The sequence below is a fragment of the Neobacillus sp. DZ-9 genome (genome assembly GCF_059587065.1).
This window is the reverse complement of sequence record NZ_JCAIOL010000007.1, coordinates 172082-229481: the sequence shown is the minus strand read 5'-3', so window position 1 is coordinate 229481 and position 57400 is coordinate 172082. Positions and strand designations below refer to the sequence as shown.

Below are 57400 nucleotides of genomic sequence, written 5' to 3'. Positions count from 1 at the left end.
CGTTTAAGGAAGCATTGGATATCCATGATGATTGGGAAAAAATTTATATTAACAGCATGGATTTCAAAAAAGCTGATCAATTAACAAACAAATTAATTGATACATTCTTTGGAAAAATGAAGCTCAGTAAGCAATCTGATATCCGTCATCGCTTTTTAGGGGCAGCAACGCCAAAAGGTGCAGTGGATTTCGTTCCAAATCTAACAGATGAGATCCCGAAGCGTTATTTTATCAAGGGCCGTCCGGGTTCTGGAAAATCCACGATGCTGAAAAAGCTGGCAGCGGTCGCTGAAGCGAGAGGTGTGGACACTGAAATTTATCATTGTGGCTTTGATCCACATAGTTTAGATATGGTTATTTTTAGAGAATTAGGAATTGCCATTTTTGACAGCACTGCACCGCATGAGTATTTCCCGAGCCGCGACGGCGATGAAATCATTGATATGTATGAATTATTAATTGCTCACGGTACAGATGAAATTTTTGAAGATATCCTAAGTAAAATTGCGGCTAACTATAAAAGCAAAATGCAGGAGGCAACCTCTTATTTGGCAAAGGCAAAAGAGCTGCATGATGAATTAGAGGAAATTTATATTGCAGCCATGGACTTTTCCGTCGTGGAAGGAATCCAAAATAAAATTGCTGGGGAAATAAGAGACTTAGCAGCCACAAAGGTAGAATAGGACTGAGATTTCACCAAATTAGGCCGATTGCATACATTAGAGGGAAAACAAATAAAGGGGGTTTTGTGCCTTGGATTATTTGAATTACCCTTATGGCCACGGCCTAATACATGGCAATTCTCATGAAGATTTTTTGCGTCAAACACAGTTTCCAGGAGGAGGCCAGCAGCCGCCGCCAGGACAGCCGCCGCAGAGCGGGGTTCAACACATGCCGCCGCACGGGGGATTCCCACCACCGCCGCCGCAGCATGGTGGCGGACAGCAACCGCCGTTTGGAGGAGGGCAGCATGGAGGACCTCCGACTGCACCTCCGCCGGCCTTTATACCACATGAACAAGTGGGATTATATGCGGTCGACCCAGGCGGCATCAGACCGTGCCTCTACCGTTACACCTATATTTGGTTAAGAAGTGGAAAAAACTTCTGGTACTACCCAACCTATGTAGGCAGAACTTCCATCGCCGGTTATCGCTGGCGCGGCAACCACTGGCAATATTATGGAATGGATTTAGACCGAATCCGATCCTTTACCTGCCGCTAATTTCAAAAAAAATCGGCTTTCAATGGAGAAAGCCGATTTTTTACTAGATTTAAGCATGTGGATTGGTCTTGCTTTGCTGGCCTTTATTGCGCTTGTTCCCTTTACTGTTATCGCCGCTTACAAATTCATTGGCAAATTCTGCTTCTGCGTGTCCTGCTTGCGGCGAATTTTGGTTCCCGCTGCCTTTATTAAATTTCTTTGTCAATGCTTTGACCTCCTTCCTTATCCACTTATAGTTTGGCATTGGTAAATTCGATTATGCGGAAGGTATCGAAATAAATAGAAAGGGAAAAAAAGTTAAAAAGAGAATAATTCATAATGGAGAGGAGTGATTTTTTGCAACTAGATTTGTTAACCAATCTTTTCGAGAAAAATCGCAATGAAACAAATGCCGGGCCGATGGAAAGCTATATGAAGGGTCATTTCCCCTACTTAGGCATTAAGTCTCCTTTGCGCAAAGAGCTTGAAAAGCAATTTTTCAAGGAGACTGGGATTCTTAAAGAACCATTTAATAGAGATTTTGTCAGTGTGTTATGGGACAAGCCTGAAAGGGAATATCAATATTCAGCCCTTACTTATATAGAAAAATCACTTAATAAGCTGGAAAAAAATGATTTGGAATTTATGAAGCGGCTGATTACGACGAAATCATGGTGGGATACCGTCGATGCAATCGCCCCAAAAGCGGTCGGGAAAATCGCTCAAAAATATCCTGAAGTCGTGGAGGAAACTTTAAATGGCTGGGCAGAACACGATTATATGTGGCTTCGCCGGGCGGCAATCCTTTTTCAATTAAAATATAAAGATAAAACGTATGAAGAACTGCTTTATCATTATATTGAGCTAAATGCCGACAGCAAGGAGTTTTTTATCCAAAAGGCGATCGGCTGGGCGCTGCGGGAATACTCCAAGACGAATCCCGCGTCGGTAAAGGAGTTTATCGAGGGTCACCGGTTAGCACCTCTAAGTGTCCGCGAAGGCAGCAAGTATGTAGGCTAAACCTACTGGAGGAAAATTGCCAGCCAATCATGTTAGAATGGCAATATCAAATAATAGGAGCTGGACAACATGATTAAGTGTATTGCATCAGACATGGATGGGACCTTATTAAACAGTATTCAACAAATCACACCGGAAAATAAAGAGGCCATTTTAAAAGCGCAGGCGAAGGGTATCGAGTTTGTCGTCGCTACAGGAAGGTCGTATCAGGAGGCAACCTTCGTGTTGGCTGAGACGGGCCTGGAATGCCCGATTATTTGCGTGAACGGGGCAGAGGTCCGCTCGAAAGATGGCAAGATTATTTCGGCAAACCCAATTAGCAAGGAATTGGCAAGGGAAGCAGCAAACACGCTAACGGAGCATGATATTTATTTCGAAGTCTACACAAACCAAGGTACGTTCTCGCTTGATTCGAAAAAAGCGGTTTCGATTCTTGTTGACATTGTGATGAGCGCAAATCCTGAATTGAATCGCGAGGAGATTGTTTATAAGGCAGGAGCAAGGGTACGGAGTGGCTTAGTTCATGAAGTTGAGGATTACGAGATGATTTTTGCAGATGAAAATCACCAGATTTATAAATTATTGGCGTTCTCCTTTGAAGCAGACAGACTTGAAGCGGCTAACAAAGCACTTGCTGCAATTGAAGAGTTGGAGATTTCCTCATCAGGTCATGAAAACATTGAAATCACTCATAAAAATGCCCAAAAAGGTATAGCGCTGGAGTCCTTTGTGAAAACAAACGGGATTGAATTATCTGAGACAATGGCGATGGGAGATAATTTGAATGATGTTTCCATGTTCGAACGGGTAGGAAGAGCGGTCGCAATGGGCAATGCCAGCTATTACATAAAGTCACTTTGTGACCATGTGACAGACACAAATGAAGAAAGCGGAGTGGCAAAGGCAATAGTAGAAGTTTTATAGAGGAAAAGCGGAAGGAAGGGGTTTATGTACAAAGTTGGTTCCGGATTACTAATGATGTTGCTGCTGTTATCAGGCTGTTCATTTTTTGAAAAAAATGAAGCGAAACCTGAAGACAAAGAAGTTATTGTCGGGCAGTCTGAGGTGGAAGTGGTGGCGGAGAATTTGTTTGTCCCATGGTCGATTGATAAGCTGAATCAAGCTTTCTACATCAGTGAACGAACCGGAAGTATCGTAAAAGTTGAAAATGGTAAAACGGAACGGCAGCCAGTGCGGCTGGCACATCCGCTTGCGAAGGCAGCGGAAGCAGGGCTGCTTGGCTTTGTACTAGATCCTCACTTTTCTGCCAACCATCAGGCCTTTGCCTATTATACCTATGAGGATGGTAATGGGCAGTTTAACCGCGTCATTGTGTTAAAACAATATGGTCATGAGTGGGCAGAGGAAAAAATTCTTTTGGACCGGATTCCGAGCGCGGCTTTCCATCATGGCGGCAGGCTGAAAATCGGTCCTGACGGAAAGCTATATATTACCACTGGTGACGCAACCGTACCGTCAACAGCTCAAAAGCTGAATTCGTTTAACGGGAAAATTTTACGAATGAATTTAGATGGAACGGTTCCTGGGGATAATCCTTTTCCGAATTCCCTCGTTTACAGCTACGGCCACCGCAATCCACAGGGGTTGGTGTGGATTCAAGGAACGCTTTATGCAAGCGAGCATGGCCAATCAGCTCATGATGAAATCAATGTGATTAAACCGGGGGCTAATTATGGCTGGCCCTTGATACAAGGAACGGAGCAGAAAGCAGGGATGGAAGCCCCTCTTTATCAATCCGGCGATGAAACATGGGCCCCATCGGGAATGGCTGCAGCAAATGGCAAACTATATGCGGCCACATTAAGGGGCAATGCTCTCCGTGAATTTGATCTGTCCGTAAAAAAGACGAGGCCTGTCATTACAGGATTAGGCCGGATTCGCGACCTCTATGTCGACGGCGGCTATTTATATTTTGTCAGTAACAATACTGATGGCAGAGGCAACCCGGATCAAAAGGATGATAAATTATACCGAGTTCGGTTAAATGATTTAAAATAGTTTTGGTAATTGGCCTTTTGCTGATTGAGTAGCATTATCCGCCAATTAAAGTAGCATATCCGCCAATTGGGTGGCGCTATCCGTTAATTAAAATTGCTGTTTGTTGTTGAGGGTCTCCAATATAGACAAAGAAGGTCACTTTTGGTTGTAGAAGTGACCTGAGATTCGTGCCATTTTAGAGAATTTCAATTTTTAGCGAATTTACCTGCGACACTAGCAGGTCCTCGTATTCTTTTTGAGCTAAATAGTAGACTTCTTGTTCGCCAACTTTCGGGTTTTCCTTTTTGACCTTTTCAATGACGTCCTTTTGCACCTTTTGAGAAAGAACGATTAATTGATACTGCTGCTTTTCGGTTGCCCAAAACTTATCTTCGCCGTACTCCTTAATCAAGCTTTTGGCAGATTCGAAGGCGTTATACTGATCTCGAGCTTTGCCTATGGCCTGTTCGACTTCGGCATCTGTAGCCTTATGGCCCTTTTCATTGGCCAGCATCGCCATCGCACGCAGACGGATAATCTGCGTTAATAATTGGTTTTTATCATCGTTGATTTTTTCCTGTGAATCAAGATAGGCTAGTTCTTCCTCTAACTGCTTGCCGGTATATTTTTTCTTGGCCGCTTCGCGGTTGATTTCCAGCTGAAGCTGATTGATAAACTGATAAAAAGCAATGTCGTCATTCGTTATCCATTCACCATTAATTTTGGCAACACCTTTAGGCTTTGTGACGTCAAGGTTGATGACATCCTCCGTTTTTTTCCTATCTTTTTTGAGCGTAATCGCTGCTTCATATTTGCCGCCCATTGGCAGCTTTACACTACCTGAGTAAGTACCATTTTTCCCTTCCTCTAACTTCACATCATAAGTGCCGTGGTCCATATTTGTCATTGATAGCTGAGCTGAAACATCCAGCCCTTTCACCGCTTTTTTATGGTCGGTTACTTTAATCTCAAACGGCAGCGCCGTGTCCTTTTGGAAATAAAGATCTTTTGTAACTTCGACTTTATATTCAGGCCCCGTGCTGCAGCCGGCCAAGAGGGCAATCAGCAGTAGCAAGGGGAATATTAGGCGTTTCATCATGACTCATTCCCTCCTAATTGGTGAGTTTGTAAAAATTCCTCAACTGTATATTTTTCCATTTTTCCATTATCTAAATAAGCAACGTGTGTGCAGACCTGTTTGATTTCATCGAGATGGTGCGAGGAAAGCAGGATGGTTTTATCATGAAGATTTCGAAGGACCTCCAAAATTTCCTTTCTCCCCATCGGGTCGATGCCGCTTGTCGGTTCATCAAGAATCAGAATGCTCGCATCCTGATAGAGTGTGATGGCTAAGCCAAGGCGCTGCAGCATTCCTTTTGAGTAGGACTTAACTTGGACATCCCGGTCGTCCCAAAGACTTACCGATTTCAAGACCTGTTCCATCCGGCCAAGGTCGGCCTTTTTAAAAACCGCTTCCGCAAAAAACGTCATGTTTTCAAGCCCGGTCAGCATCGGATACAGCATAAATTTTTCAGGAAGGTAAGCAATGGTCTTTTTCCATACCTGACTTTTTTTCGTGACTTCGATTCCGTTTATCGAGATCGTCCCCTGCTTAACCGGGAGCAGTCCGAGCAGGCTGTTAATAAATGTTGATTTACCGGCGCCGTTTCGGCCGACTAGGGCACAGATTTCATTTTTTGCAATCTCGATTGAAATCGAATCCAATACCGTCTTTTTCCCGAAGGATTGGTTTAAATTTGTCACTTTAATCATTCATAGCCCTCCTTGCGGTTAAAAACAATCGCTGTACTAAAAGAAACTGCAAGCCAGAAAATCAAATTTCCGAGTAAAAAGAACACCGGCTTCGTCCACATAAATGCTTGAAGAAGTCTCGACATATGGCCGAAGGAATAGACGCCCATGCCGGTTTCTAAAAACATCCTGACCGACTGCAGCGGATTTAAGAAATAAACCGCAGAGAAGAATTTGACATTTTCATACTGAACATCCGGCAAAAAGGATAGCAGAATAAAATCATGCAAGAAGAAAAAGTAAAACCAGACAAAAATCGTAATCCCTAAAATTTGCATCCGAGAGCGGCTAAAGCTGCCAATCGCTGTTCCCATTTGCAAAAACACTAGCGCCATGCAAATAACAGCAGTCATAAAAATCAAATAGCTTTTGATATCAAGTTGAAAGTTAAATTTTAATAATAATAGATAGATAAAAAAACAAGTAAGGATCGGAACAAGAACAACGGTATAAAGCCCAAGGCTTTTTCGAACCAAAAAGCTGGTGTAATCGTCCTTCTTCGTCAGCAGCATAATTAGCGTTTTCTGTTCCTTTTCCTGGAAAATCGAAAAGGCGCCGATAAACAAACACAGGATTGGGATAAAGTAGATCAGCGTATCGAACAAATTGATTAATAGAATATAAAAGCCTTTATCAAATGAAAGGTTGGTCGAGCGGAACAAAATACTAACGCTTAAGAGCACGATGATGCTTAAACTGAGCCACAGGCCTTTACCCCTTAAATTTTCCTTCCATTCCTTCCAAATGTAATGCATAGCCTTTGTCTCCCCTTTAGTAAAATCAATACCGCCAGCACTCCTAGAGCGAAAAATAGAATCGTATGCGGCTTGCCTTTTTCGGCAGCTAACGGATACGGATCTTTAAACATCGTATCCTCTTCCTTCAGCGTGGCATTGATTTTTTCATAGATCGATATTGCTGGACTTTTTAAAAATAAATACGTTAGTTCTTGATCCTCGATTAATTGATATAACGAGGAACGATAGGTGACCGGAAAATCCCCGATACCGTCCTGGTTTAAATCGGTGAGCGGAAACGCGCGTCCCCAATCATTGCCCATTCCGCGCTTGCTCCAGGAATTATGCTCGCCTGTTCCTCCAAGGGTTACAGCAGGAATCGTATTTTCAGAGATGTGATTTAACGTGAACGTCTGGTCATTGGAGCTCGCCCACAGTTCAATGCCGATTTGGTTCTGGACGATATGGTTGTCCTTAATGGTGTTTCGCGTTGACTGATCAATGTACAGGCCCCGCTGGTTCATGTAAAACGTGTTTCCCGCTATATAATTATCGTTGGCTTGAAGAAGCATTAAGCCAAACGATTGATTTCCATAGTTAACAATAAATTGATTATCTTCTAATTTAAGATGGTTCGAGTTCATGATGGCTGCGCCGCCGGTGTTCATGGTAAAGGTATTTTTCTTAAAAATATTTTCATCGGAATACATGTAATGCAGACCGTAACGTGTGTTTGTAATGTTGTTTTCATAGCTTTTATTGTTATTGGCATAATCGAAAAACATCCCGTCGCGGGTGCCGTCGATCGTATTGTTCTCGAGCAGATTATCATTGGCATAATAAATGTGAAGTCCGTTACCCTGGGCGGCAATTTCTCCTTTGCCCAAGCCTTTGATGTTATTATTACGGATGATATTATCGTGAGCCTGACTTAAATAAATGCCGTGAAAGGAATGGCGGATCTTGACATCTTCCACCACATTCTTGTTTGTATAGATCTTGATGCCTGCATATTCTTCAGCCGAATTGCGATCCATACTGCTGTGGCTCACGGTAAGGTGGCTAAGCTTTACGTTCGGAGCTTTAATGGAAATGACATTTCCTGTTCCGTCTCCCTTGATCACGGTATTACTTGAGCCAATAATCGTCATACTTTTGTTAATGACGATATTGCCCTGATAGGTTTTATTTTCAAGTCTCAATACCGCCCCCTCTTTCATGGAGTCGATTATCGCTTGTAAGTTTTCGGCTGCCATATTTTTCTCAGGTTTGATGAAAAAAAGAAGAGAAAAAACTAAAGAGATGAGCGTGAGTTTTTTCATTTTATTTTCGATCCTTCCATAACGGAATTAGTAATAATAGAAACGCAGCAATCACGAGATACATCCCAGTCCCAAACAGGCTGGTTGTATGAAAGTTGGCAATCGTATTGTGACCCAAAATCGGAGGGATAAAGGGATCGATTTTAATCGGTGCTTCTGGGCTTAAATTCGTTCCAAATTTTTTCAAGGCGGAATGGAGGTCAAGGACTCCGAGCAGGCCGCCAATGGCAAAAATGCTAATCAATCCATAAAGAACCTGTTTTTTTCGAAGCAGCGCTGTTAATAGAGTGATAGCTGCTAAGCCGCCAATTAAATAAGGCAGATATTGAAGCTCAGGGAAGTTTGCTTCACTAAAGTTGGCCATTCCGATATAGTGATTCAGTCCGTTAACGATATCAATTTGCCCCTCAAGCTTATTCGGAAAAACAATGATATTAAGCCCTTCTGGATATTGCGGGGCAATGAACACCATTTTCCACCACGGGAAAAAGAGAGAGCCTGCAATCAAAATGGCTGATACCGTTAAAATTAAGGAAGAAACCACTGATAACTTTTTACTAGTGCCAATCAAGTTAACCACTCCTAATATAGTGTTAATTAAGGAAAAGGCGAGGGTATCAATTGACCTAATTGATACCCGCCACCAATGTTTAATTCTTTGGTTTTACTAGGAAGTAACCTGTCATTTCCTGGTGTAGGGCGGAACAGAAGTTTGAACAGTAAAGCGGGAAGGTACCGGCTTTTTTGGCGGTAAATTTCATTGTGTTTGTCTGGCCAGGCTGTACTTCCATGTTTAAGTTATAGCTGTTGATCGCAAAGCCGTGTGTGATGTCTTCATCGAAATCAATATTCGTCAAATGGATGGTGACTTGATCGCCCTCATTGACTTCAATTACATCAGGGCGTTTTGCTTTTGCATCAAAGATAAACTTCGAGCGCATCGCGATTCCATATACATCGACTTTGTTTCCATTGCGGACAATTCGTGCATCAGACTTTTTATAAACAGCGTCTTTGTTCTTTTCATCCTTAGGGTAAACGTTAATCGTCTTGATCTTATCGGCTTTAATCATTTGTGCGTAGTGCGGCTCTGGGTTAACTGGAGCAGATTGGATGACCTTCATTTTGCCGCTGATGTCAATTAACTGCATGGACTCAGGGTGTGAAGGACCAACAGACAAGTAGCTGTCTTTCGCAATCTTGTTAAGGGCAACTAGGTATTTACCATCCGGTGAAACGGTGTCGCCTTCAGCAGCTACAGAGTGACCTGGAGAGTATTGTACAGGTACACGGTCTAAAGTTTTACCAGTGTTTGGATCCCATTTTACAACCTCAGAAGAGATGAACATCGTTGTATACGCCATGCCTTTGTCATCAAATTGAGTATGAAGCGGTCCAAGCGCGTTTTCTGGGTTAACTTCTCTTTCCATAACAGATTTGTAGTTAAGAATCGGAATACCGTTGCGATCGCCGGCAAAGTCTTTGTTTTCAATTGCTTTAAATGCTTTTTTAAATGAGAATACAGTCATCGTAGGCGCTAGTTTACCGGAAGCAATGAAGCGTGTGCCGTCTGGCGTTACATCAACGCCGTGCGGTGACTTCGCAACCGGAATTAAATAGATGCCGCCTTTTTGTTTTTCAGGGAATATCATTTTTTGGCCGTTTACATCCTCATACTTGCCGTCCTTGACCATTTTCTCAAGCTCTTTCCAGTTAAAAAGAACAATATAGTCACGGTCCGCCTGTGACGCGTTAATTTCAAGGTTTGTCGTTGCTTCCTCTGTATTATAAGTCGTTAGTACAGCCCAATCCTTGGAGATTTTTTTACCAGCATCAGAAAGGTCGTAGGACCATGGCGGAAGCGCCACTTGATAAGCAATATTGAGCTTTTCTTTGTTTTGGTCGAACGTTACGGCAGACATTACACCGCGGTATTTCGTGCTGTAGTCATCTAGTGATTCGTACTTTTGACCAAGCGGTACAGCGAAACGAGTTGGCAGGAACATGTACTCGGTATTTTCGGTAACGAAGGCCGCACAGTGCGGACCGCTTGTGTTCGGAACTTGAATAATGTCTTTTACAGTGAAGGTTTTTAAATCCATGGCAGCGGCACGGCTGTTACCAACGTCCGTTGCAAACATAAATTTACCGTCATAGTCCCCGTTTGTTTCCGAGAAGGCTGGGTGGTGAAGGTCTCCCCATGTATAATCACCCATTAATTTTTTGGAGTGCTCATCAAAGCCATATCCTGTTGCCGAATCTGGTGAGAATACTGGAACGGTACGAATATGACGCATCGATGGAACACCGTAAATAAACATTTGTCCAGAGTGTCCGCCTGATGCGAACAGATAGTAATCATCTTTTTTACCATATGGAACATATACCTTTTCTGCATCGCTTTTATTGCCTGCAAATGCAGCATCCGTATTGGTCTTTGCGGAAAAATCAGCAAAGGAGATTGTCGCAGCTACAAAGCCGGCAAGTAATCCCGATGCGATTGGAATCCATTTTTTCATTTTCTTACACCACCTTTTGATTATTTTGCTTCAGATGCTTGCTTAAGAAGATCAAGGACCTGCTTGCGCTCGTCATCTGTTAATGGATTTTTACCGATGACGCCAGACATAACTGCTGAAGTAGGCGCCTTTAAGAATTCTTCGATCGGCTTGCCGTGCTTGCCTTCCACATTAACAAAGGCTTGGGAAAGATCCGGTCCGACGGCGCCGCCTTTTAGATTAAGAGCCTCCACGCTGTGACAGCCAAGGCATCCTTTTTTATTAAGGATGTTATCCTCGTTTGCTGATGAAGTTTTTGCTGGTTCCTCTTTAACTTCTGTGGTTGTAGTCGTTGTTTGCTTAGTATCAGCTTGAGCGGTTTGCGGCTGTTTTTCGGAGTCTCCCATGATGACACCAAAAACAAGGTAGCCTAAACCAAAGCCAAGCAACGCGCAAATGACAAAACTTATAATGGCTTTATTCATTTTGTTTTGACCCTCCTTTTTGTCTAATGAACAATTTTATCCTACCCGCGGAGGGTCGATTAAATTGTGATGTACCTCACACCGTTTCGGTTGTTTTTGAACGTTCTGTGAAAGGGCTCGCAAACCCTAGAAATAGCGCGATTTTAAAAAAATGAACGTTTTGTGAATCTCGTCACAACATCATTTAGATAAGAGGTTTACAATAGTTGTAAATACAGTTTGAATGTTGCCCCATGTTGATTGGAGCGGAAATCAACATGCAAATTTAACATCAAAAAAGGTGGTGGGATATATGCAGCGAATTGATTGCTTAAACGATCCGCATTTTGCAATCTATCAAGAGGTAAAACAGGCGGATTTACTTCGGAAAATTGTCATCTTTAAGGATCTATCGGAAAAATCACTAACAGTAATCGAAAAACGAATCCAAACGCTCGAGCTAAAAAAAGGGGATCAGGTAATTACAGAGGAACAAATCGCCAAAGGAGTATATTTTGTTCACTCCGGCGCGGTTAAGCTGACGAAACAGGATGAAAACGGAAATGAAATCATTGTTTGTGTGAAACAAAAAGGGGATGTCTTCGCAGAGGCATGCTTGTTCACGCAAAGGACAGAATGCTACCCGGCCACGGCGACGATGCTTCAGGACGGGAAGCTGCTCTTTTTGGATAAGCAGGAATTGGAGCAGGAGCTATTCCAGCACCCTGAGCTTGCGATGCAAATGATTCGTTATATGAGCGATACGCTTAGGGAAATGACCTCGCAATTACGGGACGTTGCCCTGCTCGATGTTTATGCAAAAACTGTGAAGATGCTGGAGAGGCTTGGGAAGAAGTTTAATACAGGGGTTAACAGATGGAATATTGAAATTCCGCTAACCGTTCAGGAATTTGCCACTGTGGTCGGAACTTCTCGAGAAAGCGTGAGCCGGGTATTTTCACGGCTGAAAAAAGAGGAAATGATTGATTTGAAATCACGGAAAATCATTATTCTAGATTGGTGCCGGTTTTGCACATTGCTGCACAGAGATTATTAATAGATTCGCCATTCTCTTGAGAGATTTGGACAAATAGACCTCTTTTTTTGGAAATAACGTCTAAAAAGCCCTTCGCCGTACGAAGGGCTTTCCTATTTATACGCCACACAGGCATCACTGGAAATGAAGATTCTTTATTCATCTAGGTCTTTCGAACGACAAATGAGTATTCAGAATAGTTAGACTTTTCCGAGGAGTATTGACAGTATTTAAATAGGATAATAGAATGGCACTGACTATATGAAACATAATATTTTTTTTACGGTTTTAATTGAAATCGCTTCCAATACCTATGCTTGATTGTAAAAGACACCTTAGGAGGTCCCTTCAAATGAAAAAAATTCTTATTACTGGAAGTCTCGGTCAAATCGGTTCCGAATTGACGCACCGTCTCCGAGAAGTGTACGGAACAGAAAACGTAATTGCAACAGATATTCGCCATATTGAAGGCAATCCCGTCATTGAAGGCGGTACATTTGAAATCCTTGATGTTATGGATTACGAAGCAATGCGGAGCCTTTGCAACAAATATGAAGTGGATACCCTTATGCATCTTGCCGCTTTATTGTCAGCAGTAGGTGAAGCAAAACCAAAATTCGCATGGGATTTGAATATGGGAGGTCTTATGAACGCCCTTGAAGTTTCCCGTGAGTTAAATCTAAAACTCTTTACACCCAGCTCCATCGCTGCTTTCGGACCTGGAACGCCGGCCGATATGACACCGCAGGATACGGTTCAAAGACCGGCCACTATGTATGGAGTCACAAAGGTAGCCGGAGAATTGCTTTGTGACTACTATTTCACTAAATACGGTGTAGATGTACGCGGAGTAAGGTTCCCTGGATTAATCTCATACAAGACTCTTCCTGGTGGAGGAACAACCGACTACGCCGTAGATATATACTATGAAGCACTTAAAAACAAAAAATATACATCCTTCATTAGCAAAGGAACTTTTATGGACATGATGTATATGCCTGATGCAATCGATGCAATCATTCATTTGATGGAGGCAGACCCGTCTAGATTGAAGCACCGCAACGCATTTAACATAACTGCTATGAGCTTTGAGCCGGAGCAAATTGCTGCATCAATTAAGAAATTCATTCCTGAATTCGAAATGTCATACAATGTTGATCCTGTGCGCCAAGGCATTGCAGACACATGGCCAAATAGCATTGATGCATCTGCTGCACGTGAAGAATGGAATTTCAATCCACAATATGACTTGGATCGAATGACGAAAGATATGCTAGAAAACTTATCTGAGAAACTAGGCATTCCTTTTAGGGAGCTTGCATTGGCCTATTAATTTTTTCAAAATTCACGGCTTTAAAAAAACGGGGTAAGAAGTTGTCGCCTTCAAACAAAACTATTATAATCTATCCATATAAAAAAGACAATTGTATTTTCTAAGAGGACAATCATTTGGGATCTACAATTCTTTTAAGATTTTGGTGGACAGGGCAAAGGAGGAAAAGGAATGGCAAACAAGGAATTGAGCAGGGGTTTAAGTTCTCGCCATATTCAAATGATTGCTTTAGGCGGAACGATTGGTGTAGGTCTATTTATGGGATCTTCAAGCACAATAGGCTGGACGGGTCCATCTGTCATGCTTGCTTATGGAATTACAGGAATTTTTCTATATTTGATTATGCGCGCCATGGGCGAAATGCTCTATTTGGAACCTAGTACAGGTTCATTTGCAACATTTGGATATAAGTATATCCATCCAATCGCGGGGTATATGACTGCTTGGAGCAATTGGTTCCAGTGGGTAGTGGTGGGAATGGCGGAGGTCATCGCAATCGGCACCTATATGCAGTATTGGTATCCAGATCTTCCTGCATGGATTCCAGGTCTTATCGCAATGGTTATTCTTGGGACTGCAAACTTTATTTCTGTTAAATCATTTGGTGAATTCGAATTTTGGTTTGCTTTGATTAAAGTAGTTACGATTGTATTGATGATTATTGCAGGTTTCGGCTTGATTTTCTTCGGCTTTGGCAATGGGGGAGAGGCAATCGGTCTTTCGAATCTCTGGAAAAACGGCGGCTTCTTTACTGGCGGTTTAAAAGGTTTCCTTTTTGCACTATCACTTGTTGTCGGTGCTTATCAAGGTGTAGAGCTTATCGGTATTACAGCTGGTGAAGCAAAAGATCCTCAGAAAACATTAAGAAACGCGATTCAAAGTACAATTTGGCGTATTCTTGTATTCTATATCGGTGCTATTTTTGTTATTGTTACTGTTTATCCTTGGGATAAGTTAACTTCACTTGGAAGCCCTTTTGTAGCAACTTTTGCAAAAATCGGTATTACAGCTGCGGCCGGAATCATTAACTTTGTTGTGATCACTGCTGCGATGTCAGGCTGTAACAGCGGTATCTACAGTGCAGGGCGCATGCTTTATACTCTTGGCGTCAATGGACAAGCTCCAAAATCATTTGCAAAGGTTTCAAACAACGGAGTGCCTTTAGTTGGTACAATTGGCGTACTGATCGGCCTTGGCGTTGGCGTAGTGTTAAGTTATCTGGCACCAGAAAAACTGTTTGTGTACGTCTATGCGGCAAGTGTCCTTCCTGGAATGGTTCCTTGGTTTGTCATCTTGATCAGCCAAATCAAGTTTAGGAAAGTCCATGCTGCAAAAATGGCCACCCATCCATTCAAGATGCCTTTTGCGCCTGTCACGAACTATCTGACCATTGGCTATCTGACAGCAGTGCTAATTGGTATGTGGTTCAACGAAGACACTCGTGTCTCACTGATTGCAGGTATTGTCTTCCTGGCTATTGTGGTAATCAGCTATTATGCTTTCGGAATCAACAAACGTGTACCTGCTGAACTCCAGTCAGAGGATAGGACTGATAGGAAAGCGGTGTAAATATTACGAAAAAATAGGGACATTTTTTATAAAATTGTCCCTATTTTTTTTGAAAGCAGCATGTTAGTTATGATCAAATAATAAAAGCCGCTCTTTTTAACAAGAAGAGCGGCTTTTAATAATCAGAACAGGCTTTTCAATTTAGTTAGCAAATTTATAAGTCCAAAACCGTTCATTGTTAATCCACACCATGATTTGCGGGTCTTGGTTTTTCAACTTCTCCTCCACATCTTTAAACATCTGCTCGGTCTGTGAGCGGTGGGCTTGAATCGCTGCGAGCTTTTTCTCTGCCACAGGGGCGATGTTGTTGATAATGTCTGCCTCGCCAAGATCCTCGACGCAATTATTTGAAAAAGCGACACAGTGTAACGTTGGCCGCGCGGCGGCAGGAAGCTTTTCAACAGCTCTTACGACAGCCGCGCCGGTGGCGTCATGGTCAGGGTGAACAGAATAGCCGGGATAAAAAGTAATGATTAAGGAAGGATTTAATTCTTTAATGAGTTCTGACATGGTGTTTGTCAGCTTATCTTCATCCTCAAATTCAATTGTTTTATCGCGGAAGCCGAGCATCCTGAGATCCTGAATGCCCAGAACCCGGGCAGCCTCCTGCAATTCTTTTTTTCTTATTTTAGGAAGGTTTTCCCGATTAGTAAATGGGGGATTCCCCATGTTTCGTCCCATTTCCCCTAGAGTTAAACAAGCATACGTCACCGGGGTTCCATTTTGCACATGAGTGGCAATCGTTCCGGATACTCCAAATGCCTCATCATCAGGGTGAGGGAAAACGACCAGGACTTGACGTTCTTTTTCCATCTTCATTCTCCTTTCCACATTGCTTAAGCAAATGGTGTAGTACTGATTTCTAGTGCAACGGCGAGCCTTCCTTCATTGTCGTGGCCGGCCATCAAAAGGTGATTTTCTTCATCTATTTCAAAATGTGTGATCCCTTCGGCATAAACCCAGCCGAGGTTAATTTTTAAACCAACCCGGTATGGTCCTTTGCCAGTGATTTTCCCTAATTCATAACGGACAAGGGCATTCCGGATATAGGCTCCCGCATTAAAGAAAGATTGATCTTTATGGGATGCATAGGCTCCGTTCGTTGTTTCAAGGTGAATGTAGACATCTTTATTCGCAAAATGATTAATGGCTTCTTGGACCTTTTTAATATCGATTAACTCCAAAGCTAATGTCTCCTTTCCCTTTTGTACCTAATGAATATTTTTCATTAATAATGTAATCATCATACTAAAATCTGTTAAAAAATGCGAAAAACATGCACAAAAAAGAACCGGACCATAAAGCACCGGTTCTCCTCCACACTATTTACTCTTAACAATCTTCGCAATACTCGGTAACGGCTCCGGCACTGCGGTACGCCCCGTGCCAGGTCGGACCAACGTATTCATTTAAGCGGAAGCCCTGATGGATGCCCGCTGAAACAAATTGCTTCGCCACATCGACTGCTTCATAAACGGACAGACCCTTTGCCAATCCAGCCGTGACAGCAGAAGAATTGGTACAGCCTGCCCCATGAGTGAAGGTGGTCTCAATTTTTGGAGACTCGTAAATGGTGAATTCCTTTCCATCATATAAAAGATCGATGGACTTTTCTTCTGACTGAAGCTTGCTGCCACCTTTAATGAGGACATGCTTCGCGCCTAAATCATGAATTTTCACGGCGGCGTTTTTCATGTCATCCAGCGTACGCGGTGTACCTGTCCGGGCAAGTTGGCCTGCTTCAAACAGATTTGGTGTCACCACAAAGGCTCTTGGCAATAACAGCTCACGCATGGCATCCGCTGTCTCCGGATTTAGCACCTCATCTTCACCTTTACACACCATAACAGGGTCAATCACGACGCGCCCAAGTTTGTGCTCGTCCATTTTTCTTGCCGCTAATTCGATGATTTCAACCGTTCCAAGCATCCCCGTTTTCATGGCGTCAATGCCGACAGAGAGAATCGTTTCCAGTTGCTTTTCGAGGATATTCACATCAATTGGGAAAACCTCATGATGCCAATTGTTTTTCGGGTCCATTGTTACGATGCAGGTAAGGGCTGTCATTCCATATACGCCAAGCTCTTGAAATGTCTTTAGGTCAGCTTGAATCCCTGCTCCACCGCTTGAATCTGAACCGGCAATGGTTAATACCTTATTAATTGTCATTATGTAATCAACCTCCTCATTCTAGAAAACCTCTTCTATATTATAATTCATCTTTTTAAATTTAACAGAAATCCGCAATAGTTGACAGAAAAATGACAAAAGAACCATTTTTACTATTTACAAGTTCTTAGTGTGATAAAAATTACTTTCAAATAATAAATGGAAAAGTACGATTTAAGAAACAAGCGTTTAGCTGGTTTGCTGTGAAAATGTGAAAATCCCTGGAATGCCTCTCATGGTGGCAATAAAGACCATAAAGCGATCCAATTCATACAAATGAAGGGGAGAACGTATCGCAAATCCAAGTTTGCGAACTGTACAACAGCTATATTAAAATGAATGATACAAGACAAAATATCGAATAGCCCTCTGCTGCCTAGGAAAATGGGCATAACGCAGTTGGGGAACTGAAAAAAGAGGGTGCTTCATGAAAGCGGCGGCCATTATTTTATCTGGCGGGAAATCGAGCCGGATGGGCACAAATAAAGCCCTATTAAAAATAAACGAGAAAACCAATATTGAGAGAATCCGTGATACGCTTCATGACTCGTTTGATGATATCATTCTAGTAACGAATGATTCAAAACAATATGAGTTTTTGAATATAAAAATGGCGGCGGATCACTTTCCAGGCAAGGGGCCGCTCGCTGGACTGCATGCAGGTCTAACGGTAAGCGAATATAATGTGAACTTCATTGTCGCTTGTGATATGCCGTTTGTATCCGGCAGGCTTGCAGAGAAACTCGTCAGTCTGTGCGGCGAATTTGATGCAGTTGTTCCTGTCATCAACGGAAAACAGCATCCGTTATTTGCAGCGTTTAAAAAAGGTGCCGCCGAGAAAGCCGCACAATCTATCGAAACAGGAAATCTTCGCATGAAAGACCTGCTAGAGCGATTGCATGTCTTATTTGTAACGGAAAATGAGCTTAAGAACTTTATTAATACCGATATTGAGCGTGTTTTTTTTAATATGAATCATCCTGACGAATACGAAGACGCCAAAAAGTGGGCTAAAGCAGAACATTTTCCTTTGCTGTGACCGGCTCTGCTAAAATATAATGGAGGGTGACAAAATGAAAATGTATGAGATTTCAAAGGAACCGATTAATATACAAGCGGTGATTGATAAAGTGGTGCAGCGCGAAGCAGGCGCGATTACCACTTTCATCGGCACCGTCCGCGAATTAACGCATGGCAAGAAAACCTTATTTTTAATCTATGAAGCATATGAAGCGATGGCGGTTAAGAAGCTCGAGCAGATCGGTTCGGAAATAGAAGAGCGTTGGGAGGGCTCCCGCGTCGCGATTACCCACCGGGTAGGGCGCTTAAATATTACGGATGTTGCGGTCGTGATCGCAGTATCGACGCCGCACCGCGCTGATGCTTATGAAGCGAACCGCTATGCAATTGAGCGCATCAAAGAAATTGTCCCAATTTGGAAAAAAGAGCATTGGGAGGACGGCGAGGCCTGGATGGGTAATCAGCTCGAAACGGTTGCCTACCCGAGCGGCAAGCCTGAGGAGAGTGACTTGAATGAATAAAGTGTTGTTTTTTGCGCATTTACGGGATGTCGTCGGCGATGAGTTTCTGACTGTGGACGCCAGCGGGAAAACGGTCGCTGAATTGAAAGCAGACTTGGCGGCTCGGTACGACCTGCCGCGAATGGAAACCGTCATGACCGCGATTAACGAAGAGTTTGCTTCCAATGACGAGGTCATCCGTGACGGTGATGAAATTGCTTTTATTCCGCCTGTGAGCGGTGGTTGATTTTTAGATTCACAAATAAAGTAGGCAAAAAATAATGAATTAGTGCACTAAGCTCGCCAAACGGCGAGTTTTCTATTAGCGGGGTGGAAAATTTGAACGAACGCTATTCAAGGCAGGTCCACTTTCCAGGCATCGGCAAAGACGGACAAGCGAAAATTAGTGAAAAACATGTTTTAATAATCGGAGCCGGGGCGCTCGGTTCAGGAAATGCTGAAGTTTTGACCCGAGCAGGCGTCGGTCGGATCACCATCATCGATCGAGATTACGTCGAAGCAAGTAACCTGCAGCGGCAGCAACTCTACACGGAAGAAGATGTGGCCGAGAAGCTTCCGAAGGCAGCTGCTGCGGAGAAACGTCTGCGGGCCATTAATTCCGATGTAGAAATCCGGGCGATCATTGGTGATGCTACCCCTGAATTGCTGGAAGAGCTCGTCAGTGGTGTGGATGTAATGATTGATGCGACCGACAATTTTGAAACGCGGATGGCGATGAACGATGTATCGCAAAAATATAACGTTCCGTGGATTTACGGCGCTTGTGTCGGCAGCTTTGGCATGAGTTTTTCGATTATTCCGGGGAAAACACCGTGCTTGAACTGCCTTCTGCGCAGCATACCGCTTCAGGGGATGACCTGTGATACAGGCGGAATTATTTCTCCTGCGGTACAAATGGTCATCGCCCATCAGACGGCTGAAGCATTAAAAATATTGGCTGAGGATTGGGAGGCAGTGCGTACATCGTTTGTCAGCTTTGATTTATGGAGAAATCAATATACGAGTTTGAAAATGTCGAAGGCGAAGTTTGCCGGCTGCTTGTCCTGCGGTGAGGAGCGGACCTACCCGTATCTTGACCAGGAAAATATGATGAAAACGACAGTGCTGTGCGGCCGCGATACGGTGCAAATCCGCCCTTCCTCGGCAGGAGAGATTTCACTTGAACAGCTTGCCGGCCAACTTAGTTCACTTGGATATACTGTTAAAGGGAATCCTTATTTAGTGTCAGTAGGAATGGGTCCGGAGCGGATGGTAATTTTTCAAGACGGCCGCGCCCTCATTCATGGAACAAAGGATTTGACCCATGCGAAGTCTATTTACCAGAGAATCCTAGGATAATCTCAATCCCGTGCCTACATTGGTGCGGGTATTTTATTTGACATAAAATGACATGTTTCACGTGGAACATGAAAATATTGTCACCCCGCACGGTCTAATTTTTCGTAAAAAAGTCAATACTCAGGTAGAATAGAAGCGAGTCTTAATTTTGAGGTGTCAAACGTGAATATATCCATCCAAAAACTATTAGACAAAATGGAAACAGAATTAAAGCAGGCGCAAACAGCTCAGAAGGAAGAAAGCTTGCGGGAAAAGATTTACTCTATTAAAATATTATGCGAATTGATACTGGAAGAAAAGCCTGGTATAAGGGATGCTTCATGGAATCCAGCCACTCAGGTTCAGGTCCAGCCTGTTATTACGCAGCCGGTATTTCAAAATCAGCCAGTATCACTGCAGCAGCCTAAAAAATTAGAATTAGGTAACGAAGCAAACGGCGATTCGTTATTCGATTTTTAGCTGAGGCGCCTTGAACTGGGGTTTATGACCCCGATCCCCTAGGCGCTGAAGCTAGACAAGAAGGGAAGGAAAATAAAAGATGAAAACCTTTATTATAATCGGTGCCATCAATGCCTTTTTGGCCGTTGCACTGGGTGCCTTTGGAGCACATGGATTAAAGGATAGACTGGATGCTCATTATTTAGATATTTGGAAAACGGGTGTAACCTATCAAATGTTCCATGCCACAGGCCTGTTAATCATTGGCCTTCTTCTCGGCAAGGTTCCAGTCAGCTCCTTGTTTAGCTGGTCCGGATGGTTAATGCTTGCGGGCATCATTTTATTTAGCGGCAGCTTGTACTTATTAAGTTTGACGAAGGTAGGCGTCTTAGGAGCGATTACCCCAATTGGCGGCGTTTGTTTTTTAGCAGCTTGGATTTTGATCATCGTTGGGACGGTAAAACATTTATAAACGAAAAAAGGCATTGGACTCAGGGTCCGAATGCCTTTTTTATTTACCTTGGAGGGAACGTACCTAATTGTTGCCCGCCGCCATATGGATATTCGTACTCGATTTCTTCGGAGAAAGTAATATAGTCCACGGCCACCATTGGAATGAGGAAACGTGTACCTTTTTGTGGATCACTTAAAATAACATGGTCTCTTCCAGCAGCTTCAATGATTCCTCTAAATTCCTTGGAATTCCATGACGTGCTGCCTTCAAAGGTGGCAAAAACACTGACAAGTTTGCCTTTGTTCAAACGTAGAATATTTTCGATGTAGGATTGTTCAATTGGCAGCATGCCTGCTTGTAAAGATGCTACAGCTGCTGCTTGTTGCGGCGTTGGCATAACGCCCGCGACGGGCGGCTGAACCCCTTGTTGGGCACCAGGGTAATAAGGCTGCCCCGCTGCTCCTGGCTGCCCTGCTGGATTATAAGGCTGAAATCCTTGTGGATTGTAATATTGACTCATCTTTTTCCCTCCTAAAAATGTGGCTCAACATTCTATTCATACTCCCAAAAGCCCAAATTGGTTCCTGCAGACTTTTATCAAGACTCGCTGTTTTATTAGTATGAGGGAAAGTCCTAAGATATGACTTAAGGTTTAGGCGGAAAAATAAAAAAGCTCCCAGCGAAAGCCGGAGCTTTTATGAATTAAACATGAAGGAATTTTGGTACGCGTTCTTCCTCTAACAGATTGCCGACAAAGAAAGCTCCAAATTCACCGTAGCGCGCACTGACTTCATCAAAACGCATTTCATAGATTAGCTTTTTAAACTGAAGTACATCTTCAGCAAATAGGGTTACGCCCCATTCGTAATCGTCAAAACCAACAGAGCCAGTGATGATTTGCTTCACCTTTCCAGCATATGTACGTCCGATCATGCCATGGCTGCGCATCATATTACGGCGCTCCTCCATCGGCAGCATGTACCAGTTGTCACTGCCCTGGCGGCGCTTATCCATTGGATAGAAGCAAACATGCTTTGTTTTCGGAAGCGTCGGATACAGACGCGCAAGGATTTGCGGATTTTGGTATGGGTCTTCACCGGCCGGCAAATAGTTGCTCAGTTCCACGACTGATACATAGGAATGAGCTGGAATCGTGAATTCCGCTAATTTTGTTTTATTGAATTCGGTTTCAATTTCATTTAATTCTTCCATGGTTGGACGAAGGATCATCATCATAAAATCAGCCTTTTGGCCAACGATTGTATAAAGGGCATGGCTGCCTTCTTTGCGTTCCTGGGTGGTATTCCATTTTTCAACTAGACTTAAAAACTCGTGGATGGCCGATTGGCGCTCATCGCTCGAAAGCATCTTCCAGGTCGTCCAATCTACCGTACGAAAATCATGCAGGCAATACCAGCCATCAAGCGTTTGTGCTGCTTCACTCATTACAATCACTCCTAAATAATCATTCTAAATAACTATAACATAGTTTGACCAACAGACGCTTTAATAAAACCTTAAAGGATATTTTTATAAAAAATAGTAAATAGTAAAGGTGAGAGTGTAATTTTTTGAAAACAAAAACATTTTGAGTGAAAACGTTCTCTGTGAGTAAAATCATTGAAATTTTAGTCAGGTAAAGTATGCTTGGTAGGTAGTTTTTTTAGGGAGGTTTGTTTTGTGAGTGATTTATTTGAAGGCTTGAAGCAAAAGATTTCCGGACGTGATGTAAAAATTGTTTTTCCAGAAGGCTTGGATGAGCGGGTTATTCGTGCGGCCGGCCGTTTGGCAGAGGAAAAGCTGCTGACCCCGATTTTGGTTGGCAACATTGAACAGGTGCAAGCAAAAGCGGATGAGTTCGGTGTTTCCTTGGAAGCGGCGGAAATCTATGACCCTGCGAACTATGCAGGAATGGATGAGCTTGTCGCGGCATTTGTCGACCGCCGCAAGGGTAAAGCGACTGAAGAGGATGCGCGAAAAATCTTGCTTGATGAAAACTATTTCGGCACGATGCTGGTGTATTTAAATAAAGCGCATGGCTTGGTCAGCGGTGCGGCCCACTCCACAGCCGATACGGTCCGCCCAGCGTTGCAAATCATTAAGACTAAGGAAGGCGTGCGGAAAACTTCCGGTGTGTTTATCATGGTCCGCGGCGATGAGAAATATGTGTTTGCCGATTGCGCGATTAACATTGCACCGGACGCCTCAGATTTAGCGGAGATAGCTATCGAAAGTGCGAAGACGGCGGAGATGTTTGATCTTGAGCCGCGGATTGCGATGCTTTCGTTTTCAACGAAGGGTTCGGCGAAGTCCCCTGAAACGGAAAAGGTTGTCGAAGCCGTTGCTGAGGCGAAGCGCCGTGATGCGTCACTTGTGCTAGATGGGGAATTCCAATTCGATGCCGCGTTTGTTCCATCTGTAGCTAAAAGCAAGGCACCTGGTTCTGTGCTGCAGGGTGACGCGAACGTGTTTATCTTCCCAAGCCTTGAAGCTGGAAACATCGGTTACAAAATTGCCCAGCGTTTAGGCGGGTTTGAAGCAGTGGGCCCGATTTTACAAGGCTTGAATAAGCCGGTTAATGACCTGTCCCGCGGCTGTAATGAAGAAGATGTCTATAAGTTGGCGTTAATTACCGCGGCGCAGGGGTTATAAGTGGTTTTTAGGGAGCTGGTCCGGAGGTGGGCTGGCTCTTTTTTGGTGATTGGACATTTTTGGGGCAGTTTTGGACATTTTTTTGGTTAGTTTGGACAAATTTTAGGGGTTTTTGGACATTTTTCAGTCCTGATTGGACATTTTTAAAGGGTTATTGGACAATTTCACAATATGTGGAATGTAACACCTAGTTTAATTTGATACAATTATCCTATCAAACATTCAAGGAGCTACAAAAATGGAAGGTATACTGCGGCAGCCACAGTGGCGGATTATTGACCAGTCTGCTATAGGCAGTCATTTTCACGCGTTACAGTCATTTGGAACTGATGATACGCTCTGTGCTTCGGTCGGAGCCGGAAAAGCGCCGGCTACTGCAAGGACATGGGTGCATCATAATACCATCGTCCTTGGCATTCAAGATACAAAACTGCCATTCTTACAAGAAGGCATTCAATTTCTCCATAACCAGGGCTATCTGTCTATTGTAAGGAATTCCGGCGGTCTTGCCGTCGTTCTTGATGAAGGCGTCCTCAATATCTCGCTGATTTTTCCCGAGGCTGAGAAAGGGATTGATATCAATCGCGGCTATGAGGCGATGTGGCAGTTGATTCAACAAATGTTTGCTGATTTCCCTCAGCAGATTGAGGCAAGGGAAATTGTCGGATCTTATTGCCCGGGAAGTTATGACCTCAGTATCGGCGGGAGAAAGTTCGCAGGTATTTCCCAGCGCCGCCTCAAAAAAGGAGTAGCCGTTCAGATTTACCTTTGTGTCAATGGCAGCGGCAGCAATCGCGCCGAGCTGATCAGGGAGTTTTACGCAATTGCCAAACAAGGGGAACCAACCAAATTCACCTATCCTGAGATTGTCCCTGACGTAATGGCCTCATTATCTGAGCTTTATCAAACTAACTTTTCGATTGCGGATGTCATGCTCCGGCTATTGAGTCAATTAAAGAAAAACAGCGATTTACTCTACGCCGGCCAGCTCAATGAATTCGAACTCGAGCTCTTGCCTGGTTACTATCAAAGAGTCGTAGAGCGAAATGAGCAAGTAAAAAAGCCGTAAACGTTGATTTACGGCTTTTCTAATTGGATGCTGCCATCCAACCTCTTCTCCCTAAGCTAGCTGTCTGCTGCAACGCCTAGGGGCACGGGGTCATAGGCCAATCCGTCAAGAAGGCTAAAAAGGAGCCTTCTCGCCGGCTCGTCTTATGCCTGTCGCCCCTGTTCAAGGCGCTTCCGCTTTTCTAGTTACTCGGCCACTTTTTCTAGGTTGCCATTACGGTCCATCTTGAATTTAGTAGCGGGTCTTTCTTCTTCTTCAAATAAAACAAGCTTTCTGGCGCGGTTCATGATCTTCATTAAGGTCTCGTAATCTTCTTGAATCGTTTCGGTATTTTGCTCGAGATCCCCGATTTTTGCACGCATGTCCTCATTCTGCTTCCGCAGCTCGGCTATTTCACGCTTCAATCTTTCATTCTCACTTTTTAATGCTTCATTTTGCAGATTGGAATGATTGAAGTTTTGCAAGTAATCGATAACAGAATCCAGGTTGAGCCCTGCTGATTGCAGTCTGTAGGTTTGCGCTGTGGCTGGTTTTACATAAGTTTCAGTTGCCAATTCAGCGGTCATATCAGGTAATTCTCTCGAAGTCTCCACTGGTATCTCAACGGACACCGGCATTTCCTCAAACTCTTCAGTCGTAGTAACCGGCGGGCTGTAAAGCAGTTTTTTCTTGCCGCCTTGGTCTTTACCTAAAACTCTTGATCTTTGCTTGCGCTGCTTTTTGGCTAATTGCAAAGCTTTTTCATACGTATGACGTACGACGGCATTCCATCTGAAGCCGCAGGCTGCTGAAGTTCGGTTCAGCTTGTCGCCTACCTCTTCAAAAGCATTCAGCTGGGTACTTCCCTCTCTTACATGCCTGAGGACAGTTTCGGCTAAAAGCAAATCATTCTCATCTGTCCATGCATCTTGACGAACTTTCATATGTTTCAACTCCTTATAAGTTTTCTCGATTTTTAAAAAAGTTCTAGTCTTAGGATGGACAAGTTTTCTAGCCTTTATACCAAAATGGTTAAAAGGATAATAGATTTTTTTAAAAGTTTAATTAATTGATTGCAAAGAATTGTACCTTGCAATGCCTGCCAAGAAAATGTAAAATACCTAAGGAGTTTAATTACGTAACCAATAAGATAAAATAATATATAGCAGTAGATTGACCGAGAAAGGGTTGTAACAAATGTCCAATGAATTTCGTGTTTGCGATGATTGCCAGGCCGTGAATTTAAAGACATTGATCCCTCGTTTGAAAGACATCGATCCGAATGCCGAAATCAAAATCGGCTGCCAGTCCTATTGCGGACCCGGCCGGAAAAAGACCTTTGCCTTCGTTAATAACCGCCCGGTTGCCGCATTAACGGAAGAGGAATTAATGGAGAAAGTAAATAAAAAGATCAAATAATCACCTTTGACCAGTGCGCATAAAGGTGATTTTTCTTTTCGCTTTCTGTCGAAAAATACTGGGGAAAATTGTAGTTTTTTGGGATATAATAGAAAAAAGTGATTTTTCAAAAAGGAAGGGGGAAATCGATGTCATATTCCACTGAAAAACTTACGGAAGAAAAAGTATTTAAGGATCCAGTCCACCGCTATGTTCATGTCCGCGACCGGGCGATTTGGGATCTAATTGGAACAAAGGAATTTCAGCGGCTGCGACGGATTAAACAGCTGGGAACGACTTTTTTAACGTTTCATGGTGCAGAGCACAGCCGTTTCAATCATTCTCTCGGTGTCTATGAAATTGTCCGCCGTATCATCGATGATGTGTTTGCCGGCAGGCCGGAATGGAACGATGACGAACGTCTGCTGACGCTTTGTGCTGCCCTTCTTCATGACCTCGGACATGGCCCGTTCTCCCATTCCTTTGAAAAAGTGTTCGATTTTGACCACGAGGATTTTACCCGCGCGATTATTCTAGGAGATACCGAAGTAAACAAAGTGCTTGTTAGGGTAGGACCGGATTTTCCGGAAAAAGTAGCTGAAGTCATCGCCAAGACTTCCGATAAAAAGCTGGTAGTCAGCCTGATTTCGAGCCAAATTGATGCCGACAGAATGGATTATTTGCAGCGCGATGCTTATTTTACCGGGGTCAGCTATGGCCAATTTGATATGGAGCGGATTTTGCGCGTGATGAGGCCGCGCGAAGATCAAGTCGTCATTAAAAAGAGCGGTATGCATGCTGTTGAGGATTATATTATGAGCCGTTATCAGATGTATTGGCAGGTTTATTTTCATCCGGTGTCTCGCAGCGCCGAGGTACTTTTAACGAAAATTCTTCACCGCGCCAAGCAATTGTTTGAGGAAAACTATTCGTTTAAATATGAGCCGATTCACTTTACCTCCATCTTTCATGAGCAAGTGACATTAGAAGACTATTTAAAATTAGATGAATCTGTTATTTTATATTATTTTCAAATTTGGCAGGAGGAAGCAGATCCGATATTAAGCGATCTTTGCCGCCGGTTTGTCAATCGCAATCTGTTCAAGTATGCGGAATTTGACCCTGCGAAAGAATATAAAAAGCTCGCTGAACTGACGCGCCTTTTTGAAAAAGCAGGGATTGACCCTGATTATTATTTGGTTGTCGATTCGTCTTCGGATTTGCCTTACGACTTTTATCGTCCGGGTGAAGAGGAGGAGCGGCTTCCGATTCATTTGCTGATGCCGAATGGGGAATTAAAGGAGCTATCCAGGGAGTCTGAAATCGTGGATGCGATTTCCGGGAAGAGAAGAACGGACCATAAGCTCTATTACCCGGCTGATTTCCTCAAGGATAACTCTGGTGATGTGAATATCAAAAAGCAAATTCGTGCCCTTTTAGAAATATAAGACTGTTTTGGGTGCCTGACACCCAAATGGAGTAGGAGTTGACGAACGTTGTTAAAAGATCATGCTAAGCTGATGCAGGCGATCCTTGTTTCCGGTGAAATTGTCGGAAGAAAGAAGCTGCAAAAGATGATATATATTGCGAAAAAAGTTGATTTCCCTTTTCAGGAGCGGTTCCAGTTTCATTTTTATGGGCCTTATTCGGAGGAATTGACAACCCGTGTAGAAGAGCTTTGTAATATGGGTTTTCTAAATGAAGTACGGGAGAAAAAGGGCGGCTATTTTCAATATCGCTATACATTGACCGATGCGGGTAAAGAGTTTTTGAGCTTAAATGACGTGGACATGCCATTTTTGCAAGAGTGCCTTGTCGATATGAATGACCAGAATGCTAGATTCCTTGAGCTGGTTTCAACGGTTTTATATTTTGATAATCTTCCAAAAGAAGAAGTCGCAAACAAGGTGTTCACCTTAAAAAGCAGCCAGCGTTACACCGAAGCTGAAATCGATGACGCTTATCAATATATTGGGACGTTAAAGGGAAAAATACAATAAAACAAAACGCTTGGACCAATTCAAAGTCCAAGCGTTTTCTTTTGGGTGTCAGTGTCCGTTTCACGCGGACAAGTGTCTGCGAATGGTGCCTGACACCAAAGATGACACCAACGTTTACACCAACGCCATTTTATTTGTCGCTGAAGCGGACGCCGCCGGTTGCGTAGTGGTTTTTGCTCATTTCTTCGATGAAGATGGTGATGTTTTCTTTTGGTGCGCCGGTGGTTTCGCTGACAGCGGTGGTTACTTTTTCGACAAGCGCCCGCTTTTGGTCTTCCGTGCGGCCTTCTAGCATTTTTACTGTAACGTATGGCATGATATTACCTCCTTTTCATCATAACTTATAGTAGTGTTCCACAAATATTGAAAAAGTGCAATATCAGGGGCCACTTTTGGTTTTCATTTTCCAAGGGGTTTCATGTATACTTAAAGGAAATAGGCAGAGATAACGGGATTCCAAAGGAGGAGAGGCAGGATGGAAGCATTAGAAGGATTTCTTAGATATCCGCTTAGTCTGATTCCCTATGTAGTGATTACTCTGGCGGTGGCCTTCACGGTCCATGAATTTGCTCATGCATTTGTTGCCTATAAATTCGGAGATCAAACAGCGAAAAATCAAGGGCGCCTCACATTGAATCCGCTCAAGCATCTGGATCCAATCGGAACCCTTCTCATTTTTATTGCCGGCTTTGGCTGGGCCCGCCCTGTACCGGTGAACCGCTTTTTCTTTAAAAAACCGCGCCTGGCAAGCATACTGGTTTCAGCTGCCGGTCCGCTAAGCAATTTGATTTTGGCCGTGATTGGCTTTATCGTCGGCTACGGATTAAGCCGGTTTGGCGTCGCGACATCGGAAGTCATTAATAATTTCATCAATATTTTTATCAACCTGAATATTGTTTTGTTTGTTTTTAACCTGCTTCCGTTCCCGCCGCTTGACGGCTACCGAATCATTGAAGACTTGTCACCTAATGATGTCCGGGCTAAAATGACACAATATGAACAGTACGGTGCACTGATTTTTTTAATACTAGTGATTACCCCGCTTGGCCGATATACGATTCAGCCTGTTATGAATAACCTGATCCCTTGGGTAACAGAGGGATTAAGCCATTTCTTTTATACATTGTTTTTTTAGAGGAGGAAATCGCATCAATGGAAGAGAATAAGAAAAAACTTGGCTTTAATATTATAAAAAAAGACCCTTTAGACGGGCATAAAGGCTTTGGGAAGGGCGCGTTAACCCTTGATAATGTTTCACCGGTCATTATTGATGTTGAAGCTGGCGAAGCCGAGATTGATGTTGGTGCCATGCATGCCCGCAGTGCTGTTGAAAAAGGGATTAAATTTTTGCCGAATAAAGAGGAAGTGCCAAACGGCAAGCCGTATTGGCTCATCTGGGTCACAATTGACCGCAATGAAGCAGGGCCTTATTATGCTGGCGTGACCGCCTGTTATATGACAGTAGACCGGGAAATCCGCCGCGGCTACAAGTCTCTTCCAGAGCATGTCAACCGCATGGATAAGTCCTTAAAGCGCTATATCATTGTAGAGGATATGGACCCGAAATCCAAAAAAATATTAGCGGACTTTCTCCTCGCCCACAATGAGGTATTTTGGAATAATTCATCCGAGAATTTGAAAAAAGGTTTATTAGCAGAATAAATATTTTTAACTTGTAGTTTTGCTAAAAAATAGGTAGTATTATAAACAGTGTGTAAGCACTGTAAAACTAGGACAAGAAAAGCTCCGGAGCGATCCGGAGCTTTTCTAATTATCCTAGTAAAATTTAATTACCCCACGGCATAATCTTCTTGTACCAAGGTGTTTTCTTAGTTTTCTTTTTGGCAGCCGGGTTATCATCGGCATGTTTTAAATGCTCGGTGCAATATTCCTTCGGCTCTGTTCCTTCGACAAAGTAGGTGAAGCGGCGGACAGGGCAATCATCCGATGCCAGCTTGCCATTCTCTGGGTCGACGTATACACCGATAACGCCGTCCTTCGGTGGCTTAAAGGCTTTTACGGGCTTGCCTGATAAGGCTTCCTCCATAAAATTTGCCCATATATTTTTAGCGTATGTTTTTTCAGCGGTAAGCTCGAGCGGCTTGCCGACATCATACCCCGCCCAAACTGCCGTGACAAGCTGTGGCGAATACCCAATCATCCAGCTGTCCGTCTCCGTGGAACCTGATTTCCCGGCATATGGCCGAGTAAGGTCTTTAATAACGGTGCTGCCGGTAACCTTGGCATAGCCGTTTAGCTTCGGATCGAAGATACCTGTCAGCATTTGCGTCATCACGAACGCCTTTGCTGGGTCTAGTACTTTTTCGGACTGATTTTCTCTTTCAAAAATCACCTTTCCATTATAATCTTCTACTCTCGTTATTAAGATCGGCTGAACCTTTTTGCCGCCATTTGCAAACATGCTATAGGCATTGGCCATTTCAATTACACGTACACCAGAAGTTCCTAAGGCCAGCGATGGAACCTGATTCATTTTCGTAGAAAGGCCAAATTTTCGGGCCATTTCGATTAATGTACCTTCTCCTAAAAATAAGTGTGTTTTAACGGCAAAAATATTATCGGAAACAGCCAGCGCCTGTGCCAGTGTGATTTCACCATCCGCATACTTGTTGTTAAAATTATGCGGTGTATAATCAGGTGTCCCGTCATCAAAATGGAAAGTGGTAAACTCACTTCTCATCGTTGAGGACGGTGTAAACCCATTTTCAAGGGCAGCGTAATAGAGCAGCGGCTTGATCGTCGAACCAGGCTGTCTGATCGCTTGAACGGCGCGATTAAAGGGACTTTTTTCATAATCCCTGCCACCGACCATCGCTTTGACGTATCCGTTTTTCGGATCCATCGCCACAAGGCCGACCTGAATTTCCGAAGTGTTGGCCACATAGTTATTGACCTGGCTTTCGGCCGCTTTCTGATCCTTTAGATTTAGCGTCGTAAAGACCTTTAAGCCGCCAAGGGCAATCGTACGTTCATTTAAATGAAGCTGGTTCTTTAACGCATTTTTGACAGCATCCTGAAAATAAGGCGCCACCTTCACTTTTTGTGTCTTGTGAACGCCGACTAAAGCGAGCGGCTGCTGGGCGGCAATGTGTGCTTTATTTTTCGAAATGTATCCGTTGTTGACCATGCTTTGCAAGATGATCGCCTGGCGGTTCTTCGCATTTTTCATAGAAGCGAGCGGTGAGTAATAGCCTGGCCCCTTTGGAATTCCAGCGAGCATGCTAGCTTCTGCAAGGGTTAATTCGGATGCTTTTTTGCCAAAATAATATTGGCTGGCCGCTTCGACACCATAAGCCCCGTTGCCATAATAAATCGTATTTAAATAGCCTTCGAGAATATCCTTTTTTGAATAATTCATTTCAAGGCGGATCGTATAGAAGGCCTCAAGCATTTTCCGCTTCCATGTTTTATCGTGCTCAAGAAAAAGGTTGCGGGCATATTGCTGGGTAATGGTGCTTGCACCTTGCACCTTAGCAAATGCCTGAACATCGGCAATCACGGCACCGGCAATCCGTTTAAAATCAAAGCCATGATGCTCGTAAAAATTTTTATCCTCAATCGATACCGTCGCATTCACGAGGTCTGGTGAAATATCCTTCATGCCAACCCAGTAGCGCTTTTGACCACTGTTACTTTCGCCGATTAACGTGCCATCTTCGGCGAAAAATAACGTTGATTGCGGAACAGCCAGCGGCGGCGCTCCCAAAATTTTGGCATAGCCAAGGATGCCGAGGAAGAGAATGAGCATACAAATCATGCCGATCAAACTGATGAAGATGAGAGCACGCAAATATTTAATTGTTTTTCGAAACCCGTGATTAGTCATGATTTCCATTTCGTTCACTCCCTTTCCACTTTTTGAAAAAATTGATAGTAATAGTATTGAAAAAATAGAGTTGTTTTAAACATTTCCCACCGAAAAATGAAATATTTTCTTTAAAATTGCTAGACTTTTTTTTCTGGTTGTATTTCAATAGGTTGGGTAGTATAAAAATTAGAGGCAATTTTATGAAAATGATATGGAAGGAAGATGAACATGGCCATTTGGTTCACGGAGAAGCAAACCGAAAACTTCGGTATCACCATGAAAGTTAATAAAACCTTACATACAGAGCAAACAGAATTCCAAAAGTTAGATATGATTGAAACAGAAGAATGGGGCAACATGCTTTTGCTCGATGACATGGTTATGACGTCTGTGAAGGATGAATTCGTTTACCATGAAATGGTGGCGCATATTCCATTGTTCACTCATCCAAACCCTGAAAACGTTTTGGTTGTCGGCGGAGGCGACGGAGGGGTTATCCGTGAAGTATTGAAGCACCCAAGCGTGAAGAAAGCGACTCTTGTTGATATTGATGGAAAAGTGATTGAGTATTCTAAGAAGTTTCTTCCGGAGATTGCTGGCATGTTAGAGGATCCTCGTGTGGATGTACGTGTAGACGATGGCTTTATGCATATTGCTAAAAGCGAAAATGAGTATGACGTCATTATGGTTGACTCAACAGAGCCGGTAGGGCCAGCGGTTAATCTATTTACAAAAGGATTCTACGCTGGAATTTCTAAAGCATTAAAAGAAGACGGTATTTTTGTGGCGCAGTCGGACAACCCATGGTTCAAGGCAGATTTAATCCGCAACGTGCAGCGCGACGTTCGCGAAATCTTCCCAATCACACGTTTGTATGTTGCGAATATCCCAACGTACCCAAGCGGTTTATGGGCATTTACAATTGGTTCGAAGAAATACGATCCATTAGAAGTCAGCGAAGATCGCTTCCACGAAATCGAAACGAAATACTACACAAAAGAACTTCACAAAGCAGCGTTTGTGCTGCCTAAGTTTGTTGGAGATTTGTTGAAGTAAAAACAGCGGGTAGACTAGACTGTTTTAGGTTCTAAGGGACAAAACAGGTTGAAAAAACGAGTGAAATGTCTCATAGAGGGGTTCTACGGGACAAAACAGGCTGAAAAAACGAGTGAAATGTCTCATAGAGGGGTTCTAAGAGACAAAACAGGCTGAAAAAACGAGTGAAATGTCTCATAGAGGGGTTCTACGGGACAAAACAGGTTGAAAAAGCCAGAGAAATGTCCCATAGAGGGACTAATGTGAAATATATATAAAGTGAGGAATGCTTAGATGCGTTTTGATGAGGCTTATTCGGGCAATGTGTTTATTAAGAGTCATCCGAGTTATGAGGAGAGCCAGGTTGTATTGTACGGGATGCCGATGGATTGGACAGTGAGCTACCGTCCGGGGTCACGTTTTGGTCCGGCCCGTATCCGCGAGGTGTCGATTGGTCTAGAGGAGTACAGTGCTTATCTTGACCGCGAACTAGAAGAGGTAAAATATTTTGATGCCGGTGATATTCCGCTTCCATTTGGAAATCCACAGCGAAGCATTGATATGATTGAAGAATATGTGGACCAGCTTCTGGCTGCGGATAAGTTCCCGCTTGGCATGGGCGGAGAACATTTAGTATCTTGGCCAGTTATGAAAGCTGTCTATAAGAAATACCCAGATTTAGCAATTATCCATTTTGATGCGCATACCGATTTACGTGAGCACTATGAAGGCGAACCGTTATCACATTCGACGCCGATCCGCAAGATTGCGGAACATATCGGACCGCAAAATGTTTATTCATTCGGAATTCGTTCCGGAATGAAGGAAGAGTTTGAGTGGGCGAAACAAAACGGCATGCATATTTCCAAATTTGAAGTGCTGGAGCCGCTAAAAGAAATCCTGCCTCAGCTTGCCGGCCGTCCGGTATATGTTACGATTGATATCGATGTCTTGGATCCAGCTCATGCTCCTGGTACAGGTACGGTCGATTGCGGCGGAATCACTTCAAAAGAACTGCTTGCCTCCATTCATGAGATTGCTCGTTCTGAAGTGAAGGTTGTCGGCGGTGACCTTGTAGAGGTTGCTCCAATTTACGACCCGTCCGAGCAGACTGCCAATACCGCGAGCAAACTAATCCGCGAAATGATTCTTGGCTGGGTGAAATGATTTTTTCCTATTGAAATAATAGTTTAGTGGTGCCTGTCCCATAGGGGCGGGCATCTTTTGATTTGTATAGTTTCAATGTTTATAATAGGTAAAGTATGCGGTAAAAGAGCGCGGTCAATGATGTAGACTAGAATAATGAAAAAGAGCTTTACAAAGTTCCTTTTACAAAAGGGAGTGTAAATGGTTGGATAACGCAGAAATTCCTGTGAGGATTAAGGTAAAAACGACGATTGACCGGAAGGAGAGCTTTGAGCTCCAAGTTTTGGGCCAATACTTTCAAAAGGGAGAGGCAACCTTTTTAAAGTATGAGGAAGTGCAGGAAGAAGGCACGGTAAGGACGATTGTCAAAGTGGCTGGCAATGAGGCGCTGATATTGCGCGGCGGTGCGGTGAAGATGCGGCTTCCATTTGAGCTAAATCGAACACTAAGGGGCAGCTACGAAATGCCGTTTGGCACGTTTGAAACCCTGACGTTGGCGAAACGGATTGAGCACACCGAGGGGCGGATTGACATCCTTTACGATTTTGCAATGCAAGGCGAGCATGCCGGTACATATCATTTAGAAATAACATTTCAGGAGGAGCGGAAATGAATATAGTAGAACAGGTACAAAGTAAGCTTAAGGAAGAGATTCGCGCGGCGGTGCTGAAGGCAGGGCTTGCAGCTGAGGACCAGATTCCCGATGTGATTCTGGAAACACCGAAAGAGAAAGCGCACGGGGATTACTCGACGAATATGGCGATGCAGTTAGCAAGGGTTGCAAAAAAGGCGCCTCGGATGATTGCGGAAAGCTTAATTGAAAATTTCGACCGCTCAAAGGCTTCGATTGAAAAAATTGAATTGGCGGGGCCGGGCTTTATTAATTTTTATATGAACAATGCTTATTTAACCGACTTGATTCCGACGGTACTTGAGGCTGGCGACAAGTACGGTGAAACGACGGTGGGTGGCAGCCAAAAAATCCAGGTCGAGTTTGTTTCTGCGAATCCGACCGGTGACCTTCACTTAGGACATGCCCGCGGTGCGGCGGTCGGCGATTCGCTTTGCAACATTTTGGACATGGCCGGATATGATGTTTCGCGCGAATATTATATTAATGATGCCGGCAACCAGATTAATAATCTGGCATTATCCGTGGAGGCGCGTTATTTCCAGGCGCTTGGAATGGATAAAGAAATGCCGGAGGACGGCTATCATGGGGCCGACATTATCGGCATCGGCAAGCGTCTAGCCGAGGAGTTTGGAGAAAAATATGTTGGCGTTTCTGATGAGGAACGTTTTGAGTTTTTCCGTGAGTATGGCCTGAAGTACGAAATGGCGAAATTGAAGCGCGATTTAGAGGACTTCCGGGTTGGTTTTGATGTGTGGTACTCAGAAACCTCTCTTTATAAAAATGGCAAAATTGACGTGGCGCTTGAGGCACTCAAAGCAAGCGGCTATATCTATGAGCAGGATGGCGCGACGTGGCTCCGTTCGACAGACTTAGGCGATGACAAGGACCGCGTTTTGATCAAGCAGGATGGTTCCTATACGTACTTGACACCGGATATTGCCTATCACAAGGACAAGATGGAGCGCGGCTTTGAAAAGTTGATTAACATCTGGGGTGCAGACCACCATGGTTATATCCCTCGGATGAAAGCGGCGATTCAGGCGCTCGGGTATGACCGCGAGGCGTTAGAGGTCGAGATCATTCAACTCGTTCACTTGTATAAAAATGGCGAGAAGATGAAGATGAGCAAACGGACAGGAAAAGCCGTCACAATGCGTGATTTGGTTGATGAGGTCGGCCTCGATGCGACCCGTTACTTCTTTGCGATGCGCAGCTCGGATACGCATCTTGATTTTGATTTGGATTTAGCGGTATCGCAGTCGAATGAAAATCCAGTTTATTATGCGCAGTATGCCCATGCGAGGATTTGCAGCATTTTGCGTGCCGGCGAAGAACAGGGCATTAAGATAGATTCTGGTGCAGATTTTTCATTGGTAGGGTCTGAAAAGGAAATCGATTTGTTGAAAAAGCTGGGCGAATTCCCTGCTGCTGTAGCGGAAGCTGCATTGAAGCGTGTGCCGCACCGCATCACGAATTATATTTTTGAATTAGCGTCCGCCTTCCACAGCTTTTACAATGCCGATAAGGTACTGGACCTCGAGCAGCAAGAACGCAGTAAGGCGCGCCTCGCACTTGTGAAGGCCGTAAAGATTACGTTAAAAAATGCATTGGCGTTGATCGGGGTTGCGGCGCCAGAAAAAATGTAACTGTTGGTGGCACTCTCATTGGAATGAGGGTGTCTTTTTTTGAGGTGACCGATAAATAGATAACTCCTTTTATTTTTCCAAAAAAGTGAATATCCTCCTTAAAAAAACAAATATTAATAGAGTATTTTAGCAAGTGAGGAGTGAACCGAACGCATGAATGTTGGAAGAGCGAAGGAAATTGCCGATTCGGCGGATATGATTAATGTGACCTATGAGGGGACGCAGGTCATCATCCAGCATGTGGATGAAATGACAAAAATGGCGCGGATCTATTCACGGCAGGATCCGGAGAATGAACGAGAAGTCCCTGTTTTAAATCTGATTGAAGAGTAAAAGTCTCCGATGCGACCCGGAGACTTTTTTTATTTGGGCAAGGAATAGTATCGCCTTATTTCACCTTAATCGCCCCGCCGCTAACACGCTTAAACTCCCGTAGTTTACTTAAGTCCTCCACCAACATCAGGGCAGCTTGGTCCTTCGCTTTGGCCTCAATCATAAAATCAACATCCTGATCAAACTCTTTTAAAATCTTCAAAAACGGCATAACAAACTCAGGATCGACGAAATCGGCATGGGAGCGGAATTCCTTCTCGGACTTCGGCGAGGAAATATGAATTTTTGGCACAATCGGTTTATGCGACCAAGTTTGAAAAATGCGCGGCAGCAAGTCCACAAGCGGCGCTTCGCATAGGTTCGCCATATGGTGATGATAATCAAACACAAATGGAATTCCCTCTTTTTCACAAACCGATAGTGTCTCCTCAGCCGTATACGTTTTATCGTCATTTTCTAACGTCATCACTTGTTTAATAGGAGTGGGCAGCGTCGTTAAATTTTCATGAAACCGGGCCAGTGCCTGTTGTTTATCTCCGTACGCCCCGCCAATATGGATATTAATCAGACCCACGTCTTCAAGCCCCATAGCTTCAAACATTTGATAATGGTATGTCATGTCTACGACAGCATTTTCGGTAATCTTCGCTTTCGGTGAGGTGAAAAGCGTAAATTGATTTGGATGAAAGCTGACTCGGAGCCGCTTTTTCTGTACAATCGCCCCAATCTCCTGCCACTCGCTTCTGAACGGCGAAATAAAGTCCCAGCGTATTTCCGGGTGGGTGGCAAGCGGAACGATAGAGCTTGAAAAACGGTACAGCTCCAGCTCATGGGCAATATTGTAGTATAGCATGCGGAGGGTGTGGTTTAGGTTTTGCTTTGTCACCTCGAACAATTTTTCCTCGCGCTCCTCTACACCCATTTGCTGATACCTCGTAAAGGTGAGCGTCTTGGCAGGGGAGGCATCCCACAGGCTGATCGCATGAGCCACATAGCCGAAACGAATTTTCATTTGCGAAAACTCCATTCTTTTATAAAGGTTCTTTTCGTAAACTATGTTGCTTTTGGAATTTATTAAGGGTTATTTACAAAGTTTCTAGGCAATTTTCGCAAATGTTCTTACGAAAGATGCTACGAAGAATTAAGATATACGGGTTGATGAACTTATACGAAAAACAACAATCTTTGCGAAAATGCCTTTATAAAAAATAAGCAATCGCACAAGCAATGCTTTCTTTTACTTTCCTGAAAAAAGAGCCATGATTGAGGTCTGTTAATGACAACGGCTCGGAATCAGCGATGTCCTTTTTTAGAACTGCCCGCAAGCGTTCAATAAAGGCGGGATCATACAGATAGCAATTGATTTCTTTGTTTAAAAAGAAACTGCGTTGGTCGAAGTTAGCGGTGCCGATGTCACAGATTTTGTCATCGATGACGATTGTTTTGGCATGATAAAAACCATTTTTATATTGAAAAATCTCCGCCCCTTTATGAAGAAGCCTGCGTAAATAGCGGTACGAAGCTTCCTGAACAAGGATATGGTCAGAAGTATAGGGAACCACAACCGTAATGCTCACGCCGCGGCGTGCCGCCCCCAGCAGCTCGGCAAAAACCTTCCGGCTTGGAATAAAATAGGGCGAACCAATAATAATGGAACTGGCGGACTTACGGATCAAACGAATAAACCAATCCTCCAGATGACCTGCTTCCGTCGGCACAAACTGGTGACGGACCTCACCTTTCAGCAGTTTAGGAAAGTAATGCTCTGAACGCTGCAAATCCTCCCCAGCATACTCCTTCCAATCCATTAAAAACTCACTCTGCAAAAAATCGACGCTCTCGCCGGTTATTTTTAAATGATAATCTCGCCAGGGGCTCAGCTTGGGATCGCCATCAATATACTCCTCGCCAATATTAAACCCGCCAAGATAACCAATTTCCCCATCAATAATTGAAATCTTGCGGTGATTCCGAACCTGTGAGGAGTAAAACAGAAAGGGAAGCTTAATCCGGTTGCTAAAGGCAAAATGTATGCCTGCTGCCCGCAAATCCTGGACGATCTTCTTCTTGACTTTCCAGCTGCCGAGCCGGTCGACGAGCAGCCGGACTTCCACCCCTTGACGCGCTTTTTCTTTTAACAGCGAGAAAAATTCCTGGCCAAACGTATCGTCCTTCACAATATAAAACAAGACATGAATATGCTTTTTTGCCTGGCGGATTTCGGCGAAATAATCGAGGAACAGTTCCTTGCCATGAGTGAAAATCTCAAAATTCCCATGAAGAATGGCCGTTTCGGTATCGCGGGATATTGAAAGATGTTTCCTTCGGCCTAATTTAAAATCTAAAACCATCCAAAGAATGATCAGCCCAATCAAAATAAGTGCAAATTGCATGTGGAATCGTTCCTCCAATCCGTCTTGTTAGTTTTTCCCAAGGCCATGATTTCTATAAGTCGAACGATTCTTTCAAAAAACTGGTTGACTGAATGCTCATTCATAATATAATAGAGTTAAATAGGATTCAGAAAATTATTTATTTTCAACAACTTATAAAACATACAACGAAAGGGGCGTTTTATGTGAATGGTTTATTATGGCTTAACCTGATTGCATTCTTAGTTGTAACCGCTTACGCGATCAGCTTGTTCGTTTACGTCGTCAAAACGCGGATTGAATTCATCAGGCTTGGCAAAAAAGTCGAGTTTGACAAAAATGTCAAAGAGCGTCTGCAAAAAATTTGGGTCAATGTTTTTGGACAGAAAAAGCTTTTAAAGGACAAAAAGAGTGGTGCCATCCACGTCATGTTCTTTTACGGCTTTATTCTCGTTCAATTCGGTGCGATTGATTTCATTTGGAAGGGACTTGCCCCAGGCTCACACCTGCCGCTAGGTCCGCTTTATGCAGGGTTTACATTTTTCCAAGAGATTGTCACTTTAATGATTTTAGTTGCGGTTATCTGGGCTTTCCACCGCCGCTATGTTGAAAAACTTGTTCGGTTGAAGCGCAATTTTAAATCAGGCCTTGTCTTATTATTTATCGGCGGCTTGATGGTTTCTGTTTTAATCGGAAATGGAATGGGCATTATCTGGCACGGCGATGAAACATCTTGGACAGAGCCAGTCGCTTCTGTGATTTCGGTTATCTTTTCAGGCATTGGTGAAACCGCATCCATTGTGATCTTCTATATTGCATGGTGGGCTCATCTTTTGTTCTTGTTAACCTTCTTAGTTTACGTACCGCAGTCAAAGCACGCGCACTTAATCGCAGGACCGGCGAACGTGTATTTTAACCGTTTAGAAAAACCAGGCAAGCTGAAAAAAGTTGATTTTGAAGATGAATCCCAAGAATCCTTCGGGGTAGGAAAAATTGAAGACTTCACGCAGCACCAAATGATCGATTTTTATGCCTGCGTAGAGTGCGGACGCTGTACCAACATGTGTCCGGCTACTGGCACAGGAAAAATGCTGTCGCCAATGGATTTAATTGTGAAAATGCGTGACCATTTAACCTTCCACGGCGCCGCAGTAACGCAAAAGCAGCCATGGGTGCCAACCTTTGCTTTTAGCGGTACAAAAGGAAACCAAATTGCTTTGGCTGCGAGCGGACAAGGTGCACAAGAGTCAGCAGCAGCACTTGCTTACAGTCCAAGCCTGATTGGCGATGTCATTACCGAAGAAGAAATTTGGGCTTGTACAACATGCCGTAACTGTGAAGATCAGTGTCCTGTTATGAACGAGCATGTTGATAAAATTATTGACCTTCGCCGTTATTTAGTTTTAACAGAAGGCAAAATGGATGCCGACGCACAGCGTGCGATGACCAATATCGAACGCCAGGGCAACCCTTGGGGCTTAAACCGTAAAGAGCGCGAAAACTGGCGCGAAGTCCGCGAGGATGTTCATATTCCAACTGTGAAGGAAATGAACAAGGCTGGCGAAGAGTTCGAATACCTTTTCTGGGTTGGTTCCATGGGCTCTTACGACAACCGCAGCCAAAAGATTGCTTTGTCATTTGCGAAGCTGTTGAACGAAGCCGGCGTGAAGTTTGCTATCTTAGGCAACAAAGAGAAAAACTCCGGCGATACACCGCGCCGTTTAGGGAACGAGTTCTTATTCCAGGACTTGGCGGCAAAAAATATCGAGGAATTTGAAAAGGCAGAGGTTAAGAAGATCGTAACGATTGACCCGCATGCCTACAATATTTTCAAAAATGAATACCCTGACTTTGGTTTGGAGGCAGAGGTTTATCACCATACGGAAGTTCTGTTTGAGCTTGTGAGGGATGGCCGCCTCGTACCGAAGAATGCGGTTAACGAAACCATTACGTTCCATGATTCTTGTTACTTAGGCCGTTACAATGACGTGTACGATGCCCCGCGTGAGATCCTGAAAGCCATTCCAGGTGTGAAGTTGGTGGAAATGGAGCGAAACCGCGAAAAAGGCATGTGCTGCGGCGCCGGCGGCGGTTTGATGTGGATGGAGGAAGAAACAGGAAACCGTATCAACGTAGCAAGAACGGAGCAGGCGCTTGAAGTCAATCCATCCGTTATCAGTTCGGGCTGTCCATACTGCTTAACGATGATTACCGACGGAACGAAGGCAAAGGAAGTGGAAGAAAAGGTGTCCACATATGATGTTGCCGAACTTTTAGAAAAAGCAGTCTGTGGTGAATTAAAAGCATCTTAAGAAATTTTAACATGTTGATTGGAGCGGAAGGCACGAGACCTGTGGGGTCTCTCCGACCCGCCCTAAGGTGCGCGAAGTACCTGGAGCGGAAATCAACATCGCTATTGAATATATGGTAGAGGTTGAGTATTTTCGTGAATTCATAAAATTTTAGGAATTTTGCGTAAAAATATTTCAACTTCTACTATTTTTTATGTAAAATAGAATATAGAGTAAAACGCTTACATTTCCTTTTTTTAATCAACGCATTGATGCGTTAATTTTTTAATTTATCATTGAGCGAGCGTTCAGTCACTTTGTTGAAGGGGTATTTAATAAACATAAAAGGGAGAGTGTTTTGAATGGGGAAAACGGTTATTTTAAGCGGAGTTAGAACGCCATTTGGAAAATTCGCAGGTTCCTTGAGCAGCTTCACGGCATCAGAGCTTGGAGGAATCGCAGTAAAGGAAGCTTTAGTGCGGGCCGATGTGAAATCCGAAGAGGTTCAGGAAGTCATCCTTGGAACGGTTTTACAAGGAGGGCAGGGGCAAATTCCATCTCGTCAGGCTGCAAGACATGCCGGATTGCCATGGGAAGTGAAAACAGAAACGATTAATAAGGTTTGTGCTTCCGGAATGCGGAGCGTGACTTTGGCGGACCAAATCATCCGCGCCGGCGATGAGGAAGTCATTGTTGCAGGCGGCATGGAATCGATGAGCAATGCGCCTTACATTTTGCCAAAAGCAAGATGGGGACTGCGCATGGGGGATGCATCTGTAAATGATTTAATGATCCATGACGGCCTAAGCTGCAGCTTTACAGGTGTTCACATGGGCACATACGGAAATTCGACAGCAGCAGAGATGGAGATTTCCCGAGAGGCTCAGGATGAGTGGGCATTGAGAAGCCATGAACGAGCGATTGCCGCGATCGAAGGCGGGAAATTTGCTGAAGAAATCGTTAAGGTGGAAGTGCCGCAGCGAAAAGGGGCGCCGGTTGTAGTTGAGCATGATGAAGCACCTCGGAAGGATACTTCTCTTGAACGGCTAGGCAAGCTTGCTCCAGCATTTAATTCAACGGGCACGATTACAGCGGGAAATGCGCCGGGTGTCAATGACGGTGCGGCTGCCCTTGTGTTGATGAGTGAAGAGCGGGCTGCACTTGAAGGCCGTACAGCGGAGGCGGTCATTTTGGGGCATGCTGCGATTGCCGTAGAAGCGAAGGACTTCCCGCAGACACCAGGCCTTGTCATCAATGAAATTTTACGAAAAACAGGCCGAAGCTTAGAGGAAATCGACTTATTTGAAATTAATGAAGCCTTTGCAGCGGTCGCATTAGCGAGCAGCCAAATTGCCGGTCTTGATCCGGAAAAGATCAATGTTAACGGCGGTGCGGTTGCCCTTGGACATCCGATTGGGGCTAGCGGCGCACGCATTATTATCACGTTGATGCATGAATTGAAGCGTCAAGGCGGCGGAATCGGGATTGCTGCGATTTGCTCCGGCGGTGGCCAGGGTGATGCGGTGATGATTGAGGTGCCGAAGCGGTAATTTGACGGGTTGGGTTTTCCATAAATTGTCTAAATGGACAATAAGGTTTAAAAAATAGACAAAGCACCCGAAAAAATAGACAAAGGCTATTAAATAATAGACAAAGTGCCAGAAAAAATAGACAAAACACTCGAATAAATAGACAAAACCATTTTTGGATAAAAAACAGGGGCTGCGGCCCCCCATTTGGAGGGGAAAACATGAAGGTTTCTAAAGTAATGGTAATCGGAGCAGGACAAATGGGCTCCGGAATCGCCCAAGTATGCGCTCAAGCAGGCTACAACGTCGTATTAAATGATCTTAAATCTGAATTCGTTGAACGCGGATTAGGTATTATTAACAAAAATCTATCCCGCAACGTGGACAAAGGGCGAATGACAGATGAACAAAAGCAAGAAGTGCTGGCGAGACTCACAGTCTCAACTGACCTTCAGGATGCAGCCGAAGTGGATCTTGTCATTGAAGCAGCTGTTGAAAACATGGATATCAAGACGAAAATTTTCGCACAGTTAGATGAAATTGCTCCAGCACATACGATTTTAGCAAGCAATACTTCCTCGCTTCCGATTACGGAAATTGCAGCGGCAACAAAGCGTCCGGAAAAGGTCATCGGCATGCACTTCATGAATCCAGTCCCGGTGATGAAGCTGGTTGAAATTATTCGCGGGTTAGCGACAGCAGATGAAGTATACCAAGTGATTGAAGATATGACGAAAACGCTCGGCAAGGTGCCGGTTGAAGTCAATGATTTCCCAGGATTTATCTCCAACCGTATCCTTTTGCCAATGATCAATGAAGCGATTTATGCCCTGTACGAGGGTGTTGCTACAAAAGAAGCAATCGACGAAGTGATGAAACTCGGCATGAATCACCCGATGGGTCCTCTAACCTTGGCTGATTTTATCGGCTTAGATACATGCCTATACATTATGGAAACGCTTCAGGATGGCCTTGGTGACGACAAATACCGTCCATGTCCACTCCTTCGAAAATATGTAAAAGCAGGCTGGCTCGGCAAGAAAACCGGCCGAGGGTTTTACACATACGAATAGAGTAGGAGAATCGTGCCGCAGTTTTAACACGAACGAATAACAGATTAATAAATAATTTAAGCCCAGTTCCATTCTATTTTTCGAAAAAGGGGATGCTTGATGATGAATACTGCCACTTTAGATTCTCCAAAAGGAGAAATCAGCATGAATCTAACATTCACAGAAGAACAAGAAATGATGCGAAAAATGGTCCGCGATTTTGCCGAAAACGAAATTGCTCCATTTATTGAAAAAATGGAAAAGGGTGAGTTTCCGCGGGAAATTCTTCGCAAAATGGGGGAACTGGGCCTAATGGGAATTCCGGTTCCAGAAACATACGGCGGCGCTGAGATGGATTTCACTTCTTATATCATCGCCATTAATGAGCTATCCAAAGTAAGCGCCACCATCGGCGTTATCCTATCCGTGCATACCTCCGTCGGTACCAATCCGATTCTTTACTTCGGAACCGAGGAACAGAAGCAAAAATATTTGCCAAAGATGGCATCTGGTGAGTATCTTGGGGCATTTTGCTTAACGGAAGCGAGCTCTGGATCGGATGCTGCCAGCTTGAAATCGCGTGCGGTTCGAAGCGGCGATCATTATGTGATCAACGGATCGAAGGTGTTTATCACAAATGGCGGCGAAGCCGATGTCTATATTGTGTTTGCGAAAACTAACCCGGAGTTAGGCAGCAAAGGTATTTCCGCGTTTATTGTGGAAAAGGGGACACCTGGCCTCGTAATCGGCAAGGATGAAAAGAAAATGGGCTTGCATGGCTCAAGAACGGTCCAGCTGACGTTTGAGGATATGAGGGTGCCGGCCGAGAACCTTCTTGGTGCGGAAGGCGACGGCTTTAAAATCGCGATGGCCAACCTCGACGTTGGCCGCATCGGGATTGCCGCCCAGGCACTTGGAATCGCTGAGGCCGCACTGTCGGCCGCAACCGCCTATGCGATGGACCGCCAGCAGTTCGGCAAACCGATTGCTTCCCAGCAGGGGATTGGTTTTAAGCTGGCCGATATGGCAACTAGTGTGGAAGCGGCGAAACTATTAGTCTATCGTGCAGCTGATTTGCGTGGGCGCGGTGTGAAGTGCGGTTTGGAAGCTTCGATGGCGAAGCTTTATGCGTCGCGGACGGCGGTAGAGGTTGCGACCGAAGCCATCCAGGTTTTCGGCGGCTATGGATATACAGAGGATTACCCAGTTGAACGGTATTTCCGCGATGCGAAAATTACGGAGATTTATGAGGGTACGAGTGAGATCCAGCGGATTGTCATTAGTAAGAGTCTGTAGGTTTTATAAAATTATCCAACGTATGTTGATAACTTTCGAAAAGATGTCGTAAGCGGCAGAAATTATGTATTAAGTTCCAAAAAATAAGTAGTAAGTTTCTTTTTGTAGAATGTGGTCTCAAAATTGTAGAAACCAACCTGAATTTTGAAGAATACCCACCAAAAATTGTAGAATTCAACCTAAATTTTGTAGAATACCCAATAAAATTCGTAGAAAGTTTAAAGGAGGACTTCATAAATGAACTTCAAACTATCCGAAGAACATGAAATGATTCGTAAAATGGTTCGTGATTTCGCGCGTAACGAGGTGGCGCCTACCGCTGCAGAACGTGATGAGGACGAACGCTTTGATCGTGAAATTTTTGACAAAATGGCGGAGCTTGGCTTAACAGGAATTCCGTGGCCGGAAGAGTACGGCGGCATTGGCAGCGACTACTTAGCATACTGCATCGCAGTAGAAGAGCTTTCCCGGGTTGACGCATCAGTAGGTGTAACTCTTTCTGCCCACACTTCACTTGCAGGCTGGCCAATTTACAAATTTGGTTCGGAAGAACAAAAGCAAACCTACCTACGACCAATGGCAGAAGGAAGCAAAATCGGCGCTTACGGCTTAACTGAGCCAGGCAGCGGTTCCGATGCAGGCGGCATGAGAACGACAGCGCGTCTTGAGGACGGCCATTACGTTCTAAACGGATCCAAAATTTTTATTACCAACGGCGGCATCGCGGACATCTATGTTGTATTTGCCTTAACCGATCCATCCAACAGACAAAAAGGCACCACTGCGTTCATCGTTGAAAAAGATTTCCTAGGCTTCTCTGTAGGCAAAAAAGAAAAGAAACTAGGCATTCGGTCATCACCAACAACTGAAATTATTTTTGAAGATTGCCGTGTTCCAGTTGCCAACCGTCTTGGCGAAGAGGGCGAAGGCTTCAAAATTGCGATGATGACGCTTGATGGCGGACGCAACGGCATCGCGGCGCAAGCGGTGGGAATTGCCCAAGGCGCTCTAGACGCTGCTGTTGACTATGCAAAAGAACGCCAACAGTTCGGCAAGCCAATCGCGGCCAACCAAGGCATCAGCTTCAAGCTTGCTGACATGGCAACAGGCATCGAAGCTTCAAGACTATTAACCTATCAAGCGGCATGGCTCGAGTCAAACGGCCTCCCATACGGAAAAGAGTCGGCGATGTCGAAGCTTCTTGCTGGCGACACAGCGATGAAGGTAACAACAGAAGCCGTTCAAGTGTTTGGCGGCTACGGTTATACAAAGGATTATCCAGTTGAGAGATTCATGCGCGATGCAAAAATTACGCAAATTTACGAAGGCACTCAGGAAATCCAGCGCCTCGTTATTTCTAGAATGATTACAAAATAAAACGAAAAGCGGAAGCGCCTTGCTCAGGGGCGACAAGCATAAGACGAGCCGGCGTGAAGGTTGCTTTTTAACCTTCTCGACGGATTGGCTTAGACCAAAGAGCCCCTAGGCGCTGGAGCTAGACAAAGGTAGGAAAAAGCGATGAAAAAGCGGGAGGTTCAGGCCTCGGTCAAGGATGAGCGCCTTGTTCAAAAGAGGCGCGATCAAATGATCAAAGGGGCCGTAGCACTTTTTAAACAAAAGGGGTTTCACCGGACGACGACAAGGGAAATTGCCAAAGCGGCCGGCTTCAGCATTGGGACGCTATATGAATACATCCGCACAAAGGAAGATGTGTTATATCTTGTCTGCGATAGCATCTATGACCAGGTCAGCGAACGTCTCGAACAGGATTTGTCTGTGAAAAAGGGGACATTGGAGAGCCTAAAGCTCGGCATTGCAAACTTTTTTCATGTAATGGATGAAATGCAGTCCGAAGTGCTCGTCATGTATCAGGAAGTCAAATCGCTTTCAAAAGACGCTCTTCCATATGTGTTGAAAAAAGAAGAAGCCATGGTGGCCATGTTTGAAAACTTGCTTTCCCGCTGCATCGAGAACGGGGAGCTTGAGTTAACCGAACAGCAGGCCAAAATCATTGCCCATAATATTTTTGTCCAGGGGCAAATGTGGGGCTTCCGCCGCTGGGCATTACGAAAATTATTTACATTAGACGAATATATCGAGCTGCAAACTGAACAATTGCTGTCTGGATTGCGCCAATTCCAGCCGCAAAGAAAAGGCTAATTTTTAGGTTGTGGTAAAGATTTGAAAAATCAACAGCCAATTTAAAAAAGGGGGAACCCAAGCGTGAAAACAACGAGTAAATACCAGCCGAAGCATCATATCCGTTTTGTCACAGCATCCAGCCTTTTTGACGGCCACGATGCTTCCATCAATATAATGCGTCGAATCCTCCAGTCAAGCGGGGCCGAAGTCATCCACCTTGGCCATAACCGCTCGGTCGAGGAGGTCGTGAACGCTGCGATTCAAGAGGACGCCCAAGGAATCGCGATTTCTTCCTACCAAGGCGGACACGTGGAATATTTTAAATACATGTATGACTTATTAAAAGAAAAAGGCGCACCGCACATCCGTATATACGGGGGCGGGGGCGGCGTAATTATCCCTCGGGAAATAAATGAGCTTCATGAGTACGGAATTGCCTGGATTTTCTCACCTGAAGACGGCCGCACCCTCGGCCTTCAGGGTATGATTGACCGGATGATTGAGGAGTGTGATTTTTCAACGGTCACGGACAATATCAGCGAGCAAATCGAAAAACTTCCTTCAGGGGATGTTAACGCTATTGCTAAGATGATAACAGTGGCAGAGCTTCATGTCGATAAAAGGAACGAGGCGGCGGCTACAGCCGAAGAAGTGCTCGAACAAGTGAAGTCACTTGAGAAGGGAATTCCAGTGATTGGTATCACCGGAACGGGCGGTGCTGGAAAAAGTTCGTTAACCGACGAATTGATCCGCCGTTTTATCAATGAGTTGCCTGATAAAAAAGTAGCGATCCTTTCGGTTGACCCAACAAAGCAAAAAACAGGCGGTGCGCTTCTTGGCGACCGTATCCGCATGAATGCAATTTTTTCACCGAATGTATACATGCGCAGCCTTGCGACAAGACATTCGAAAAACGAGCTGTCACTCGCGATTAAAGATGCTGTTGCCGTGACAAAGGCGGCGGGTTTTGACCTTGTCATCGTGGAAACAAGCGGAATCGGACAGGGCGATGCCGAAATCACCGAAATCTGTGATGTATCGCTATATGTAATGACTTCAGAATTCGGGGCACCGTCCCAGCTTGAAAAAATTGATATGATCGACTTCGCCGACTTGATCGTCATCAATAAATTCGAGCGTAAGGGTTCAGAGGACGCAAAGCGCCAGGTGCAAAAGCAATATCAGCGCAGCCATATGCTGTTTGAAAAAGACCCTTCAGAAATGCCAGTGTACGGTACGATTGCCAGCCAGTTCAATGATCATGGCACAAACGCTTTGTTTGCCGCGTTAATTGAAAAAATTAATGAAAAAATGGACACCGATTGGGTGACATCTTTTAATAAGAATGCCGTTGTGGAAAAGCAAAACGTGATTATTCCAACGGACCGCCGCTATTATTTACGTGAAATCTCGGAAACAGTGCGCGGCTATCATAAGAAGGCCGAAGAGCAGGCCAATATTGCCAGGAAATTATTCCAGCTTGAGGGTGCGATTGAAGCAGTCCAAGAGCCTGGAGTAATTGCGGCACTCGAAGCCGTCAAAGCGGAAACAGAAGCGAAATTAACCCCGGAATCGAAGAAAATCTTAGACAGCTGGGAAGATACCAAAAAAGCGTATTCCGGAGATAAATTTGTCACCAGAATCCGCGATAAAGAAATTATTACAATTTTAAAAACAAAGAGCTTATCAGGAATCGATATTCCAAAAGTGGCGCTGCCAAAATTCAAGGATTACGGCGAAATTCTCCGCTGGGTCTATCAGGAAAACGTACCGGGTTCATTCCCATATACGGCAGGTGTTTTCCCTTTCAAGCGTGAAGGGGAAGATCCAAAACGCCAGTTTGCCGGAGAAGGCACACCGGAAAGAACGAACCGCCGTTTCCACTATTTATCGAAGGACGACGATGCGAAGCGCCTAAGTACAGCATTTGATTCCGTTACTTTGTATGGCGAAGACCCTGACTACCGTCCTGATATTTACGGAAAAGTCGGCGAAAGCGGAGTCAGTGTTTGTACGTTGGACGACATGAAAAAGCTCTATGACGGCTTTGATCTTTGCCACCCATCGACTTCGGTTTCGATGACAATCAATGGACCGGCACCGATCATTTTAGCGATGTTCATGAATACAGCCATTGATCAGCAGGTGAAGCGGAAAGAAGCGGAGTTAGGCCGTGTGTTGACGGTGGAAGAATTCGCCGAAGTTCGCGCCTATACATTAAGGACTGTCCGCGGTACGGTGCAGGCCGACATTTTAAAAGAAGACCAAGGCCAGAACACCTGTATTTTTTCAACAGAGTTTGCCCTAAGAATGATGGGGGATATCCAGCAATATTTCATTGACCAGCAGGTGCGCAACTACTATTCCGTTTCCATTTCCGGCTATCACATTGCTGAAGCGGGCGCGAATCCGATTTCGCAATTGGCCTTCACGCTGTCAAACGGCTTCACTTATGTCGAGTATTACCTAAGCCGCGGCATGAAAATTGATGACTTTGCGCCGAACTTATCATTCTTTTTCAGCAACGGCTTAGATCCGGAATATACCGTTATCGGCCGTGTGGCCCGCCGCATTTGGGCAACGGTGATGCGCGATAAGTATGGTGCAAACGAACGGAGCCAAAAGCTGAAGTACCATGTTCAGACATCCGGCCGCTCGCTGCATGCTCAGGAGATCGACTTTAATGATATCCGAACCACCCTGCAGGCATTAATGGCGCTGCACGATAACTGTAATTCGCTTCATACCAATGCTTATGATGAGGCAATTACGACACCAACCGAGGAATCAGTAAGACGGGCAATGGCGATTCAAATGATCATTACAAATGAGCACGGCTTAACGAAAAATGAAAATCCGCTTCAGGGCTCGTTCATCGCGGAAGAGCTCACGGAACTTGTCGAAGAAGCTGTTTTACAAGAATTTGAACGCTTGAATGACCGCGGCGGTGTGCTTGGTTCAATGGAGACCCAGTACCAGCGCGGCAAGATTCAAGATGAATCGATGTATTATGAAATGAAAAAGCATACCGGTGAACTGCCAATTATTGGGGTTAATACGTATTTAAATCCGAATCCTCCGTCCGAGGAAGATGTTAACAATATGGAATTGGCCCGTGCTACAACCGAGGAAAAAGAGCTGCAGATTCATAATTTGCGCGCGTTCCAGGAAAGCCACAAAGGCGAAGCAGCGGCGTCGCTGAAACGCTTGAAGGAAGCGGCCGTCAATAATGGCAACATTTTTGCCGAACTGATGGAAACCGTCAAAGTGGCCAGCCTTGGCCAAATTACCCGCGCCCTTTACGAAGTCGGCGGGCAGTACCGAAGAAATATGTAAGCAATGTTGAGTGTCAGGCACCATGTGAGAATTTCACATGGTGCCTGACACCGTTGTTTTAAAAAAAAGATTTTTCTTATATAATCTAACTAGTGGACAAACTTTGAGGATCTTGGCAGGTGTGAATATGAAGCTACGTACGATGATCATTATTTTAATCATTTTTGCCTGGCCATTATATTATCTGTATGAGCGTCAGTTAGGCGCCGTCTCATTCCTGCTTTTAGCGATCTTCTTTCTCGTTATTTCGATTAAAGAATTAAAAAAATTCAACAAAAAGGACGATTAGCAGGAAAAAATCAAGGGATTGGTCAGCTAGAACTAGCATAAACGATAAGAATTTGTTTATAATGAAGAATATGCAAAATGGGAGAAATGCCCTTATCACTCTTTTTAGAGTGTTAAATAGAGAAAGGAAGTGCCAATATTGAGTTTAGCACAATACTCAAAAGAGGAATTACAAGAGTTATCCCTCATTGAAATGGCTTACGAATTTTTAAAAAATAGCAAGCAACCAATCTCCTTCAATGAATTGATCAATGCAATTACACAGGCTGCTGAGCTTTCTGAATCAGAAGTTCGCACGCGGCTGGCACAATTTTATACAGACATGAATATAGATGGCCGTTTCCTCTCATTAGGCGATAACCGCTGGGGACTTCGCGTTTGGTATCCGGTTGATACAGCGGAAGAAGAAGTTGTGAACACAGTGAAAACGAAGAAGAAAAAGGCGAAGAAAGTCGTCGATGAAGAGGATCTTGACGATTTCGATGAAGTTGATGATGAAGATTATGATGACGTCGATGAATTTGACGACGAAGATGATCTCCTTGATGATGACGATTCCTTCGATGAACTTGATGAGGTCGACGACGAGTTTGACGATGACGATGAGGATGTCATTGAAGACGAAGAAGAAGAATTCGAGCTTGACGACGAAGATGATCTCGATGACGATGATGATGATGATGAGGCCGAATTAGACGAAGAAGAAGACGAAAACTTGTAATTTTTACCCGGATATTCGGCTTGACTTTTCATTCGTGCCCTTGTATTATCTTTTTTGGGCTCCTTAAAAAAGGACGATACATTATTTACTTACAATGCGCTCCCTTACCAATGCGTAAGCGGAGCGTTTTTATTTTTGTCCAGCTACAGCGCCTAGGGGCTCGATGGTCTACAGACAATCCGTCGAGAAGGTTAAAAGGCAACCTTCCCGCCGGCTCGTCTTATGCTTGTCGCCTTGATCAAGGCGCTTCCGCTTTTTTGCGCAAAAACTCCGTTGGAATGGAGTTTTTTCGTTTGAAAATTTTTTGCAAAACTCCCATTAACAATCCGAATAATGTACAAACTGTATACGAGGGGGAATATTTAATGACAAAATATATTTTTGTAACAGGTGGTGTCGTTTCATCACTTGGAAAGGGAATTACAGCGGCATCCTTAGGGCGCTTATTGAAAAATCGGGGGTTAAATGTAACGATTCAAAAATTTGACCCATACATTAACGTTGACCCAGGAACCATGAGCCCTTATCAGCATGGTGAGGTATTCGTAACCGGTGACGGTGCCGAAACAGATTTGGACTTAGGCCACTATGAGCGTTTTATCGACATTAACTTAAACAAATATTCTAACGTAACAACTGGTAAAATCTATTCAACGGTTTTACGCAAAGAGCGCCGCGGTGAGTATTTGGGAGCTACCGTACAGGTTATTCCACATATTACTAATGAAATTAAGGAGCGCTGCTTCCGTGCCGGCAACGAAACGAATGCCGATGTAGTCATAACGGAAATCGGCGGAACAGTGGGCGACATTGAATCACTGCCGTTTTTAGAAGCGATTCGCCAAATCAAGAGTGATATTGGCAGCGAAAACGTAATGTACATCCACTGTACGTTGATTCCGTATATCAAGGCGGCCGGTGAAATGAAAACAAAGCCGACCCAGCACAGCGTCAAAGAGCTTCGCAGCCTTGGAATTCAGCCAAATATTATCGTCGTTCGTACGGAACTGCCGGTTTCACAGGACATGAAGGATAAACTAGCCTTGTTCTGTGATATCGATGCAAAAGCGGTGATTGAGTGCCGTGATGCTGACACGCTTTATTCGATTCCTATGGCTCTTCAAGAGCAAAATATGGACCAAATTGTTTGTGATCACTTGAAATTAGCGACTCCTGAAGCGGAAATGACCGAGTGGAAAGCACTAGTAGACCGAGTGCTGAATCTTTCAGGCAAAACACGTATCGGGCTTGTCGGAAAATATGTTGAGCTTCAGGATGCTTACATTTCCGTAGTGGAAGCCATGAAGCACGCCGGATATGCCTTTGATACCGACGTTGAAATTAAATGGATTAACTCTGAAGAGGTTACGCGTGAGAATGTCGCCGAGCTCCTTGGCGATGTCGATGGCGTCCTTGTTCCGGGCGGTTTCGGTGACCGTGGCATTGAAGGAAAAATCGAAGCGACTCGTTATGCGCGTGAGCAGAAGAAGCCATTCTTGGGCATTTGCTTAGGTATGCAGCTGGCGACGATTGAATTTGCCCGCAACGTGCTTGGGCTTAGTGATGCACATTCTGCGGAGTTTGTACCGGAGACAGCGCACCCAATCATCGACCTGCTTCCAGAGCAGAAAGATGTGGAGGATTTAGGCGGTACATTGCGCTTGGGTCTTTACCCTGCACGCTTGGTTGAAGGTACGAAGGCGATTGCTGCTTATGATGAAAAGGTGGTTTATGAGCGCCACCGCCACCGTTATGAGTTCAACAATCACTACCGTCAAGAAATGGAAGCTGCAGGCTTGGTGTTCTCAGGGACAAGCCCAGACGGCCGTTTAGTGGAAATCATCGAGCTGACTGACCACCCATGGTTCGTGGCATCCCAGTTCCATCCGGAGTTCGTCTCTAGACCAACCCGTCCACAGCCGTTGTTCCGTGACTTTATTAAAGCAACCATTCAAAAATAGGATTTTATGGACCAGTTTCCTTTGGGGGACTGGTCTTGTTTTTTGGATATAAATGTCTAATTGTTTAAAACGGTGAAAAAAATGTCCAAACACGTCTAAAAATTGTCCAATACTCCGAAAAAAATGTCCAAACCTGCCAATAAAATGTCCAAAACATAAAAAAAGGACCCACTTGGGCCCGTTTTTACTCCTCATATTCCGCCAAAATCTCATCAATCGTGAATTTTAAACCATGATACACGAACAAAGCAGCCATCGCCGAAGGATATCCGTACCGATTTCCTAAATCATCAGGAAGTAGTCCCTTTGTCAGCCGCAAATCAATATGAACGTCGGCCAGCGCATCCAAACCGCCCCCATCAACGACTGTCGATACTGCAACAAAAGGGATGCCTTTTTCCTGAAGCTGGCCCGCGAGTTCCACAGCGGCCTCATCATCGGACTGCCTTGTGAAAATCAGCACCCGATCGGACTCACTAACCTCCTCCACATTTGTTAAGCTTTTTGCCCCCTTAAGCGGCTCTGCACCCTCTAATGCCTCAAACTCAACAGATTTCATTTCTTTCGTGCCAAAAATAAAAATGGACTGCCCCTGTGCGAGCAGGCGGGCGCCATCTTCAAACGCAAATTCTTCTTTTTCCTCGAGTCTCTTAAATAACCCAGTTAATTGAGTAGTAAACATTTTTAACATGATAATCCTCCTTATCGCACCACTATTATAGACTTTTTTTAAAAATTCCACAAAATAACATTATTCTAGGCAAAATTTTTGCAGGAATTTTGCCTTAAAATGTAGAACTATAACAAGTGAGTGTTTAGGTGAAATTTACTAAAAATTAAGAATCTATCAAATCGGGAAGAGGTGGAAGTATGAAAGAGAAAATTTTAATCGTTGACGATCAATTTGGTATTCGCATTTTGCTAAATGAGGTGTTCCAAAAAGAAGGGTATCAAACATTCCAGGCGGCCAACGGAGTTCAGGCACTTGATATCGTAACTAAGCACGATCCTGATCTAGTCCTGTTGGATATGAAAATTCCGGGAATGGACGGAATCGAAATCTTGAAGCGAATGAAAGTCATCGACCCAGACATCCGAGTGATCATAATGACCGCCTACGGAGAATTGGATATGATTCAAGAAGCAAAAGACCTTGGTGCCATCACTCATTTTGCTAAGCCATTTGATATTGATGATATCCGTGCTGCGGTACGAAAGCACATTCCGCAAAAGGCAAACTAAAGTCATTTTTTTAAAAAAATAACGAGATTGAAAAAGACAAAAAGGCAGCGAAATTGCCTTTTTTTCATACAAAAGGTGTAAACAGGAAATTGTCTGCGCTTTCATTGTGACACTTTAAAAAACACTGTTAGATTAATGGCATTTCTACTTTTATTCTGATATGATACATATGAACTTTGACCGGTTGCTATCTTTTCAGATGGATACATATTCAATTCATTTAGGGAAAACATTTATATGAAAAGATATCGACCCAATTTAAGGAGGAATAGAAATGCCTTTAGTTTCCATGACAGAGATGCTTAACAAAGCAAAGGCGGAAGGCTACGCGGTTGGGCAATTTAACCTTAATAACTTAGAGTTTACCCAAGCGATTCTTCAAGCTGCCGAAGCAGAAAAATCACCGGTTATCCTTGGTGTGTCTGAAGGGGCTGCCCGTTATATGTCCGGCTTCAAAACCGTTGTTAAAATGGTAGAGGGCTTACTAGAAGATTTGAACGTTACGGTTCCGGTTGCGATTCACCTTGACCACGGTTCAAGCTTTGAAAAATGTAAAGAAGCGATTGATGCAGGCTTCACATCTGTTATGATTGATGCTTCCCACCACCCATTTGAAGAGAATATCGCTACGACTACAAAAGTGGTAGAATACGCTCATTCAAAAGGTGTTTCCGTTGAAGCAGAATTAGGAACAGTTGGCGGCCAAGAGGACGATGTGGTTGCTGACGGCGTTATCTATGCAGATCCTGAAGAGTGTAAAGAGCTAGTTACGCGTACAGGCATCGACTGCCTTGCACCAGCACTAGGTTCCGTACACGGTCCATACAAAGGTGAACCAAAGCTTGGTTACAAGGAAATGGAAGAAATCGGTCAAGCTACTGGTCTTCCACTTGTTCTTCATGGAGGAACAGGAATTCCAACAGCTGATATCCAAAAGTCAATTTCTTTAGGAACAGCGAAAATCAATGTTAATACAGAAAACCAAATCGCATCTGCGAAAGTGGTTCGTGAAGTATTAGCGGCAAAACCAAATGAATATGATCCACGTAAATACTTAGGCCCAGCTCGCGATGCCATTAAAGAAACCGTTTCTGGCAAAATGCGCGAATTCGGTTCTTCAGGCAGAGCGTAATACAAGAACGCCATCTATGGCCGTTTTTGTAGTTTGCCTCAATTGTGATAAAATGAAAACCGCTCTTATCTAAAGGGCGGTTTCAGTGTGTTCATCGTAAATTGAAAATTTAGTCGAAATTTGGAGGGAAAGACATGAGGTTTTTTATCGATACAGCGAATTTAGAAGAAATCCGTGAAGTACATGAGTTAGGGTTATTAGCAGGTGTAACAACGAATCCATCACTAGTTGCAAGAGAAAAAGACGTTTCTTTCCATGACCGTATTAAAGAAATTGCGGCGCTTGTTCCTGGTTCAGTCAGTGCGGAAGTTATCGCCCTTGATGCTGAAGGCATGATTAGAGAAGGAGAGGAACTAGCTGCGATTGCTCCAAATATTACGATTAAAGTTCCAATGACACCAGATGGATTAAAAGCATGTAATCATTTTTCAAAAAAAGGAATCACCACAAACGTAACATTGATTTTTAATGCAAACCAAGCATTGCTTGCTGCAAGAGCTGGTGCTACCTATGTTTCTCCGTTCCTCGGCAGATTGGATGATATCGGCCAAAACGGTTTAGAGCTTATTTCACAAATTTCCGAAATCTTTGCTGTTCATGGCATCGAATCCCAAATCATTGCTGCCTCCATCCGCAACCCAATCCATGTAACAGAAGCAGCATTAAGAGGCGCAGATATTGCGACAATTCCTTACAAAGTTCTAATTGGCTTGTTCCATCATCCATTAACAGATAAAGGGATTGAAGGCTTCCTAAAAGACTGGAATGCCCGGAACAACGCTTAACTAATCTGCAGTTTTTCCATTTTCGTACAAATTTTTTTATTATGGATACATGAAAATAAAATTTTAGTGTAAACTATAAGATAGACAAACTGTCGGAATTTGACTTTTTATGTTGGAAAAATATACCTAGAGCCTTGCGTCATCTTCAAGGCGTTTTTTTACAAACGGCTGTAAGCGCATTCGGAATAAGGCATGGCTTAGAAGGGAGTCGAAAATGGAAAAACTTAAAATTGCAGGCGGATATCCGCTGAAGGGAATGGTTCGCATCAGCGGAGCCAAAAATAGTGCCGTTGCCTTAATTCCCGCCACTATTTTAGCAGAATCACCAGTAACAATCGAAGGACTGCCGGAGATTTCGGACGTGGAAATCTTAAAGGATTTGCTCGAAGAAATCGGCGGCAAGGTTGAAATAACGAACGATGAAATGACAGTTGACCCATCGACGATGATTTCTATGCCGCTGCCAAACGGAAAAGTAAAAAAACTGCGCGCGTCCTATTATTTAATGGGAGCGATGCTCGGCCGCTTTAAAAAAGCCGTCATTGGTTTACCAGGTGGCTGCCATTTAGGGCCAAGACCGATTGACCAGCATATTAAAGG

General features: G+C 44.1%; 59 protein-coding genes (2 of these 59 cut by a window edge). 40 read left to right on the top strand and 19 right to left on the bottom strand.

What is annotated here, in order from left to right; all coding sequences use genetic code 11:
* Together AC59HZ_RS20570 and AC59HZ_RS20565 are read left to right on the top strand one after the other, a co-directional pair.
* Positions 1-683, top strand: partial view of a PRK06851 family protein gene (locus AC59HZ_RS20570; RefSeq protein WP_496547645.1) — the 3' portion only. Its footprint begins 421 nt before the window's first position; 683 of the gene's 1104 nt are visible here — the last part of the coding sequence; its start codon lies beyond the left edge, outside the window; it ends in the stop codon at positions 681-683.
* Between the two features lie 79 nt (positions 684-762).
* A complete protein-coding gene (locus AC59HZ_RS20565; RefSeq protein WP_496547738.1) occupies positions 763-1224 on the top strand; it encodes a hypothetical protein in 462 nt (153 codons plus the stop codon).
* A gap of 49 nt (positions 1225-1273) precedes the next feature.
* Here the strand turns inward: AC59HZ_RS20565 and AC59HZ_RS20560 are convergent, their stop codons facing one another.
* Positions 1274-1429 (bottom strand): hypothetical protein, encoded by a 156-nt coding sequence (locus tag AC59HZ_RS20560; RefSeq protein WP_223595268.1) that lies wholly within the window; start codon positions 1427-1429, stop codon positions 1274-1276.
* A gap of 113 nt (positions 1430-1542) precedes the next feature.
* On the opposite strand from AC59HZ_RS20560, the gene AC59HZ_RS20555 reads away from it, so the two are divergent.
* The 3 genes from AC59HZ_RS20555 to AC59HZ_RS20545 all read left to right on the top strand — a co-directional run bounded on the left by AC59HZ_RS20555 (position 1543) and on the right by AC59HZ_RS20545 (position 4242).
* Positions 1543-2223, top strand: a complete 681-nt coding sequence (locus AC59HZ_RS20555; RefSeq protein WP_496547644.1) for a DNA alkylation repair protein — start codon at positions 1543-1545, stop codon at positions 2221-2223.
* Between the two features lie 69 nt (positions 2224-2292).
* The gene (locus AC59HZ_RS20550; RefSeq protein WP_496547643.1) at positions 2293-3147 is read left to right on the top strand and encodes an HAD family hydrolase; all 855 of its coding nucleotides are present in this window, start codon (positions 2293-2295) and stop codon (positions 3145-3147) included.
* Positions 3148-3171: 24 nt separating this feature from the next.
* Positions 3172-4242, top strand: a complete 1071-nt coding sequence (locus AC59HZ_RS20545; protein ID WP_496547642.1) for a PQQ-dependent sugar dehydrogenase — start codon at positions 3172-3174, stop codon at positions 4240-4242.
* 175 nt (positions 4243-4417) lie between these two features.
* Here AC59HZ_RS20545 and AC59HZ_RS20540 read toward each other — a convergent pair whose 3' ends face one another.
* The 7 genes from AC59HZ_RS20540 to AC59HZ_RS20510 form a co-directional block, all read right to left on the bottom strand.
* Complete coding sequence (locus tag AC59HZ_RS20540; protein WP_496547641.1) at positions 4418-5320, bottom strand: FixH family protein; 903 nt, start codon at positions 5318-5320, stop codon at positions 4418-4420.
* Positions 5317-5994 (bottom strand): ABC transporter ATP-binding protein, encoded by a 678-nt coding sequence (locus AC59HZ_RS20535; RefSeq protein WP_496547640.1) that lies wholly within the window; start codon positions 5992-5994, stop codon positions 5317-5319. The genes AC59HZ_RS20540 and AC59HZ_RS20535 overlap by 4 nt, the downstream gene beginning before the upstream one ends.
* Complete coding sequence (locus AC59HZ_RS20530) at positions 5991-6788, bottom strand: ABC transporter permease (RefSeq protein ID WP_496547639.1); 798 nt, start codon at positions 6786-6788, stop codon at positions 5991-5993. Before AC59HZ_RS20530 ends, AC59HZ_RS20535 begins: the two co-directional genes overlap by 4 nt.
* Positions 6752-8092, bottom strand: a complete 1341-nt coding sequence (gene nosD, locus AC59HZ_RS20525) for a nitrous oxide reductase family maturation protein NosD (RefSeq protein ID WP_496547638.1) — start codon at positions 8090-8092, stop codon at positions 6752-6754. The genes AC59HZ_RS20530 and nosD overlap by 37 nt, the downstream gene beginning before the upstream one ends.
* A 1-nt stretch (position 8093) precedes the next feature.
* Positions 8094-8663, bottom strand: coding sequence for a hypothetical protein (locus AC59HZ_RS20520; protein ID WP_496547637.1), 570 nt, complete (start codon positions 8661-8663; stop codon positions 8094-8096).
* Between the two features lie 79 nt (positions 8664-8742).
* On the bottom strand, positions 8743-10611 hold the full coding sequence (gene nosZ, locus AC59HZ_RS20515; RefSeq protein WP_496547636.1) for a Sec-dependent nitrous-oxide reductase: 1869 nt from the start codon (positions 10609-10611) through the stop codon (positions 8743-8745).
* Positions 10612-10631: 20 nt separating this feature from the next.
* Positions 10632-11075 carry a cytochrome C gene (locus AC59HZ_RS20510; protein WP_496547635.1) on the bottom strand — a complete coding sequence of 148 codons (444 nt, stop codon included), beginning with the start codon at positions 11073-11075 and terminating at the stop codon, positions 10632-10634.
* A gap of 292 nt (positions 11076-11367) precedes the next feature.
* Here AC59HZ_RS20510 and AC59HZ_RS20505 point away from each other — a divergent pair, with 292 nt between their 5' ends.
* From AC59HZ_RS20505 to AC59HZ_RS20495, 3 genes are all read left to right on the top strand, one after another.
* Complete coding sequence (locus AC59HZ_RS20505) at positions 11368-12111, top strand: Crp/Fnr family transcriptional regulator (RefSeq protein ID WP_496547634.1); 744 nt, start codon at positions 11368-11370, stop codon at positions 12109-12111.
* A 331-nt stretch (positions 12112-12442) separates the two neighbouring features.
* Entirely contained in the window at positions 12443-13423 is a 981-nt protein-coding gene (locus tag AC59HZ_RS20500; RefSeq protein ID WP_496547633.1) for an L-threonine 3-dehydrogenase, read from the top strand.
* A gap of 171 nt (positions 13424-13594) precedes the next feature.
* Entirely contained in the window at positions 13595-14992 is a 1398-nt protein-coding gene (locus tag AC59HZ_RS20495; RefSeq protein ID WP_496547632.1) for an amino acid permease, read from the top strand.
* Between the two features lie 141 nt (positions 14993-15133).
* On the opposite strand, the gene bshB2 is transcribed toward AC59HZ_RS20495, so the two are convergent.
* The 3 genes from bshB2 to pdxK all read right to left on the bottom strand — a co-directional run bounded on the left by bshB2 (position 15134) and on the right by pdxK (position 17161).
* The gene (bshB2, locus tag AC59HZ_RS20490; RefSeq protein WP_496547631.1) at positions 15134-15805 is read right to left on the bottom strand and encodes a bacillithiol biosynthesis deacetylase BshB2; all 672 of its coding nucleotides are present in this window, start codon (positions 15803-15805) and stop codon (positions 15134-15136) included.
* A 23-nt stretch (positions 15806-15828) separates the two neighbouring features.
* Positions 15829-16176 (bottom strand): YojF family protein, encoded by a 348-nt coding sequence (locus AC59HZ_RS20485; protein ID WP_496547630.1) that lies wholly within the window; start codon positions 16174-16176, stop codon positions 15829-15831.
* 148 nt (positions 16177-16324) lie between these two features.
* Positions 16325-17161, bottom strand: a complete 837-nt coding sequence (pdxK, locus tag AC59HZ_RS20480; protein ID WP_496547629.1) for a pyridoxine/pyridoxal/pyridoxamine kinase — start codon at positions 17159-17161, stop codon at positions 16325-16327.
* A gap of 427 nt (positions 17162-17588) precedes the next feature.
* Here pdxK and mobA point away from each other — a divergent pair, with 427 nt between their 5' ends.
* From mobA to AC59HZ_RS20450, 6 genes are all read left to right on the top strand, one after another.
* Positions 17589-18200 carry a molybdenum cofactor guanylyltransferase gene (gene mobA, locus AC59HZ_RS20475; RefSeq protein WP_496547628.1) on the top strand — a complete coding sequence of 204 codons (612 nt, stop codon included), beginning with the start codon at positions 17589-17591 and terminating at the stop codon, positions 18198-18200.
* Positions 18201-18234: 34 nt separating this feature from the next.
* Positions 18235-18702: a molybdenum cofactor biosynthesis protein MoaE gene (locus AC59HZ_RS20470; RefSeq protein ID WP_496547627.1), complete on the top strand. Its 468-nt coding sequence runs from the start codon at positions 18235-18237 to the stop codon at positions 18700-18702.
* Positions 18695-18928, top strand: a complete 234-nt coding sequence (gene moaD, locus AC59HZ_RS20465; protein ID WP_496547626.1) for a molybdopterin converting factor subunit 1 — start codon at positions 18695-18697, stop codon at positions 18926-18928. The genes AC59HZ_RS20470 and moaD overlap by 8 nt, the downstream gene beginning before the upstream one ends.
* A gap of 92 nt (positions 18929-19020) precedes the next feature.
* Entirely contained in the window at positions 19021-20040 is a 1020-nt protein-coding gene (locus AC59HZ_RS20460; protein WP_496547737.1) for a thiazole biosynthesis adenylyltransferase ThiF, read from the top strand.
* Positions 20041-20202: 162 nt separating this feature from the next.
* Positions 20203-20499 carry a YwdI family protein gene (locus AC59HZ_RS20455; RefSeq protein WP_496547625.1) on the top strand — a complete coding sequence of 99 codons (297 nt, stop codon included), beginning with the start codon at positions 20203-20205 and terminating at the stop codon, positions 20497-20499.
* Positions 20500-20578: 79 nt separating this feature from the next.
* On the top strand, positions 20579-20950 hold the full coding sequence (locus AC59HZ_RS20450; RefSeq protein ID WP_335445303.1) for a DUF423 domain-containing protein: 372 nt from the start codon (positions 20579-20581) through the stop codon (positions 20948-20950).
* A gap of 43 nt (positions 20951-20993) precedes the next feature.
* On the opposite strand, the gene gerQ is transcribed toward AC59HZ_RS20450, so the two are convergent.
* Entirely contained in the window at positions 20994-21452 is a 459-nt protein-coding gene (gene gerQ, locus AC59HZ_RS20445) for a spore coat protein GerQ (RefSeq protein ID WP_496547624.1), read from the bottom strand.
* 182 nt (positions 21453-21634) lie between these two features.
* The gene (hemQ, locus tag AC59HZ_RS20440) at positions 21635-22378 is read right to left on the bottom strand and encodes a hydrogen peroxide-dependent heme synthase (RefSeq protein WP_430063906.1); all 744 of its coding nucleotides are present in this window, start codon (positions 22376-22378) and stop codon (positions 21635-21637) included.
* 234 nt (positions 22379-22612) lie between these two features.
* Between hemQ and pta the strand changes: the two genes are divergently transcribed.
* Both pta and lipL read left to right on the top strand, forming a co-directional pair.
* Positions 22613-23584 carry a phosphate acetyltransferase gene (pta, locus tag AC59HZ_RS20435; protein ID WP_496547623.1) on the top strand — a complete coding sequence of 324 codons (972 nt, stop codon included), beginning with the start codon at positions 22613-22615 and terminating at the stop codon, positions 23582-23584.
* Between the two features lie 238 nt (positions 23585-23822).
* A complete protein-coding gene (lipL, locus tag AC59HZ_RS20430; RefSeq protein WP_496547622.1) occupies positions 23823-24653 on the top strand; it encodes an octanoyl-[GcvH]:protein N-octanoyltransferase in 831 nt (276 codons plus the stop codon).
* Positions 24654-24838: 185 nt separating this feature from the next.
* On the opposite strand, the gene AC59HZ_RS20425 is transcribed toward lipL, so the two are convergent.
* A complete protein-coding gene (locus AC59HZ_RS20425; protein WP_496547621.1) occupies positions 24839-25576 on the bottom strand; it encodes an RsfA family transcriptional regulator in 738 nt (245 codons plus the stop codon).
* 253 nt (positions 25577-25829) lie between these two features.
* On the opposite strand from AC59HZ_RS20425, the gene AC59HZ_RS20420 reads away from it, so the two are divergent.
* From AC59HZ_RS20420 to AC59HZ_RS20410, 3 genes are all read left to right on the top strand, one after another.
* Positions 25830-26051, top strand: a complete 222-nt coding sequence (locus tag AC59HZ_RS20420) for a YuzB family protein (protein ID WP_289986904.1) — start codon at positions 25830-25832, stop codon at positions 26049-26051.
* 128 nt (positions 26052-26179) lie between these two features.
* Positions 26180-27478, top strand: a complete 1299-nt coding sequence (locus tag AC59HZ_RS20415; RefSeq protein ID WP_496547620.1) for an HD domain-containing protein — start codon at positions 26180-26182, stop codon at positions 27476-27478.
* Between the two features lie 48 nt (positions 27479-27526).
* Positions 27527-28030 carry a YwgA family protein gene (locus tag AC59HZ_RS20410; protein ID WP_496547619.1) on the top strand — a complete coding sequence of 168 codons (504 nt, stop codon included), beginning with the start codon at positions 27527-27529 and terminating at the stop codon, positions 28028-28030.
* Between the two features lie 130 nt (positions 28031-28160).
* On the opposite strand, the gene thmT is transcribed toward AC59HZ_RS20410, so the two are convergent.
* A complete protein-coding gene (gene thmT / locus AC59HZ_RS20405) occupies positions 28161-28346 on the bottom strand; it encodes a 2-hydroxymuconate tautomerase (protein WP_496547618.1) in 186 nt (61 codons plus the stop codon).
* A 159-nt stretch (positions 28347-28505) separates the two neighbouring features.
* Between thmT and AC59HZ_RS20400 the strand changes: the two genes are divergently transcribed.
* Positions 28506-29165 (top strand): site-2 protease family protein, encoded by a 660-nt coding sequence (locus AC59HZ_RS20400; RefSeq protein WP_496547617.1) that lies wholly within the window; start codon positions 28506-28508, stop codon positions 29163-29165.
* 17 nt (positions 29166-29182) lie between these two features.
* Entirely contained in the window at positions 29183-29692 is a 510-nt protein-coding gene (locus tag AC59HZ_RS20395) for a YwhD family protein (protein ID WP_496547616.1), read from the top strand.
* Between the two features lie 124 nt (positions 29693-29816).
* Here the strand turns inward: AC59HZ_RS20395 and AC59HZ_RS20390 are convergent, their stop codons facing one another.
* On the bottom strand, positions 29817-31886 hold the full coding sequence (locus tag AC59HZ_RS20390) for a transglycosylase domain-containing protein (RefSeq protein WP_496547615.1): 2070 nt from the start codon (positions 31884-31886) through the stop codon (positions 29817-29819).
* 201 nt (positions 31887-32087) lie between these two features.
* On the opposite strand from AC59HZ_RS20390, the gene speE reads away from it, so the two are divergent.
* The 5 genes from speE to AC59HZ_RS20365 all read left to right on the top strand — a co-directional run bounded on the left by speE (position 32088) and on the right by AC59HZ_RS20365 (position 36653).
* Complete coding sequence (speE, locus tag AC59HZ_RS20385; RefSeq protein ID WP_430063896.1) at positions 32088-32915, top strand: spermidine synthase; 828 nt, start codon at positions 32088-32090, stop codon at positions 32913-32915.
* 273 nt (positions 32916-33188) lie between these two features.
* The gene (gene speB / locus AC59HZ_RS20380; RefSeq protein WP_496547614.1) at positions 33189-34061 is read left to right on the top strand and encodes an agmatinase; all 873 of its coding nucleotides are present in this window, start codon (positions 33189-33191) and stop codon (positions 34059-34061) included.
* Positions 34062-34245: 184 nt separating this feature from the next.
* Complete coding sequence (locus AC59HZ_RS20375; protein WP_496547613.1) at positions 34246-34653, top strand: YwiB family protein; 408 nt, start codon at positions 34246-34248, stop codon at positions 34651-34653.
* Positions 34650-36320: an arginine--tRNA ligase gene (argS, locus tag AC59HZ_RS20370; protein ID WP_496547612.1), complete on the top strand. Its 1671-nt coding sequence runs from the start codon at positions 34650-34652 to the stop codon at positions 36318-36320. The genes AC59HZ_RS20375 and argS overlap by 4 nt, the downstream gene beginning before the upstream one ends.
* Before the next feature lie 153 nt (positions 36321-36473).
* Complete coding sequence (locus AC59HZ_RS20365; RefSeq protein ID WP_496547611.1) at positions 36474-36653, top strand: H-type small acid-soluble spore protein; 180 nt, start codon at positions 36474-36476, stop codon at positions 36651-36653.
* Positions 36654-36708: 55 nt separating this feature from the next.
* On the opposite strand, the gene uvsE is transcribed toward AC59HZ_RS20365, so the two are convergent.
* On the bottom strand, positions 36709-37665 hold the full coding sequence (gene uvsE, locus AC59HZ_RS20360; RefSeq protein ID WP_496547610.1) for a UV DNA damage repair endonuclease UvsE: 957 nt from the start codon (positions 37663-37665) through the stop codon (positions 36709-36711).
* A gap of 187 nt (positions 37666-37852) precedes the next feature.
* Positions 37853-39046, bottom strand: coding sequence for a cardiolipin synthase (gene cls, locus AC59HZ_RS20355; RefSeq protein WP_496547609.1), 1194 nt, complete (start codon positions 39044-39046; stop codon positions 37853-37855).
* A 185-nt stretch (positions 39047-39231) separates the two neighbouring features.
* Between cls and AC59HZ_RS20350 the strand changes: the two genes are divergently transcribed.
* The 10 genes from AC59HZ_RS20350 (at position 39232) to pyrG (ending at position 53641) form a co-directional block, all read left to right on the top strand.
* On the top strand, positions 39232-41337 hold the full coding sequence (locus tag AC59HZ_RS20350) for a 4Fe-4S dicluster domain-containing protein (RefSeq protein WP_496547608.1): 2106 nt from the start codon (positions 39232-39234) through the stop codon (positions 41335-41337).
* A 341-nt stretch (positions 41338-41678) separates the two neighbouring features.
* Entirely contained in the window at positions 41679-42866 is a 1188-nt protein-coding gene (locus AC59HZ_RS20345; protein WP_496547607.1) for an acetyl-CoA C-acetyltransferase, read from the top strand.
* Positions 42867-43066: 200 nt separating this feature from the next.
* Positions 43067-43918 carry a 3-hydroxybutyryl-CoA dehydrogenase gene (locus AC59HZ_RS20340; protein WP_496547606.1) on the top strand — a complete coding sequence of 284 codons (852 nt, stop codon included), beginning with the start codon at positions 43067-43069 and terminating at the stop codon, positions 43916-43918.
* A 144-nt stretch (positions 43919-44062) separates the two neighbouring features.
* Positions 44063-45193: an acyl-CoA dehydrogenase gene (locus AC59HZ_RS20335; RefSeq protein ID WP_496547736.1), complete on the top strand. Its 1131-nt coding sequence runs from the start codon at positions 44063-44065 to the stop codon at positions 45191-45193.
* 237 nt (positions 45194-45430) lie between these two features.
* Positions 45431-46570 (top strand): acyl-CoA dehydrogenase, encoded by a 1140-nt coding sequence (locus AC59HZ_RS20330; RefSeq protein ID WP_496547605.1) that lies wholly within the window; start codon positions 45431-45433, stop codon positions 46568-46570.
* A 141-nt stretch (positions 46571-46711) separates the two neighbouring features.
* Positions 46712-47353: a TetR/AcrR family transcriptional regulator gene (locus AC59HZ_RS20325; protein WP_496547604.1), complete on the top strand. Its 642-nt coding sequence runs from the start codon at positions 46712-46714 to the stop codon at positions 47351-47353.
* Between the two features lie 63 nt (positions 47354-47416).
* The gene (gene icmF, locus AC59HZ_RS20320) at positions 47417-50671 is read left to right on the top strand and encodes a fused isobutyryl-CoA mutase/GTPase IcmF (RefSeq protein ID WP_496547603.1); all 3255 of its coding nucleotides are present in this window, start codon (positions 47417-47419) and stop codon (positions 50669-50671) included.
* A 127-nt stretch (positions 50672-50798) separates the two neighbouring features.
* The gene (locus tag AC59HZ_RS20315) at positions 50799-50960 is read left to right on the top strand and encodes a hypothetical protein (RefSeq protein ID WP_496547602.1); all 162 of its coding nucleotides are present in this window, start codon (positions 50799-50801) and stop codon (positions 50958-50960) included.
* A 138-nt stretch (positions 50961-51098) separates the two neighbouring features.
* On the top strand, positions 51099-51680 hold the full coding sequence (gene rpoE, locus AC59HZ_RS20310; RefSeq protein ID WP_496547735.1) for a DNA-directed RNA polymerase subunit delta: 582 nt from the start codon (positions 51099-51101) through the stop codon (positions 51678-51680).
* 365 nt (positions 51681-52045) lie between these two features.
* Positions 52046-53641: a CTP synthase gene (pyrG, locus tag AC59HZ_RS20305; RefSeq protein WP_496547601.1), complete on the top strand. Its 1596-nt coding sequence runs from the start codon at positions 52046-52048 to the stop codon at positions 53639-53641.
* A gap of 184 nt (positions 53642-53825) precedes the next feature.
* Here the strand turns inward: pyrG and AC59HZ_RS20300 are convergent, their stop codons facing one another.
* Positions 53826-54332 (bottom strand): DUF2529 domain-containing protein, encoded by a 507-nt coding sequence (locus AC59HZ_RS20300; RefSeq protein ID WP_496547600.1) that lies wholly within the window; start codon positions 54330-54332, stop codon positions 53826-53828.
* A gap of 179 nt (positions 54333-54511) precedes the next feature.
* Here AC59HZ_RS20300 and AC59HZ_RS20295 point away from each other — a divergent pair, with 179 nt between their 5' ends.
* The 4 genes from AC59HZ_RS20295 to murA all read left to right on the top strand — a co-directional run.
* Positions 54512-54883, top strand: a complete 372-nt coding sequence (locus AC59HZ_RS20295) for a response regulator (RefSeq protein WP_223594925.1) — start codon at positions 54512-54514, stop codon at positions 54881-54883.
* 274 nt (positions 54884-55157) lie between these two features.
* Complete coding sequence (locus AC59HZ_RS20290) at positions 55158-56015, top strand: class II fructose-bisphosphate aldolase (protein WP_496547599.1); 858 nt, start codon at positions 55158-55160, stop codon at positions 56013-56015.
* 134 nt (positions 56016-56149) lie between these two features.
* Positions 56150-56800, top strand: a complete 651-nt coding sequence (gene fsa / locus AC59HZ_RS20285; protein ID WP_496547598.1) for a fructose-6-phosphate aldolase — start codon at positions 56150-56152, stop codon at positions 56798-56800.
* A 214-nt stretch (positions 56801-57014) separates the two neighbouring features.
* Positions 57015-57400 carry the 5' portion of a UDP-N-acetylglucosamine 1-carboxyvinyltransferase gene (gene murA, locus AC59HZ_RS20280; RefSeq protein ID WP_496547597.1) on the top strand. 904 nt of this gene lie beyond the right edge of the window, so only the first 386 of its 1290 coding nucleotides appear in the window; its start codon is at positions 57015-57017; its stop codon lies beyond the right edge, outside the window.

What these genes read in the sequence shown, in the direction of transcription:
- AC59HZ_RS20555 (WP_496547644.1), top strand. Translation starts at nt 1,543, where the DNA reads ATGGAGAGGAGTGATTTTTTGCAACTAGATTTGTTAACCAATCTTTTC.
- AC59HZ_RS20550 (WP_496547643.1), top strand. Translation starts at nt 2,293, where the DNA reads ATGATTAAGTGTATTGCATCAGACATGGATGGGACCTTATTAAACAGT.
- AC59HZ_RS20545 (WP_496547642.1), top strand. Translation starts at nt 3,172, where the DNA reads ATGTACAAAGTTGGTTCCGGATTACTAATGATGTTGCTGCTGTTATCA.
- AC59HZ_RS20540 (WP_496547641.1), bottom strand. Translation starts at nt 5,320, where the DNA reads ATGATGAAACGCCTAATATTCCCCTTGCTACTGCTGATTGCCCTCTTG.
- AC59HZ_RS20535 (WP_496547640.1), bottom strand. Translation starts at nt 5,994, where the DNA reads ATGATTAAAGTGACAAATTTAAACCAATCCTTCGGGAAAAAGACGGTA.
- AC59HZ_RS20530 (WP_496547639.1), bottom strand. Translation starts at nt 6,788, where the DNA reads ATGCATTACATTTGGAAGGAATGGAAGGAAAATTTAAGGGGTAAAGGC.
- nosD (WP_496547638.1), bottom strand. Translation starts at nt 8,092, where the DNA reads ATGAAAAAACTCACGCTCATCTCTTTAGTTTTTTCTCTTCTTTTTTTC.
- nosZ (WP_496547636.1), bottom strand. Translation starts at nt 10,611, where the DNA reads ATGAAAAAATGGATTCCAATCGCATCGGGATTACTTGCCGGCTTTGTA.
- AC59HZ_RS20510 (WP_496547635.1), bottom strand. Translation starts at nt 11,075, where the DNA reads ATGAATAAAGCCATTATAAGTTTTGTCATTTGCGCGTTGCTTGGCTTT.
- AC59HZ_RS20505 (WP_496547634.1), top strand. Translation starts at nt 11,368, where the DNA reads ATGCAGCGAATTGATTGCTTAAACGATCCGCATTTTGCAATCTATCAA.
- AC59HZ_RS20500 (WP_496547633.1), top strand. Translation starts at nt 12,443, where the DNA reads ATGAAAAAAATTCTTATTACTGGAAGTCTCGGTCAAATCGGTTCCGAA.
- AC59HZ_RS20495 (WP_496547632.1), top strand. Translation starts at nt 13,595, where the DNA reads ATGGCAAACAAGGAATTGAGCAGGGGTTTAAGTTCTCGCCATATTCAA.
- bshB2 (WP_496547631.1), bottom strand. Translation starts at nt 15,805, where the DNA reads ATGGAAAAAGAACGTCAAGTCCTGGTCGTTTTCCCTCACCCTGATGAT.
- pdxK (WP_496547629.1), bottom strand. Translation starts at nt 17,161, where the DNA reads ATGACAATTAATAAGGTATTAACCATTGCCGGTTCAGATTCAAGCGGT.
- mobA (WP_496547628.1), top strand. Translation starts at nt 17,589, where the DNA reads ATGAAAGCGGCGGCCATTATTTTATCTGGCGGGAAATCGAGCCGGATG.
- AC59HZ_RS20470 (WP_496547627.1), top strand. Translation starts at nt 18,235, where the DNA reads ATGAAAATGTATGAGATTTCAAAGGAACCGATTAATATACAAGCGGTG.
- moaD (WP_496547626.1), top strand. Translation starts at nt 18,695, where the DNA reads ATGAATAAAGTGTTGTTTTTTGCGCATTTACGGGATGTCGTCGGCGAT.
- AC59HZ_RS20450 (WP_335445303.1), top strand. Translation starts at nt 20,579, where the DNA reads ATGAAAACCTTTATTATAATCGGTGCCATCAATGCCTTTTTGGCCGTT.
- gerQ (WP_496547624.1), bottom strand. Translation starts at nt 21,452, where the DNA reads ATGAGTCAATATTACAATCCACAAGGATTTCAGCCTTATAATCCAGCA.
- hemQ (WP_430063906.1), bottom strand. Translation starts at nt 22,378, where the DNA reads ATGAGTGAAGCAGCACAAACGCTTGATGGCTGGTATTGCCTGCATGAT.
- lipL (WP_496547622.1), top strand. Translation starts at nt 23,823, where the DNA reads ATGGAAGGTATACTGCGGCAGCCACAGTGGCGGATTATTGACCAGTCT.
- AC59HZ_RS20425 (WP_496547621.1), bottom strand. Translation starts at nt 25,576, where the DNA reads ATGAAAGTTCGTCAAGATGCATGGACAGATGAGAATGATTTGCTTTTA.
- AC59HZ_RS20420 (WP_289986904.1), top strand. Translation starts at nt 25,830, where the DNA reads ATGTCCAATGAATTTCGTGTTTGCGATGATTGCCAGGCCGTGAATTTA.
- AC59HZ_RS20415 (WP_496547620.1), top strand. Translation starts at nt 26,180, where the DNA reads ATGTCATATTCCACTGAAAAACTTACGGAAGAAAAAGTATTTAAGGAT.
- thmT (WP_496547618.1), bottom strand. Translation starts at nt 28,346, where the DNA reads ATGCCATACGTTACAGTAAAAATGCTAGAAGGCCGCACGGAAGACCAA.
- AC59HZ_RS20400 (WP_496547617.1), top strand. Translation starts at nt 28,506, where the DNA reads ATGGAAGCATTAGAAGGATTTCTTAGATATCCGCTTAGTCTGATTCCC.
- AC59HZ_RS20395 (WP_496547616.1), top strand. Translation starts at nt 29,183, where the DNA reads ATGGAAGAGAATAAGAAAAAACTTGGCTTTAATATTATAAAAAAAGAC.
- AC59HZ_RS20390 (WP_496547615.1), bottom strand. Translation starts at nt 31,886, where the DNA reads ATGGAAATCATGACTAATCACGGGTTTCGAAAAACAATTAAATATTTG.
- speE (WP_430063896.1), top strand. Translation starts at nt 32,088, where the DNA reads ATGGCCATTTGGTTCACGGAGAAGCAAACCGAAAACTTCGGTATCACC.
- speB (WP_496547614.1), top strand. Translation starts at nt 33,189, where the DNA reads ATGCGTTTTGATGAGGCTTATTCGGGCAATGTGTTTATTAAGAGTCAT.
- argS (WP_496547612.1), top strand. Translation starts at nt 34,650, where the DNA reads ATGAATATAGTAGAACAGGTACAAAGTAAGCTTAAGGAAGAGATTCGC.
- AC59HZ_RS20365 (WP_496547611.1), top strand. Translation starts at nt 36,474, where the DNA reads ATGAATGTTGGAAGAGCGAAGGAAATTGCCGATTCGGCGGATATGATT.
- uvsE (WP_496547610.1), bottom strand. Translation starts at nt 37,665, where the DNA reads ATGAAAATTCGTTTCGGCTATGTGGCTCATGCGATCAGCCTGTGGGAT.
- cls (WP_496547609.1), bottom strand. Translation starts at nt 39,046, where the DNA reads ATGCAATTTGCACTTATTTTGATTGGGCTGATCATTCTTTGGATGGTT.
- AC59HZ_RS20345 (WP_496547607.1), top strand. Translation starts at nt 41,679, where the DNA reads ATGGGGAAAACGGTTATTTTAAGCGGAGTTAGAACGCCATTTGGAAAA.
- AC59HZ_RS20340 (WP_496547606.1), top strand. Translation starts at nt 43,067, where the DNA reads ATGAAGGTTTCTAAAGTAATGGTAATCGGAGCAGGACAAATGGGCTCC.
- AC59HZ_RS20335 (WP_496547736.1), top strand. Translation starts at nt 44,063, where the DNA reads ATGAATCTAACATTCACAGAAGAACAAGAAATGATGCGAAAAATGGTC.
- AC59HZ_RS20330 (WP_496547605.1), top strand. Translation starts at nt 45,431, where the DNA reads ATGAACTTCAAACTATCCGAAGAACATGAAATGATTCGTAAAATGGTT.
- AC59HZ_RS20325 (WP_496547604.1), top strand. Translation starts at nt 46,712, where the DNA reads ATGAAAAAGCGGGAGGTTCAGGCCTCGGTCAAGGATGAGCGCCTTGTT.
- AC59HZ_RS20315 (WP_496547602.1), top strand. Translation starts at nt 50,799, where the DNA reads ATGAAGCTACGTACGATGATCATTATTTTAATCATTTTTGCCTGGCCA.
- pyrG (WP_496547601.1), top strand. Translation starts at nt 52,046, where the DNA reads ATGACAAAATATATTTTTGTAACAGGTGGTGTCGTTTCATCACTTGGA.
- AC59HZ_RS20300 (WP_496547600.1), bottom strand. Translation starts at nt 54,332, where the DNA reads ATGTTAAAAATGTTTACTACTCAATTAACTGGGTTATTTAAGAGACTC.
- AC59HZ_RS20295 (WP_223594925.1), top strand. Translation starts at nt 54,512, where the DNA reads ATGAAAGAGAAAATTTTAATCGTTGACGATCAATTTGGTATTCGCATT.
- AC59HZ_RS20290 (WP_496547599.1), top strand. Translation starts at nt 55,158, where the DNA reads ATGCCTTTAGTTTCCATGACAGAGATGCTTAACAAAGCAAAGGCGGAA.
- fsa (WP_496547598.1), top strand. Translation starts at nt 56,150, where the DNA reads ATGAGGTTTTTTATCGATACAGCGAATTTAGAAGAAATCCGTGAAGTA.